Genomic DNA, 57671 nt, shown 5'->3' on the forward strand with positions numbered 1-57671 from the left:
TTGTTGGTGGGATCCCTGAGTATGATCCGGCTTTATTGACCGCAGGTAAAGTAGAAGAAGACACCGTGCGTCAGGCACTACAGTTCTTTATCTGGGAGCTGGACAAGCTACGTCAGTGGAACAAGAGCGAGATTTTCGCCGTCGCTAAATCGGTGGCGACTTTCCATGAGTTGAAGATCAAAGATTTCCTTGAGCCAATCTTCGTTGCCATTACCGGCAAAACCTCGTCGACCTCTGTGGTGGATGCTATGGAGATCCTGGGATCTGACCTGTCTCGTGCGCGCTTACGGGTGGCATTGAATCACCTGAGTGTGTCTAAGAAGCAAGCGAAGAAGCTGGAAAAAGCATACCGTGAATACCCAAGCATAGGATAACGGCGAACAACTTACATTATGCCCTCAAGGTTGACGGGATAATGAAATGAGTTGGAATAGAAGGCTGAACTGAGGTTCAGCCTTTTTTATGGCTAATCAACATCTAACTGACTCGTTAAAAAGCCATCCAGGAGTGTCTTGAGCTGTTGCAGATCTGCCAGTGGCATTTTGGTTTGTGCCAGCATTTGTTGGGGAATGCAGCTACAGTCAGCTTCCAGTGCTTTGCCTTTTTCTGTGAGATAAATATGGCACTGACGCTCATCACGTTCTGAGCGCTCCCGCGTGACTAATGCTTGCTGAGCCAGCCGTTTAAGCAGTGGCGTGAGTGTGTTGCTGTTGAGTTGCGCGCGCTTGCCAATTTCTCCCACCAGTAACCCATCTTGCTGCCAGAGGATCATCAGTACAATATATTGCGGATACGTCAGGCCGCGCGCCTTCAACAGCGGTTGATAAAGCCGGGTGACCTGCCGCGATGCGGCATACAGGCTAAAACACAGTTGATTGTCCAGACGCAGTTCCGAGGGCTGTTCTTTCATTTTATGCGCTTAATGCTTTTTCAATGTCTTTACTTATTTTCTCAGGTTTTGTTGTTGGCGCATAGCGTGCTAATGGCTGGCCATCTTTGCCCAGCAGGAATTTAGTAAAGTTCCACTTAATTTTATTACCAAACAGGCCGGGCAGAGCGTCTTTGAGATAAGCATACAGCGGGTGTGCCTGCGCACCATTCACGTCGATTTTTTCCATCATCTGAAAATCCACGCCATAGTTGATCAGGCAGCCTTGCTGTATCTCGGTGGCACTGCCGGGCTCCTGCTGGCCAAACTGGTTACAGGGAAAGCCAATTATGCTTAGGCCCTGCGAGCCGTATTGCTCATGCAGCGCCTGAAGCCCCTCATATTGTGGGGTCAATCCGCACTGACTGGCAGTATTAACAACCAGCACGACTCGGCCTTGCAGGCTGCTAAACTCAAACGGTTGCCCTTGCAGCGTATTTGCACTGAACTCATATAGTTTTGTCATTTTAAATCTCTTGAGATTATGTCGTGTGCGATATAATCTAGAGTAACAGGCCACATAGATCAAGTTTTATTCAGTCAAAGCTTGTCTATGTGGAGTGAAACCGGTCTAAGAGAAAGTCGATGAGCAAGCGCACGCGATAGGGCATGAGATCTTTGCGTGGATAAACCAGCCAGGAGGCGTTGTCGGTGACCTGAAATTCATCCAGCAGGCTGATCAGTGCACCTGAGGTGAGATGCGGTTCGACAATGTCGCGTGCCAGATGGGAGATCCCCAGTCCTTGCAGGCAGGCCTGTAACAGGGCATGTGGGTGATTCGTCCGCCAGTTGCCGTTGATTTTGACTTCTTCAATCTCGCCATCAATGATAAAGCGCCATCGATTATTTGCAGCCAGCAGGCAATTATGCTGAGCCAGTTCATGGGGGTGAGTGGGGGCAGAGTGAGCATCAAGGTAACGAGGGCTGGCAGCCAGGGTCATTGGTCGGGGTGTCAGCTTACGGGCGATGAGACTGGAGTCGCGCATGCGGCCAAAGCGGATCGCCAGATCAAAGCCATCTTCAACCAGGTCAACGTTGCGGTTGTTGAAATCAATTTCAACTGTCACTTCCGGATACTGAAGGCAAAACTCGGCAATCACTGGGGCAACCGTATTGGCGACAAAATCCCCGGCACCGGTAATGCGAATATGCCCTTTCGGTATTTGCTGACCACCTAACAGCTGATCATTGGCGTCGCTGAGTTCTTGCTGGATCAGTTTGAGTTTGGCTGCGTAATGCTTACCTGCGTCGGTCAGGTTAATGCTGCGTGTGGTACGTTGCAGCAGCAAAGTGCCCAGCCGCTGCTCCAGTTGTTGGATCTGGCGGCTCACATGTGAAGTTGATACATCCAGTGCCTGAGCGGCTTTACTGAAACTGCCCTGCTCAACGACGGCGAGAAAGATATCCAGCCCTTGCCACATTTTTATTTCTCCAGTGCAAGTAAGATTAATATAATATTGTTATTGTTGCAGCATGGCAAAATTAATTTGCCAGTGAACTAATGATCATGACAGTCTGTCAGGCTAGACTGAGAGTCGTTTTATATCGAGTCACAAACTAACAGGAACAAAGCATGCTGAATTTCAGTTTTCATAACCCAACGCAGATCCTCTTTGGAGAAGGTCAGATTGCCGCTATGTCGGACAGTATTCCTGCTGACGCGAAAGTGTTGGTCATCTATGGTGGTGGCAGCATTAAAAGCAATGGCATATACCAGCAGGTAAGTGATGCGCTGGCTAATCATCACTGGGGCGAGTTCAGTGGTATCGAGCCAAACCCCAGCTATCAGACCTGTATGCAGGCGGTTGAGGTCATTCGTCAACAAGGATATACCTATTTGCTCGCCGTTGGCGGTGGCTCGGTCATTGATGGCAGTAAGTTTATTGCGGCGGCGGCTGAGTTTAATGGTGAGCCCTGGGACATTCTGGCCAAAGGGGCGCAAATCGAATCTGCCCTGGATTTAGGTGTCGTGCTGACCTTACCTGCAACCGGCTCTGAATCGAACAGTTTTAGTGTGGTCTCTAATAAAGAAACCAACGACAAACTGCCGTTTGCTTCACCGCAAGTACAGCCTAAGTTCGCGGTGCTGGACCCCACGGTTATGAGCTCCCTGCCTGAGCGTCAGTTGATCAATGGTGTGGTCGATCCGTTTGTACATGTGATGGAGCAGTATCTGACTTACCCCATTGATGCGAAAGTACAAGACCGTTTTGCAGAAGGCCTGTTGTTGACTTTAATGGAAGACGGCCCGAAGCTCTTCTCAGACGAGGTGGACTATAAAGTCCGCGCTAATGTGATGTGGTCAGCGACCATGGCTCTGAATGGGCTGATAGGTTCAGGGGTACCGCATGACTGGGCAACTCATATGATTGGCCATGAATTGACAGCCGTTTATGGATTGGACCATGCTCAGACTCTGGCCATTGTTTTACCACGCGTAATGCATGAACAACGTGACAGTAAACAAGGCAAATTGCTGCAATACGCAGAGCGTGTGTTAGGGCTGGATATTAGTGATGAAACACAGGCGATTGATCAGGCGATTGAGAAAACCGAAGCTTTCTTCCAGTCGTTGGGCATGAAAACACGTCTTAGTGACTATGGTGTCGGTGAAGAGGCGGTGGATAAAATCGTCGCTCAGCTGGAGCGTCATGGCATGGTTGCACTGGGAGAGCATCAGCAGGTTGATCTGAGCAAATCACGCGCCATTGTGGCTGCGTGCCTGTAACCTCAAAATCTCTCATATTAATCTCACTGTTCGGGGCGATGAGCGCAAATCTTCGCCCTGAATTCACGTATTTTTCCCGGCTGTGATACCCTGCGGGGGTTGTAACCAATATCACGCGGGGTAAATAGCATGGCAACTAAAGTTTGGGACGGATTCATACGTGGCTTTCACTGGCTACTGGTCATTGGCATTGCGGTGCTGTATTTCAGTGGTGAAGAAGGTTGGCTGGAAATCCACTTTGTAACAGGCTACTTGTTACTGGCACTGATGGCGACGCGTTTGATTTGGGGCCTGTTCGGGAGTCAGACGGCAAAGCTCAGCAGCTTATTCCATTCACCAAAAGCGGTGCTTGCTTCGGTAAAATCTTCTGCCCCGTTTGTTGGTCATAATCCGGCAGGCAGCCTCATGGTGCTGGCATTTTTTGTGTTGATCATGGTGCAGCTGATCTCGGGATTATTCACCACCGACGATATTTTGGTTGAAGGGCCACTGGTTTCATATGTGCCTTATAGTTGGGCAGAGTTGGCGGGTGATATTCATCATACCAATATCGACATTTTGCTGATTGCCATTGTCGTGCATATTAGTGCGATTGTCCTCTATCGTCTGAGAGGCAAAAATCTCGTTAAGCCGCTGCTCACCGGTAAAACAACTGAGCCAGTCGCATCAGCGCCGGCGATGCGCAGTGGTTTGCTGGCATATGGCATTTTTGTTGTACTCAGTGTGGTGTTGTTGCTGACGTGGGGGTATGAGCCTCTTATGGCTTTATTTTGATTTTGTTAACTTGTTGCAATTACTAAACTTTTAACAGATAAAAACGTCTTTTTAAGGAAACTTAAACAGATATGACCTCTGTGGGTCATAATTCTGCTAACATAGTGCGGTTTTAACGCAATACAGAAGTGAATTATGCTAACTCCTTATTACCAGCAAGAAATGGATAGCGTGGCAATTAGCCGCGAGCAGGCCAGTCAGTTCGCTAAACAAGTAGCGGATGACTTTAACCCTTTGCACGATGTTGATGCTAAAAAATTCTGTGTACCGGGTGATCTGCTGTTCTCACTAGTCCTGGAACGCTACGGTGTGAGTGAGAATATGCATTTTGATTTTGTCGGCATGGTGGATGAAACCAGTCGTCTGCAGTTTCCACCGCTGAGTGATGCGTTTGATATCACCTCAGAAGGCAAGGTCATGCTGTCGGTGAAACGCAATGGTGAAATCAAACAATGTGACAGCCTGACCAGCAGCCTGATCCGTAACTACGTTGAGTTCTCGGGGACGACTTTCCCGCATGTGATTATTCCATTGATGGGCAAGCAAGACGTGATGATCAACCCGGCGCGCCCTATGGTGATCTACGAATCAATGTCGATTCACCTGGATAAGCTGGACATTGAGTCGGTGACTCTTGAACCGGCGGAGCCTGAGTTCTCCTTTGAAGGTAAACGCGGCAAAATCGTCCTGCGATTTAATCTGTTCCACGGTGATGAGCAGGTCGGTCAGGGTGAAAAGCACATGGTGGTTGCGGGCGTACGAGAATACTGTCAGGAAGCAGTTGATAAGCTGATTGAGTATTACAACGAGCGAAAAGCAACCTTGTAAGCTCTGCATACACAGTTTAAAAATAAAAAGCCCGCATCACGCGGGCTTTTTGTTGCGGGAGTTTATACCAATTTCACTTAATACCTGTTCAATTTGAAGGAGTAAATAGGACGCTAAGGGCGTTAAAAATTTCTCATTTAGAGCCTTATACCTTAGACATAAGTTCACAAATTTTTGCCTTGTTATCGACCCTATTTTCTCGCTTCAAAATAGAACACTTAATTAAGCAAATTGGTATTAAAAAACATACTTTACGGAGAACTGGAGTCGGTCCAGATCGCCTTCTGCGCCACTCTCAGTTTCACGTGTCGCGACTTTATATTCTGCACCAAAGGTGAGCTTTTTAACTGGTGAGTAGAGAATATTCGCACTATAGCTGGTGGTAGACTCTGTGGGGTCTACCGTGACGCCCAAGAGATCTTTATCATTATCAGCTGAGAAGAAGGAGTAAAGGAAGGTTGAGCGCCATTGCGGGTTCCAGTAATGCTGATAAGCAACAAAGCCCGAGGTTGAATCAATCGCATGCAGCTCTTTGCCATCATAGACCGCACCATGTGCTGCATTGAGGCCCACATAGCGACCCAGGCCCTGGCCTTGTGTCAGCATAAATTTAAGGTTGCTCTTACCAAAATTGACACGACCAGACGCGCTGATCCCGAACGAGGTCTCGCTTTCATCAGCCGTGGCGACTTTATAGGTCAGTTCGCGACCTAAGGCAGCAACCACCAGGTGCCCCCAGTCCGCTTTATAGGTATATCGCGCGGTAAAATCAGGCATACTGGCGTCGTCGGTCACCACCCGTGCGCCACCTTCAGAGGTAATGGTACTTTCCGGGTTTTCCGCAGAAAAAGACCAGTTACCAATGGTGTACTTGGCCATGGCCTGGCGGACGAACACGGTGCCATCTGCTGGGCCGACAAAGTCCAGGGTTTCCGGCAGGGCGCTAACATTTTGGAAGTTAGACCAGGCCTGGCCAAACAACCAGCCTTTGTAGGTCACATAAGCCTGGCGGATCCGCGGTGAGTAAGAGTTAGTCACTCGTTCGTTGCCGCCGGTTGAGGCGATAAAATCCAGCTCAATTTTAGTTTTAATACTGCTGCCATCATCCAGTTTTGTATCTGTAGACAGGTTGAAGCGCGACTGACGGGCATGCATATCAAATACCGCATCTTTAGGTTCGCCGCCACTAACAGGGGTGGTACCAGGCACATAGAAATCCCGGCCAATATGCTGTGAGCCTAAACTGCCATCGGAAAAGTCACTCCAGATAGCATCCAGCTTAATGTATCCACCATATTTTACTTCAGTACTGCCCAGCTCAGCCGCATTGGCACTGGCTGTGAGCAGGCCGCCAAGTAACGCGGTTTGCACGGCCAGGGCACTAAGCGTTAAGTTATTTTTCTTTGCTGTTGTCATAGTTGAATTCCTGTATACATTGCTCCGGATTGCGCAGACAAATCCGGGGTGAGGTCAGCGAATGTGCTTCGTGTTCTTCAATGTTGTTGATGACGGCTTTTTACTCAATTAACCTTTGGTCTATACGACTAAGGTGGGATGCCAGCGGGAAACGACTCTGTATTGTATATCTTGCGACTGTCGTACATCTGCAGAAGTGCCAGGTTTGTCTACTATGTTTGCAATACAGGTGCAAGTACAACTAAGGTCTAATACTTAATATAAAAAGAGTGGGCGATCCTTGGTGCATCGCCGTCTGGCCAAAAATCAACATGGAGATGACTATGTCACAGAGCATTTATCCGGTTCCTGAAGCCATCAGGAACGCAGCGCTGGTAGATAACGATCAATATACAAAGCTATACCAAGAATCCATTGACGATCCTCAGGCGTTTTGGGCGGAGCATGGTAAGCGCCTTGACTGGTTTACCCCTTACAGCAAAGTAAAGAATACGTCGTTCGATAAAGGCCATATCAGTATCAAATGGTATGAGGATGGCGTGCTGAATGCTTCCTACAACTGTATTGACCGTCATTTGAAAGACAATGCCGACAAAGTCGCACTGATCTGGGAAGGCGACGACCCAACGCAAAGTGAGCACATCACCTTCCAGCAACTGCACGACGAAGTGGCAAAACTGGCCAATGGCCTGAAGAAGTTGGGTGTACAAAAAGGCGACCGTGTTGCCATCTATATGCCCATGACGCCACAGGCAATTTACGCCATGCAGGCGTGTGCCCGTATCGGTGCTATTCATTCGGTTGTGTTCGGTGGCTTCTCACCTTCGGCGATTGCAGATCGGATCAAAGATTCGGGTGCAAAAGTGGTGATCACGTCAGATGAAGGCCGTCGTGGTGGCAATTGTGTGCCGCTTAAGGCGAATGTAGACGAAGCGGTCAGTCAGGACGGTGTTAGTATTGAACATGTGGTTGTGCATCAGCTCACCGGTGGTGAAGTGGAATGGCAAGCGCACGATGTCTGGTGGCATGAGTTGGTGGCTGATGTCGCCAGTGAATGTGAGCCAGAGCCAATGAACGCGGAAGATCCTTTGTTTATCCTTTATACCTCTGGTTCAACCGGCCAGCCAAAAGGGGTGGTGCATACGACAGGTGGTTATCTGGTTTATTCATCCATGACACACGAGTATGTGTTTGATGTTAAAGCCGACGATGTTTACTGGTGTACTGCCGATGTAGGTTGGATCACCGGCCACAGCTATATGGCTTATGGCCCGCTAGTAAATGGCTGCACTCAGGTGATTTTTGAAGGTGTCCCGACTTATCCAAGTTCAGGACGTATTGGTGAAGTTGTGGATAAGCACAATGTCACCATCCTGTATACAGCACCGACTGCTATCCGTGCCTTAATGGCGAAAGGCGATGAGCCAATTGCCAGCTCAAAACGCACCAGTTTGCGTATTATGGGATCTGTGGGTGAGCCAATTAACCCGGAAGCCTGGAGTTGGTACTACGAGAAGATTGGTAACAGCCAGTGTCCCATCGTGGATACTTGGTGGCAGACTGAAACCGGTGGCATCATGATCACGCCGTTGCCGGGCGCCACGGATATGAAGCCGGGGTCGGCAACCCGTCCATTCTTTGGTATTGCGCCAGCCTTGTTCGATGCAGAAGGCAACACACTGCAAGGTGCGACGGAAGGGAACCTGGTGATCCTGGACAGCTGGCCTTCGCAGGCTCGCACAGTGTATGGTGATCATGAACGTTTCGAGCAAACTTACTTCTCGGCCTACCCGGGTGTGTATTTCACAGGGGATGGCTGTCGTCGCGATGAAGATGGCTATTACTGGATCACTGGTCGTGTGGATGATGTACTCAATGTGTCGGGTCACCGTCTGGGCACTGCTGAGATTGAAAGTGCTCTGGTTGCACACGAAGCAGTCGCAGAAGCGGCAGTTGTGGGTTATCCCCATGACATTAAGGGCCAGGGGATTTATGTGTACGTGACGCCAAACGAAGGGGTTGCTGTCACAGACGAGCTGACCAAAGAAGTACGTAACTGGGTGCGTAAAGAGCTCAGCCCGATTGCGTCACCAGATATGATCCAATGGTCACCTGGTTTGCCTAAAACGCGTTCTGGTAAGATCATGCGCCGTATTTTGCGTAAGATTGCAGCCAATGAGTATCAACAATTGGGCGATACCTCGACTTTGGCCGACCCGAGTGTGGTCGATGAATTGATCGAAAACAGACTAAACCGTTAATTTAGCGTTAATCGCTTGAATTATGACAAAATATTGACCTACTATATCGGCTGTCGAAATGACAGCCGATTTTTTAGGAGCCAAGCATGAACCAGTTTTTAATTGCGGACGATCACCCTCTGTTTCGCGAAGCATTAAAGGGGGCACTGCAGAATCAGTTTGACGGGTTAGAGATTTTCGAATCTGAAAACTTCGAGCAAACCTTGCAACAATTATCCGAACAGGACGAGCTGGATCTGCTGTTGTTGGATTTACATATGCCAGGCAATGGTGATTTATATGGCCTGATCAGGATCCGTGAAGATTACCCGAGTTTGCCCATAGTGGTGGTGTCGGGCAGTGAAGATTTGACCGTGATCTCCAAAGTAATGGGTTACGGTGCCATGGGTTTTATTCCCAAGGCCTCGTCGTCGCAGGAGATTGTTGAAGCACTGAACCAGGTGCTCGAAGGGGATGTCTGGTTGCCTGTTAGCCTGAAAGATCAGATTGCCGAACTTGACGGCGAAGACAAACAGCTGGCACAGCAAATTGCCTCTTTGACACCTCAGCAGTACAAGGTCCTGCAATATCTGCACGAAGGCTTACTCAACAAGCAAATCGCCTATGAACTGAATATTTCAGAAGCGACGGTCAAGGCGCATATTACCGCGATATTCCGTAAGCTGGGTGTCTACAATCGGACACAGGCGGTGTTAATTGCGGCTAAGTTGCAACTGGAACCGGTTGAAAGTCCGAGTTAACGGCTAGCCCGGAGCGTACCAAACGCCAGCCCAGGATGCTGGCGTTGTGTTGTGTGTCAGGCAAATACAACGGTTTTGTTGCCGTTGATAAACAGTTTATGCTCTGCTGCCAGCCCAATGGCTTTGCAGAATACCACTTTCTCAATATCCCGACCCATTTTAGCCATGGCTTCAGCGCTATCGGCATGACTCACCTGAGTGACATCCTGCATGATGATTGGGCCTTCGTCCAACTCATCATTGACGAAATGTGCCGTTGCACCAATGATTTTTACCCCTCGCTCAAAGGCCTGGTGATACGGTTTTGCGCCGATAAATGCCGGTAAAAAGGAGTGGTGAATATTGATGATCTGATTACTAAAGCGTGATACAAAGCCGGGGCTAAGCACCCGCATATACTTGGCCAGACCGATAAAATCAGGCTGATATTGCTCGATGACTTTGGCCATGGCATCGTCATGTTGTTCCCGCGTGAGGCCCTGATGAGAGACCAGATGAAAAGGCACGCCAAAACCTTCTACCAGTGGCTTAAGCGTATCATAGTTGGCGATCACCGCCTGGATCTCAACGTTAAAAGCATTTTCGTATTGTTTTAGCAGCATACCACCCAGGCAATGGGCTTCTTTGGTGGCAAGCAGGACGACTTTGGTTTTCTCATTGCCATGTAAATGTACTTGTGCACCGTCTGGCAGCACGCTACGTAGCTGTGGTAAAAATGCGTCGCTGACCGTTCCTGTCAATTCTGTACGCATAAAAAAGCACTCACCTGCTTTATCCACAAACTCGTTGTTGCGGACGATATTCAGATTATGCTCAAAACATAGCCCGGTTATTTTGGCGATCAATCCCACATCATCACGACACTGGGTGGTTAATACTATACTCATATCCTCATTCCCATACGTTTTTATGAATTCTTCACAATACCCCGTTGAACGGAAAAAACAAGCAGACAAAAGTCCGCCTCCAGTCTGGGGGTTACTGGCTTACCTGATTAAGTAAATGTTAATTTTGGTGTTGAATTTATGTCTAGGAAATGTCGCTTTTAACAGCCAGGTGTCACATCAAACGCCAATACTATCATTTAGCTGCGTAAATCAATCAGCTTCAATTCGAAGAGTGAGTGATACACCAAGCATTCTGTTACTGCCTCATTTACCGCCCTGGTACAGCACTACCCAGAAAAAAACGCACTGATTGACCGGACGAAGTAGATTAGCTGTCAGGCATGTAGTGACGTGCAGAGCCTGTGTGAGGGGGAATGCGAGCTAAGTGGTCAAAGTGAAGTGCTTATTTGGCCTATTGGTCGCTTAATGACCTTAGCAAACAGACTAAAACCGACTCCTGTCATGTCTGAAAATGTCGAGTTTTTGTCGTGAAAATACTGTTTACTTATACAGTTCAAATGCTAGAGTAACGCTCGATTATGATAATAAAACAAAGGATTATTATGCTTGAAAGCAATGCACCTGGCGCACCCGGCGACTTCGATTTTATGGTTGGCCAGTGGTCAGTACAGCACCGCCGTATAAAAGATATACTGAATGGGGGAGACGAGTGGATCGAGTTTAAAGGGGAGTCATCAACACTCAACACGCTCGGCGGATTTGGCAATGTAGAAGATAACCACCTGCATTTTCCAGAGGGATCTGTCAGAGCCAAGGCAATTCGTTCATTCAATGCGAGCACCGGCCAGTGGTCTATTTGGTGGCTGGATGGGCGTAATCCGGGCATGCTGGATACGCCGGTGGTGGGTGCGTTCACCGATGGCATCGGGCGTTTTTATGCCGACGAGGAGTATCATGGTCAGGCTATCAAGGTACGCTTTATTTGGGATGCCACGAACCCGGAACAACCAACCTGGGCACAGGCATTTTCTAAAGACGGTGGTGAACATTGGGAGACCAACTGGGAAATGACGTTTACCCGCATCCAGTAGCGATAAACACCCACGTAACCTGTTACGTGGGTGCACTATGGCATTAAGATTTACGGTCGTACACCACAGCATTGTGCGCATGCAGGCTTTCCTGATGCTCTACTTTAAACTGGTAGTCTGTGACTTCTGTGATTGATTCCAGTGTTGCTTTAATACGCCTTGCAGCGTCTTCACAAAACATCAGGTTTTTTGCATTCAGTGCTGCAAACGCTTGCTCATCTTCACGCTTAACCGCCGTTTGAACTGGCGTTGCCAGCGTTTCCTCAAACAATGAAAGCCAGTGCGCCAGATCGGGCAAGTGACCGCCAGCTAGATCGGCTTCAATGTAAGCGAAAGAGCGCTGGCTGTGCGGCGTTGCGACTGACCCCTGTGGTCCTTTGAGCCATGCCAGTAACTGCGCTTTGTCTATGTTGTCCTGATCGACAAACTGCTGCTCGACCGTGTCGCTCAGTAACTGACGAGACAACGCCGCTGAGCAAGGGCAGGTACTGCTGTAGGTAATTGTGCTGATGAGCTTGCAGTGGGTTTTACCTTCAAGGTGCTCACAGTGCAATTCTATTGGATAAGCATTGTAGCCGCTGTAGTTGCTTTTCAGAGCCGGTCTGTTCAGTGGTAGCTCGAACTTCAGTACTAACTTGGCAGACTGACTGAGACCTTGCTGGGATGCGACTATCTCTTTGAGCACCTTATCGAGCTGTGCGAAAGTGAGTTCAGTCCCTACCAATGCTTCGTTGGCGAGCAAGTAAAGACGTGACATATGAATGCCTTTTGCGCCAGTATCCAGGCTGACAAAAACGTCCATCAGAGTGTTGATGTTGACGCTGGTCTGATCGCAGCGCACCTGCATGGGTAGTGCTATTTTTTCCATTCCAACCCACTTTAGCGGGCTCTGGCTGTCTGGCTCAAAATGGGTCGCAATATCGGGGAGTTGCATCATGGTTTATGAGTCTCACTTAACGGTTAAAACGTAACGCCTGCGCGGCATTGTGCTCGGTATTGACCTTGTCACCATCAAACACCATGGCCCCATTAACAAAGGTCGCACGGATCTGATGAGAGAAAGTGGTGCCATGAAACGGACTCCACTTACATAGGTAACGGGTTTGTTCGTGTTGTACGTGGGTTGCGTGATTTGGATCAACCAGCACCAGATCGGCAAAATACCCTTCCCTGAGGAAACCTCGTTTGTCGATGGCAAAGCGGGTTGCAACGTTATGTGCTGTTTTTTCAACCATCTGAGTAAGTGTCATTGCGCCACGTTTAACCTGCTCCATGAGGGTCAGTAAGGCATGTTCAACCAGTGGCAGGCCTGCCGGCGCTTGCGGATAGGGCACGTTTTTCTCTTGCCAGGTATGCGGGGCATGGTCGGTGGCAATGATATCAATGCGCCCGTCATGCAGGGCTTTTAGCAATGCGAGCCGGTCCGATTCGGCTTTAATGGCCGGGTTACATTTGATGAGGTTGCCCAGGGCCGGATAATCTTGTTGGTTAAACCACAAATGATGAACGCAGGCTTCGGCTGTGATGTGCTTTTCGGCCAAAGGCGCAGTGCTGAATAAGCTCAATTCTTTTGCCGTGGTTAAGTGCAGGACATGCAGTTGCGTACGATATTTTTTAGCAAGGGCAACGGCATAAGAAGAGGATTGATAGCAGGCTTCATCATCACGGATCATCGGGTGATGGATGATTTGCGGTGTTCCATATTGCTGCTCAATGCGCGCATTATTTTGCTGGATCACTGAACCTTGTTCACAGTGCGTGGCGATAAGGGTGGGACATTCTCTGAAAATTGCATCCAGGGCAGCGGGGTGCTCTACCAGCAAATCGCCGGTTGATGCACCCATAAAGACTTTCACGCCACACACCTGACGTGGATCAACGGCTTTGATCTCATCTAAATTATCTGGCGTAGCGCCGAGGTAAAACGCGTAGTTTGCGACAGAATCTCGTTGTGCAATGGCGTGTTTGTCTGCGAGTGCTTGTCGGGTCGTGGTCGAAGGAGAGACATTGGGCATTTCCATAAAACTGGTGATCCCGCCAGCTGCGGCCGCGGCCGATTCACTGGCAATGGAACCTTTATGGGTCAGGCCGGGTTCTCTGAAGTGCACTTGATCATCTATCATGCCGGGCATCAGCCACATGCCCTGGGCATTGATGACTGCTTCATTGGGTCTGGCCGATAAATCCGGGCCAATTTCAGCAATGTACTGGTTTTCAATTCTGAGATCAGAAACGTAAAGCTTACCTTCATTCACTAAGGTGGCGTGTTTAATTAAGCGTGCCATTGGTATCCTGATTAATTGTAGAGATAAACAAAACTTAAGGCTGTTCTTTTGGGCCACGACGCAGGCCGCAATCAACATTGCGCGTGCTTTTCTTTGCGTACCCAACTCACATATGGGTCTGTTTAGCGCAACAAAGATTGTTGATTGTTTTGTTATATTATAACATATCCGCTCTATTTTACAGATGAGAGAATCGACGATGAAAAAGTTACTTGCACTGGCAGTGAGCTCTGCCTTACTTGTGACGGCCTGCACGGGCGGGGATCGTACGTCAGGCTTGCAAAAAACAGCAGCGTCTGCGACGGTAACTGAGGGTAATCCTTTACTGGTAGCAAGCACCTTGCAATATCAATCACCCGACTTTAACCGCATTGATGATGCGCACTTTATGCCTGCCTTTGAGCAAGGCATGGCTGAGCAAATGGCTGAAGTCAATGCCATTATTAGCCAAACCGAGTCTGCCAGTTTTAGTAATACCATTGTTGCATTGGAGCGAAGTGGTGAGTTACTAAAGCGCACGCAGGGGGTATTCTTCAACCTGTCTAATACTGATTCAAACGTAAAGCGTCGTGAGATCCAGTCTGAAATGGCCCCTAAGCTGGCTGGCCACTACGATAATATTTATCTGAACAAAGCGCTTTATAAGCGAGTGGCAGAGGTTTACGGTCAGCTTAATGTGCTTAACCTGGGTGCCGAAGAAAAGCGTCTGACTGAAGTCTATTACAAACAATTTGTCAGAGCGGGCGCCAAGCTGACTGAGTCGCAACAAAAAGAGATCCGTGAAATTAACGCGGCTTTGTCGTCACTGACGACCCAGTTCTCGCAGCATTTACTGGCCATGTCTAAGAGTAATGTGGTGCTGGTTAAGGACAAAGCGAAACTGACTGGCCTGACAGACGCACACATTGCGCAACTGGCACAAGCGGCTGAGCAAGCGGGACATCCGGGTCAGTATCTGATCAAAATTACCAACACCACGCGCCAGCCTATTTTGGCTAAGCTGGAAGATCGCCAATTGCGTGAGCAAGTATGGCGCGCCTCCTCAGAACGTGGCTTATCAGGTGAGAATAACAATCGGGAGATTGTTGCACAACTGGCGCAGCTGAGAGCGAAAAAGGCTGCGTTACTGGGTTATCAAAGCTGGGCTCACTATGGCCTGGATGCACAAATGGCTAAAACGCCAACTGCGGTTTACGACATGTTTGCCAGCATGGTGCCTGCTTTGCTGAAAAACGTGGAAGCGGAAGCACAGGCCATCAAAGACAAAGTTCGTGCTACGGGTGGCGATTTTGAACTGGCTGCCTGGGACTGGTTGTATTACGCCGATCTGGTACGTCAGGATAAGTTCGATCTGGACGAGTCTGAGGTGAAAGCTTATTTTGAGTTTGATCGAGTGCTGGAAGATGGCTTATTCTTCACTATGGAGCGCCTGTATGGCGTCACCTTTAAACCACGCACTGATATTCCTGTCTACCACTCGGATGTGAAAGCCTATGAAGTGTTTGACGCGGACGGCACCAGCCTGGCCATTTTTATGGCTGATTACTTTGCCCGTGAAGGCAAGCGTGGTGGCGCCTGGATGAGTTCGTTTGTGAAGCAATCTGGTCTTGACCAGGAGCGTCCGGTGGTGGTGAATGTGATGAACATTGAAAAAGCCCCTGAAGGTCAGCCGACCCTGCTGAGCTATTCTGAAACCACTACTATGTTCCACGAACTGGGTCACGGCCTGCACGGTATGTTGTCTCAGGTTAAATACCCGACGCTGTCGGGGACATCTGTGTCCCGTGACTTTGTTGAATTCCCGTCAACGTTCGAAGAAGACTGGGCTATCCATCCGGAAGTCATTAAGAACTACGCTAAGCATTATCAAACCGGAGCAGCTATTCCGAAGGCACTGCTAGAAAAGGTTGTTGCCAGCCGCAGTTTCAATATGGGCTTTGACACACTAGAATATGTGGCGGCTGCGCTGCTGGATATGGAGTGGCATGCATTGGCAGCGGATGCGCCGTTGCAGGATCTGGTTGAATTTGAGCAAGCTGCATTGAGCAAGCATGGCGTGAACATCGACTATGTACCACCCAGATACAAGTCGGCTTACTTTGCGCACTCAATGGGTGGCGGCTATTCAGCGGGTTACTACGCCTACATGTGGAGTGAGATCCTGGCGGCGGATGCCTTTGCTTATGTACAGTCTCAGGGCGGGCTTAACCGTAAGGTTGGTACGCACTATCGCAAGAACATTCTCGAAGTGGGTAACTCTCGTGACCTGATGGAGTCGTATAAAGCGTTCCGTGGTGCAGAGCCAACCACCGAAGCACTGCTTAAGCGTCGCGGACTCAATGTTGCACCATAAAACCAGCAATTGAAGGGCTGCCTGCCGGCAGTCCTTACTCTGTTTGAAATTCTGCGATATGTTATACTGTAACTTTTGTTGTGAATGCCGCACAACTCGGTGCAGATGTAGGAGAAGACCATGACCCGTGCTTTAGCCACTAATGACAATTCAATGATCCCTGCCAATCGGTATGCAGCCATATCCCCTGAGCCGAACGTTCTGACGGATATCTATCGCGAAGATATTAACCTGAGTGTCTGGCAATGCACGCTGACTCAGGCGCTTAATTCAGAAGTAACTAATTTACTCAGCAATACTAGCGAGTTGCAGTTGTCGATTGCGGCAACTCCCGAGCAAACGATAGGCGAATTGCACGCCGCCTCGGCTTTACTTGTTGATAAGCCTGCGCTGACTGAGCACCTGGCGACGCTGGTGGATATGTTTTGTACTTTGTTTGAATTAAAGCGCGCCGGACTCAGGCTCACGATACTCAATAAAGCTATGTGTCCTAAGTTTCATGTCGATCACATACCTTGTAGGCTGGTGAGTACGCTGGGCGGTGTGGCCTCTCAGTGGTTACCTCACGACACAGTCGATCGCAGCAAGCTCGGTGCGGGTAGCAAAGGTAAGAAAGATCATGAGTCCGGAATTTACACGTCTGAATCGGACATTCAGCAGCTCAATGCGGGTGATGTTGCTTTATTGAAAGGGTCTGGCTGGCTTGGCAATGAAGATGGAGCCCTGGTGCATCGTTCGCCAGCGCCCACAGCTGGAGAAGCACGCTTGTTGCTCACGCTGGATTTTATTGACTGAGTGGCAAAGTCATAGTGTGTTACTATTTGACCGCACTGGATTATCGTCAGATGACTATCAGGTCATGAGTGTTTTTAAGTTGGCTGGAGAGCACTGTAAGTATGGAACCAATCCTCGTACTGGTTGGCTTTTTGGGCGCGGGTAAAACCACGCTGTTAAAACGTCTGCTGCTTGAGGCTCAGCAAGCCGACTGGGACCCCTATGTGATCCTGAATGATTATGAGCACGCCGAGCTGGATGCCAGACAACTGGCCGAGCAGCTCAGTGAAGGGGCGTTAAAGCCGCTCGATGGCAGCTGTATTTGTTGCAGTGGCATCACCGCGCTGCGCGACAGCATTAATCGTATTCCACAGCGCAAGCGAGGGATCACCTTGATTGAAGCGAATGGTACATCCGATGCATGTCGTTTAATGGGGTTTCTGGGTGTGGGGCTGGACGAACGCTTCAAACCGCCGGTACAGATCGCGGTGGTCGATGCCAAAAACTGGCAATGTCGTGGTGAACACAATGTGCTGGAAGCCAATCAAGTTCAAGTCTCTTCGCTCATTGTGCTCACACATACCACCGGCTTATCCGACGCGCGCATACAGCGTGTTAAGGATGAACTGCAGCAGGTGAACCCAAACGCGACAATTCAGGGTGTGAGGGAGCTTGCACTTTGGCAGCTGCCAGAGTTGTCACCCGTGTCGGGTAATGTCGATGCATTTGAGCATCAAAAATCACACTGGGCGTCCTGCTCTGTGGCGTTACCTGCTTTGCCTGATGAAACCTGTATTGAGGCCTTGTGTGCGCGTATACCCGAGACTATTTTGCGCGTGAAAGGCTGCACACGCATTGGTACAAGTGCTGATTATACTTACTTTGAGCGATGTCCGGATGGCGCTGTGTCGATCCGGCCATTTAAGGGGGAGCCGGTTACGGGGAGTAAATTGCTGGTCGTGGGACCGGGTAGTGATCCTGGCAAATTGAATGAGCTTGTCTCGCAGGTTTTGGCCGCACATTGATTGTAAAGGCGGCCATGCAGGGTGGGTTAGTGGCAGCGCCCGGTCTGACACAGGTTGAAGTTTTTATAGTGGCTGATCACCAGCAATACGCTGCCTAAAATCGTCAGCAGCTTTTCCCCTTCCTCAGCCATCAAGTCATGGGCAAAAAATGCGGCGAAGAATAATACGCCGATACCTGCGGTGCCGTAGCCTAAAATACGCCACTGGTTGTGCTTTTTACACCCCAGAAATAACGCGCTGCTGCTGGTCACCAGCACACCAACGAGTAGCCAGCGATGAAATGCCTCATCTGAAAAGAAGGTTGCACCGAACGCTGGTAGCAGGGCAACCAGCAGGGGCACAAACAAGCAATGAACGACGCACATCGCAGACAAGCCGATGGCGTATTTGTCTAACCTTTCAGACAGGTTTCTCATGGTTTCCTCACCTTGATGATTAACGTAAGCGCTAGTGCAGGCTTATCGTACGAGCTGCTGAGCGCCTTGAATAAGTCGTTATGTTATATCATTTGAGGGACCTTGAATAGCTTGACCGTGATGAAAGCAACGCAGGAGTCGGGCGTGAGGGCAGTTATATCGCGGCCATTACAAGCAGCACACTTACCACAGCAAATAATATCCATGACCAGTGCCTTCCTTTTGATAGACCCAAAGCCAGTAAACTGTGTAGCGCAAATGTCAGCGCGGTGATGTGAAGCAGTGTAGCAGGGGTGAACTCGGGTGATGCCAGAGCAATCAGAAGTGCGGCAAATCCAAGCCAGGCGATGGAAGTCAGATGCCAGGCAAAGCGTAGTGTGCGAATGGTAAAATCGTTACTGCCAAACAACTGTGGCAGGTTATCTCGCTTAAATAGCCGAATGAGGATAAAGCGCTCGCCAAGATAGGAATGCACTAGCGAGACTAAAATGAGCAGCGCGGCAGCAAGGTAGAGAAGTAAGCTCATATAAAACCTCGTGGAGTGTTGAGTGCTGCGTTAGCTGCACTGGCAACTAAGTACGACATTGCTCGGGTGTCAGAGTTAACAGGGTACATAGTATTGTCCTTATTATCAGGCTTTTTGCCGGGGGGCTAACTGCGGTGGACGAAGTATGGTGACTTTCCGTGGCTTTGTGCAAGTTGAATACTGAGGTAATGAGCGTAGTTGCATCCGTTAGCTCTTCTTTTGTAAGCCCGTTATTTGTACAGTTAAAATACATATTGTGCGTGTAGTCTCCATGAGGAAAGTTAGCTCGTATGCGCATCGAGTATGTATCAGATGTATTGCCTTTACTAGTAAGCAAGAACTGAACTGGAATGTTTACTCCGGATAACAGGTAGGACAGCTGAAGGTCTTTGTCTGCCGTCTGAACGATGTATAATTCTCTGAAAACATCTTTGTCTATCTGGCCTGTCAGGCTTGGCCAATTACCAGTCAGTGTGCGGTGCCTGCAAACATGCCAGAGCAGTTGATAACTGGGCATTACTGCATGGACTCTGATGAACGATTCAGTATATTGTTTGGAAGTTTGCTGATTAACTTGCGTTGGAGAGCTTGCGCACCCGCTTAGCAGAACAGGAAGCAAGTAATAACTGGAGAAAGTACTCATTAGGTCATTGTTATTAGCTCTGTATAGGTAATTTGTACCTTATTTATACGATACTGGCTAGGGTCGATTTGTTAATGTATCTCAGGGTGTTTGTACGAAAGCCTGGCAGCGAGCACGATGTCGAATCATATCGCACGCCCCAGCATTCTGGATTACCTAGCTACAACACATTGTATGGAGTGTAGTATTTACCTGGCCATGGTTAATGCTTATCCTGATTTGCCAGTGTAGACAGTTCTCTGGCCTCCTCATGGATCACGTTGATGTTCCGGTTGATGCCCTCACAGGTCACGCTTTGCTGTTCAACAGCGGCGGCAATCTGGGTCATATCCTGGCTGATCCCATCTATGTTGTTTACGATATCGTCCAGTGTAGCCACTGCCTCGCTGCTTTGTTCGGCAGTGATTTGTGTTGTTTCAACGCTGCTTTGCACTTTGGAGACGGCTGCATTGACGCCCACGCTGAGGACATTGATCAGCTCATTGATCTCTTCTGTGGATGCCCGGGTTTTGGAGGCCAGGCTGCGCACTTCGTCGGCGACAACGGCAAATCCACGCCCCTGCTCTCCGGCGCGGGCTGCTTCAATGGCCGCATTTAAGGCCAATAAGTTGGTTTGCTCGGCGATCATATTGATCACATCAACAATATTTCCGATGTTTTCGCTGCTGGTGGCCACCTCGGAAATAGCTTGTTTCACGGAGTTGACTTCGTCAGACAAAGCCTGGATTTCATTAACTGTGCGAGTCAAATCACTCTGGGTACTTTTGGCCGCGCGTAGCGCCTCATTGGCTGTGTCGGCTGACTGGGTTGCCAGGTTTGCGACTTCTGAAATAGTGGCGGACATCTCATTGGTTGAGGCGGCGACATTCTCCAGCTCCCGGTTCTGATTTGTGGTACTGGCACAGATCACCTGGTTATTATTGCGCAGTGCCTGGTTTATCTCTTTGCGGCGTTTGGCCATGTTTGTTATGGCAATGGCAACATGGTCGTTGTCGCTTCGCTGTTGCATATCGATATCAAAGTTGCCTTGCGTGATTGACTGACAGGCCTTTTCAATACAGCGGTACGAATCGACGACACGGCCCAGACTGCGCTCCATGGTTGAGATTTCATCGTCCTGTTCATCATCACCTGTAATAATGCCGGAAATATCGCCACGTGCCACCTGTTCGGCCATGGTCACCGCACGCTCAATACGCAGGCTGATCTTCTTAATAAACCAGACCGACAGGGCTATCAAGACAAGCATACACAATGCACTGAAGATGGCCATTTTCACAAACATGCTTTGCACTGCAGAAAGCACCACCTGTTCCGATTTTCTGGCAATCACCAGCCACTCTCCGGCGTGAATAAACCCTGAGGCAAAATAATAGGACTGTTGGTCGATGGGGTCGTTTGTCAATGCGATGCGGTTATTCTGTTTATTTTGGAAGAAGTGCCCAAACACTTTGGCATACGGGGTTCGTGTAATGGCCTTGGTGCGTAGGTTTTGGTTTTCTAGGGTAGCAGCAATGACGTTGCCATCACGGCTGATCAGAAACAAGTCGATACCTGTGTGTTGCTTTACCTCAGCCAGATAAGCACTTACGGTGTCCAGTGCTCTGTCCACGCCACCAATCCCTTTAAATGCACGCTGCTCAGTTATGGGATATGAATACTCGACTATCATATTACCCTCATACATATAGGGCTCGGTGATCATTGCGCTTGCCCGGCCGGAACTTAAAAAGCGCTGTTTCACGCCGTTGTAGTAGAGGCTCGACTCCATATCAACCAATGGGGCAATCGCAATGCTGCCGCCATCCCGATACCAGTAGGGCAAAAACCGGCCCGACTGATCCACGCTTTTATCCACCTGTTCTGTGTTGCGCGCTTGCGAGTCATTGCCGTCTGCATCAGGCTCATAACCAAAATATGCACCGGTGTATTCGGGAAACTCAGACAGCGTTTGCCTGCTCAGAGCCAGCGATTGCGCCCGCTCACCAAACAGGCCATTCTCCTGCGCCAATACCAGCATTTTAGCTGTTCGTGATGCCAGCGCATTTTGCTGATTGAGTGACAGCGCCACGTTGCGGACTTCCTGCAATAAAGCATGCTCAGCCTGCTCTCTGGTCAGGCTCATCGACATAGATGCTAAAAGCACAATAATAGTTACTATCACTACTAAGGTCGGTACGGTGAGATATAAGGCTATCTGAGATTTTAGGCTTTTCATTATCAGTTCAACCAAGTCCGGTTTATCTAATCATGGTCAATAACAGGAGTTTCGTAAATGTATCAAGGTGAAGTTTTTTGCCGCTGATTAGTTAAAGTCAATCTCGTTAGAGCAGGCAGAATTAAGGCATCGGCGTTGTTTAAGTAGTACCGTGTGATTGTCGATGCTTTAAACACTATGTCTTCATTAATATCAGTTTCAAAAATGCGACACACCTTTGTCATACATGCCCCATAAACTGTTTTTTAAAATCTGGTCTAGACCAAATGGTTGCTAATTATTAAATAACTCTTCTTGGGGATGACATGAACAAACTCACACCGATAGCCGCGGGCATATTGGCTATGACTAGCTTTTCTGCGCTGGCAGATGGCTCAATCACAGGCTTAATTACGGATGCATCAGGCACGCTGTCAGGGGCTAAAATTTCAGTGGTGGGTACAAAATCGACCACGTCGACTGATTATCAGGGGCAGTTCAATTTATCGCACCTGCCTGCGGGCACACACACGCTGCGTGTGGAGTATCTGGGCTATCCGTCTGCTGACTTTGATATTACGGTCGTGGATGGTGAGATTGTGGATTTGGGCAGTCTAAGCCTTAATCGTAACGACAATACACTGGAAGAAGTGGTCGCCGTGGGTCATATGCGCCGTGGTGCCATGAAGGCCATCAACATTCAAAAAGAGTCCGACAATATTAAAAATGTACTGTCGGCGGATGGTATAGGCAAATTGCCGGATCGTAATGCGGCGGAAGCCGTGCAGCGTATGCCGGGCGTATCCATTGAACGAGATCAGGGGGAAGGCCGCTTTGTGGCTGTTCGTGGCTTGCCGGCTCAATGGAACTCTACTTCGATAAACGGTGATCGCTTACCGACCGCGGAAGAAGAGACGACCAGCCGTGCGGTGGCCTTTGATTTTTTCCCGACCGATATGATTGAGCTGGTGGAAGTGTCCAAAGCCATTACGCCGGATATGGAAGGAGATGCGATTGGCGGTAACATCAATTTTGTGACACGCCGGGCACCAGATGAGCGCCTGCTGTCTGTGAATGTGGGGGTAGGAGATTCTGAGAAAGCCGAAGGCGGCAGTCATTCCTTTAACCTGCTCTATGGTGACCGCTTAGCCAATGATAAGTTTGGCTTTTTAATTAATGCCACCGCCTGGGAACGTGACTGGGCAACTGACAACTATGAACCACGCCGTGAAGTGGATGAAGAGGGCGTCGCAGGTGTACACAGATTAGAACTACGTGACTACACAGGAACGCGCAAAACCTACGGTCTGAATATGTCGGGTGAATACCTGCTGGATAAGGGAGTTGTCTATGCTAAAGCTATGTATGGCACCTTGTCGGACGTGGAGACCCATTACAAGCATCGAGTGCGCTACAACAAAAACCGCGTAGAGCTTCAGCATATTCATGATGAACTGATCACCGAGATGACGGGGTTTGAGTTTGGTGGTGAGTTCGACATCGATTTCAATACGCGTTTGGAATGGAAGCTGAGTACCTATGAGAATCAGTTTGAGTATGGTGACATTCCTAATGGTAAAGACAATGCCTATTATGTGGTGAAGTTTAAACAAGGTGTCGAGTTTGATGCTGATGTGGGCATGCGCGATGGCGAGAACAAAGAAACCGGCCTGATCTATAACACCATAGATGGCGGTACCGATCCGGCGCACCAGATTGGTATGCACCTGCCGGATGACTGGGTGATGGATCCCAACAAAGCCGTGCTGGCAGATGTTGAGTTATATGGTGTTGATATTAAAGAAAAAGACAAAATCGTTGCCCAGTTTGACCTGATCCACACATATTCAGACCAGCTTGAGTTTAAAGCCGGCTTTAAATACCGAGACAAAGAACGTAATGCCAGCTTCTTCGATAAGTTTTACAGCTGGAACGAAGACGAGTTTGGACCAACGCCGACACTGGCTCAGGTAGCAGATGAGTTAGGTGTCAGCTTAGTGGATCAACCTGGTCGACGTGACTATCTGGACAACTATGAGATTGACTATCAAAAGCACTTCTCAAAAGTGATCCCGGTGAATGATCTGAAGCGCTGGTGGGACGAAAATAATCACAAGTTAAATTACGACCTGAACGACTCTGAGGTGGTAGAAAATGGCGGTGGCTTAAGTCGTAACTTTGACCTGGAAGAAAGCCATTTATCTGTCTACGGTATGTCGACTTACACGCCATCAGAGCGCTGGACAATCTTAGGTGGCCTGCGTGCAACGCAGACCAAAACGGATGTATTTGGTTATGTGGCGGTGAAGAATGATGACGGAACCCGCGTTGAACCAGAGCATGGCGGTAAAGACTATTGGTCCGTGTTGCCTTCAGTACATGTTACCTATCATCAGGACGAAATGACCAATGTACGACTGGCGTTGACTCGTACGTTCGCCCGTCCTGGTTTTGGCCAGCTATCACCGGGCAGCACGTACCTGGAAATCGAAAACCAGTTGCGCTCAGGCAACCCACAGCTGGACCCGACTTACTCAAATAACCTTGATTTAATGTATGAGCACTACTTTGATAATGCCGGCGTTATCTCCGCAGGGTACTTTTATAAACAGATCATCGATCCGGTTTTCTCTCAGAGCTATCAGGGCACGTATCGGGAGAACTCCGTAACGGTGAAAAGCCCGCTGAATGGCGATGATGCCTGGTTGCATGGGATTGAGTTTAATGCCAATTCCAGTCTGGCATTTGTCAATGAGTCACTCGACAATTTTGGTATGAGCGTGAACTTTACGCTGATGGATTCAGAAATGGACATCCCGGGTCGTGACGATAAAGTGAAGATCTCCCGTCAGGCCGATGCGCTGTATAACGTTGCTTTTTACTATGACAATGGTGACTTCGCGGCGCGTATTGCAGTGAACCATAAGGGGGAATACATCGAAGATCACGGCGATAACACGATGCTGGACACGTATTATGGAGATTATACAAGCGTCGATGCCACCGCGTCTTACTACCTCAACGACAATGCCATGATTTATCTGGAACTCAACAACCTGACCGATGAGCCGCTACAGTATTTCACTGGATCGGAACAGCGTCCGAACCAAATCGAATACTACGGTATCCGTGGTCAGGTTGGCTTTAAATACGATTTCTTTTAATCGCACTGTCAACTGGGAAGGTTAGCCTTCCCAGTCTTCTTTTTCAGGTAATAGTGTCATGTCATTCATCAATCGCGTTATTCAGCGCAGCCACACCTGGGTGTTTGTTGTGTATGCTTCTTCGGCGGCATTTATGACTTACTTCTGCATGTATGCGTTTCGTAAACCCTTTTCTGTTGGCAAGTTTGAGCAGGTTGAGGCGTTTATGGGCGTGCTTGATTTTAAGATAGCGCTGGTGCTGGCTCAGGTGTTTGGCTATTTGTTGTCTAAATTCATAGGTATCAAGGTGGTATCCGAGTTAACTGCAAATCGCAGAGCACTGGCCATACTGACACTGGTGATGGCCGCACAATTAGCGCTGGTGTTATTCGCACTGGTACCGGAGCAACTCAAGCCGCTGATGATGTTCTTAAATGGCGTGCCGCTTGGCATGATCTGGGGAATTGTTTTTAGCTTTTTAGAAGGGCGTAAAACGTCAGAGATCCTCGGCGCGTTTTTAAGTGTGACCTTTATTGTGGCATCGGGTTTGGTGCGCACAGTGGGGCAATGGCTGATGGTCGATCTGAACGTAACAGAATACTGGATGCCAGCCACAACCGGGGCCATTTTCACTGTGCCTTTATTTGTATCGGTGTATTTGCTGGCGCAAACCCCGCCGCCTTCGCCGGACGACCAAAGTGCAAGGCAAGCCCGTGCGCCTATGAATGCTCAGCAGCGTCTGGCGTTTTTCCTCCGTTATGCGCCGGGCATTTTACTGCTTATCAGCAGTTTTTTGCTGTTTACCGGCTTGCGAGATTTTCGCGATAACTTCTCTGCGGAGATTTGGCAGGCACTCGGCCACGGCGAAGAGCCAGCGATTTTTGCCTATGCGGGCATTCGCATCGCTGGTGTCGTGTTGTTTGTGCTCGCTGCCATGGTGATGATTAAGAACAACACCAGTGCGTTTTTAAGTAATCATGGCTTTATTTTGCTGGGTTGCGTGCTGCTGGGTGGCACCACCTATGCGTTTGAGCAGCACTGGATAGACGGCAAAAGTTGGATGGTGTGGCTGGGTGCCGGACTGTATATCGCTTACATCCCCTATAACTGCTTTTTGTTTGACCGCATGATTTCAGCCGTAGGCTCAACGGCGAATGCGGGTTTTTTAATTTACCTGGCCGATTCAGCGGGTTACCTGGGGAGTGTCAGCATCTTGTTGTATCGCACATTTGCCTCCCCCGAGATCAGCTGGCTCGCGTTTTTTATTCAACTTTGTTACCTGGTAGCAATCCTCGGCGGCGCGCTGGTGGTTGGCTCTATGGTGTATTTCAGTATCCGCCTGTTACGCCGGGGCCACATGCCATTGACCGACTCGCCTTCACGGCCGGCATAAGCGCCGCACACTATCATAAGGAAACCACATGAATCATATTGAAGCTGTCATTTTAGACTGGGCTGGAACTGTCGTGGATTATGGCTCTGTCGCCCCCACTACCATTTTTGTTGAGGCCTTCAAGCAGGCTTATGACTTTGATATTTCTCTGGCTGAAGCCCGTGTACCAATGGGTATGGGCAAATGGGACCACATAAAGACACTCGGTCAGTTGCCTTCGGTTGATGCTCGCTGGCAGGCACAGTTTGGCGAGGCCATGAGCGATGACACGGTCGATACTATTTACAACACTTTTATGCCGTTGCAAAAAGCCAAGGTGGCGCAACATGCAACGCCGATTGCCGGTGCACTTGATACCATCGGCTGGTTACAGGCGCAGCAGATCAAAGTGGGTTCCTGCTCAGGCTATCCACGCGAAGTGATGGAGATCCTGGTACCCGAAGCGGCAAAGCAAGGGTATAGCCCGGACTGCTGGGTCGCCAGTGACGACACCATAGGGTCAAGACCGGGTCCCTGGATGGCATTAGAAAATGTACAGAAGTTGGGGATCAATGACGTGGCCAACTGCATCAAATTTGACGACTCAGCGCCGGGTATTACAGAAGGGCTACGTGCAGGTATGTGGACTGTGGGTCTGGCGGTCACTGGCAATGCCATCGGTTTAACCGAAGCTGAGTGGCGGGACCTGACGGCTGAGCAGCAAAGTGTGCTGAAAGAAAAAGCTTATTCTGAGCTGTATCAGGCTGGCGCCCATTTTGTGGTCGACTCTTTGGCGGATGCCATTCCCGTGATCCAGCAGATCATGGCGAAACGAGCCAGACACCAGCGCCCATGAGCCACTGTCAGCCATTTTGGTTCAGGCAGGCGCAGGCGTTGACGGACGACAAAACAACCAAGCCATTAACTGCCCATATTCACAGTGATGTGTGTATTGTCGGTGGCGGTTATACCGGGCTCTGGAGTGCCATTAAAATAAAGCAACAGTCGCCCAACACCGATGTCACCCTGGTTGAGAAAGGCCGCTGTGGCGAAGGGGCATCCGGGCGCAACGGCGGTTGTATGCTGACCTTTGCGACTAAGCTGAATACCTTGCTCAGGCTGTTTGGTGTTGAAGAAGCCATTCGTCTGGTACAGGCATCCGAGCAGGCGGTGTTTGATATTCAGCGATTTTTTCATCGCTACAATATTGACGCTGAGGTGCGCGCTGAAGGCGCGCTTTACACTGCCACCAATGCGGCACAGGCGCAATCTTTGTCACATCCAGTGTCTTTGCTTGAACAGCATGGTATCAATCGCTGGCAGGCGTTAGCGCAGGCTGACGCCATCAGGCTTTCAGGCAGCACACAAACCCGTGCAGCGATTGCCACTGATGCCGCAGGCAGCGTGCATCCGGGCAAGCTGGTGCTGGGCCTCAAAAAAGTGGCCCAGTCGCTGGGCGTGAAGGTTTATGAGCAGTCACCCATGACGGGGTTGCAGGGCAGTACTAATCCGACGGTTGAAACACGCCTCGGTAGCGTGAAAGCAAAGAAAGTGGTTATCGCCATTAATGGCTGGATGGGGCAATGTTTCCCGCGCTTTAATCGCCACTATGTACTGGTGTCTTCCGATATGATGATCACCCGGCCGATGGGGCAAGCCCTGGCCGACATAGGCCTGTCCCACGGTAAAGCGGTGGCTGATTCACGTATTTTTGTACACTATTACAGAACCAGTGCGGATGGTCGCCTGATGCTGGGTAAGGGCGGTAATCTGTTTGCTTATGGCAATAAAATGCTCAGCGCATTCGACAAACCCAGTGGTTTTGAAGCTATGCTTAAAGCCAGCTTTCGGCATTTGTTTCCTGCACTGGATGGCGCGTTTGAAACGAGCTGGACAGGGGCGTCAGACAGGTCTGCTACCGGCCTGCCATTTTTTGGCCGATTGAATGGTAACCCCAATGTATTTTATGGGCTGGGTTATTCGGGCAATGGTGTTGTACAAAGCTATCTGGGTGGTGAGATCTTGTCGTCGCTGGTATTGGGGTTAGACAATGCCTGGGCACGCAGTGGTCTGGCACAAGGACCACTGGGCACATTCCCGCCTGAGCCAATACGTTATTTAGGGGCGCAACTGGTAAAGCAGTCGGTGCAGCGTAAAGAGCGGTGTGAAGATGCCGGTCACTCCCCCTGGTGGCTTGATAAGCAGTTATCAAAGCTGGCGGCCGCCGCCGGTAAGGCTGATAAATGACAGACACCATAGATGAAATTGCCTGTTTGTTTAGACAGTTCGGTGACAATACTTACGGCGAAGCATGCACACAGATCAGCCATGCAGTCAGCAGCGCCTGGCATGCACAACAGCATCAGGCAGCGCCTGACATGGTGTGCGCAGCATTTTTGCATGACATTGGCCACTTTATCGCGGACAAAGCTCAGTTAGACGGGCTGGACCAATGGGGGCACAGTGAGCATGCTGACATTGCCAGTCACTGGCTCGCACAAAGGGGGTTTCCCGCTAGCGTTTATTTGCCAATTCGCTATCATGTGCAGGCAAAACGCTATGCTGCCAATATAGCTGGAACCCGGTGCTTATCTGACGCAAGCTGGCAGACCTTGCAACAGCAGGGCGGAGCAATGACTGACAGCGAAGCGCGTGCGTTTGAAGCGCTCGGCTGTTTTGCTCAGGCGATGGAACTGCGCCGATATGACGACTCAGGCAAACCCAGCCACATCATCGACACAGACATTGCACCCTGGCTGGCGCTGACCACTCAGGTGTTAACAGGACAATAGGGACTTATGCTGCTTTATAAAGAAATCAGGCAATATTTATTTGCGTTGATCGCCGATCATCCCGAGCTGAAAAAGCTGCCTTCCGAGCGCGAGCTACAAGATATGTTCCGCTCCACCCGGATCACCGTAAGAGAAGCGCTTATCAGGCTGGAAGCCGAAGGCGTGATTTATCGTCAGAACCGAAAGGGCTGGTTTATCTCTCCACCCCGGCTGAAGTGGGATCCGGTTAAAAAGGTGAACTTTTACCAGCTTGCACAGGAGCAGCAGTTTACGCCATTAACCCAGGTGGTGTCCTTTGAGACAACCCTGGCTTCGAATGTCGTCAATCAGGCATTTGCAGTACAAAGCCCGGCAACGTTCCATGCCATTTGCCGGGTACGCTCTTTGGATGAACGTCCTGTGATGGTCGAAGAGATTTACTGTCTGGCCGCCCAGTTTGATGATCTGGCGTCTAAGTCCTTAGAAGGCTCGGTGACCACCATTTTTGAACGAGATTACGGGATTAACGTGACCCATGAACGCAGCAGCCTGGTTGTCACAGCCATTCCCGATGACAAAGCCGATCTGCTTAACGTGAACAGTGGCGCGTTATGCCTGAAGATAATTCGCCAGCGCTTTAATCAGGCCGACAAGTTGGTCGATTACAACATAGAATACTGGGTACACAGTGCGATAGAAATTGAAGTGGACAGTCAGTAGGTTGACTCGCTGTTTGACCCATAAAAGGCCGCACATTACGGCCTTTTTAGTGTTCTCTGGTGGCGTTTATTCCCAGTATTTGACCTCAGCAATCGCGCTGATAAGTCGTGCTATATCTTCGGGGTATACGGCGCCAATATTACCAATTCGAAAGCAGTCGGCGTCGGATACTTTGCCGGGGTAAATCACAAAGCCCCGGGCCTTCAGTGCGTCATAAAAGCGATTAAAGTGGTAGTCCGGTGCTGTGGGGGAGTAGAAAGAAGTGATAATGGGTGAGTGCATATCGACCGGTAACAAAGGTTTAAACCCTAATTCCTGCATGCCCTGACATAACAGCTGCTGATTTTGCGTATAGCGTGCCTGTCTGGCTGCGATGCCGCCTTCATCGGTCAGCTCAGTGAGTGCCTGAGCAAAGGCCCTGACCACATGGGTTGGTGACGTAAAGCGCCACTTACCATTCGATACTTCCATGGTATGCCACTGATCATACAGATCCAGGCTGAGCGACTTTGCATTGCCTTTACAGCGCTCAATGGCTGTTTGCTTGCCGATCACAAAACCAAAGCCTGGGACGCCCTGAATACACTTATTGGCGGAGCTGATTAAAAATTCGATATTCAGCTTTGCCACATCCATAGTGATGCCGCCAAAACTCGACATCGCGTCAAGGATAAAACGCACCTCATACTCGCTACATAGCTGTGCTACGGGCGCCAGAGGGTTGAGCATACCTGTGGTGGTTTCGCAGTGCACCATTGCCAGGTGACTAAACCCGCCAGTAGCCAGCTTTGCAGCAATCTGCTCTAAATCTGGCAGCTGGGTTTCTTTAAAGCTCAGCACTTCATGCGCCAGGCCCAGTACCTGACAGATCTCTGCCATGCGTTTGCCATATGCGCCATTGTTGATCACCAGCAATTTGTCTTCGGGTAACAGGGCACTGCCAAGCACAGATTCAACAGAGGCGGTGCCGCTGCCTTGCATCAGTACGCTGGTGTAACCGGCTGAGGGGGTTGCCAGCTTAATTAATGTACGGCGGATTGTTTGGACTATGTCCAGGTTATAGTCATCATCCCAGGTGCACCAGTCTTTCAGCATTGCTTGTTTCACGGTATCTGAGGTGGTTAACGGGCCAGGTGTTAAGAGTAAGTAGTGAGTCATAATGGGTATACCTCTTTTGGTCTAGACCAGATTGTATGGAGCCTGAGATAGTTAAACAATATGGCACCGTCACCTTTCACAGAAATGTCATTTTAAAAGGGGCAAGTACGCGCTCTGTGCGAGGTCGCTTAAAGCAGGATAATTATCTGTATTTATAATTGGTTACATTTATTTCAGCGCACAGGTATTACCCTAACTGAAGTGTTATGTTGCTTTATTATTAAATCCCTAAAAAAGGTAAAAGTAACGCGCTGTTAGTCACTTAGGGCTTACTGGGCCATTAACGGTCTCACTTCAGTCAGAAGCAGGTATGCGCTTTTGTCAGCACAGGCTCATTGAGATTATCTTGGTCTGTAAAATAGATTGTTGAAATATCATCAAAAATGAGACAAGTTTGGGCCTGATGTATTGGAAGAAAAAGGAAGGAACGGGTGAAAATACAATCAACTATGAAATATACCCTGTGTGTCATGCTAACAGCACTGGCTGGTCATAGCTTTGCGGTGCCAGACAGATTACTTGCCAATGATGGCAAGGCGGAAGACTATTTTGGCTATGGTGCAGCGATTGACGGCAACACGGTTGTGGTGGGCGCGCACAAAGCGGATATCAATGGGATTAATGACGGCGGCGTGGGCTATGTCTACGTATTAGGGGAGAAGGGCTGGCAGCAACAAGCTAAGCTGGTTGCAAAGCCTCTGTCTGCTGATGACACCCTGGGTGGTAAGGTGGTCTTAAAGAATGACATTGCCATGCTTGGCGGTATGAGGCGAGATGACAAAGGCAAAGACGCCGGTGCGGTGGTGGCCTTTGCGCGTAAAGCGGACACATGGACACAAACTGAGATTTTTACCGCGCCAGATGCCAAACCGGGCGATGCCTTTGGCCAGAGTGTGGCATTTACCGACAAAGTGCTGGTGATCGGTGCCCCACGTAATGATGCAAAGGCGAATGATGCCGGTGCTGCGTATATTTATATTCGCTCTGGTGATACCTGGCGCTATCAGAGCAAAATCATGGCCAGTGATGGCGCGGCTGGCGATCTGTTTGGCATCGACGTTGCGGTTGATGGCAATACCATAGTCGTTGGCGCTGACTTGCATGACAAAACGGCAGAAAACGCCGGAACCGTATACATTTACGTGCAAGACGGGGAGCAATGGCATCAGCAGGCCAAGTTGATGGCGTCCGATGGTGGAAACACCGATATCTTTGGCGTCAGGGTCGCAATTTCAGGAGATACGGCACTCATCTCGGCACGACGCGATGACGTAGAGGGTCTGGGTGTGGATGCCGGCTCTGCCTATATTTTTGAGCGCAACGGCACACGCTGGACCGAGGCGCAAAAACTCACTTCTCCCGATGGCGCAGCCGATGACCGCTTTGGCCGCGGTGTGGCACTCAGTGGTGATACGGCGATTATCAGCGCGATGAATCATGACGCACAAGGCAAAGACACCGGCGCATTATATGTCTACAAAAAGCGTGCCGATGGCTGGCACTACTCATCCAAAGTGGTTGCTAAACATGCGCAGCCAGGCGATCAACTCGGCTGGAATGTCGGCCTCTCAGATGGCAAGGCTGTGATAGCCACCCCACATCATGACGCCAATGGTAAAGAGTCCGGAGCGGTCTACGTACAGGACCTGAACGAGTACAGCGCGTTTCATGTTAAAAGTCCTAAATGATGTGGTGAGATAAGTGATTTCTTTTGCCTCTATAGCTGGCAGTACTTTGAATGCTACATGCCGCATTTTTGGGTTTATGACAGCTATAGAGCGAAGCAGGCTCGCCTGTTTATCACAAATATGGGCATTCATATATCAGATGTGAGCGAAAGTTCAGCGTGAATTTGCGTAGGTTTTTAATGGCAGTAATGTATGTACAAATTCCATCTTAATTTAAAGCTTTCTGACGTCTTTATTCCTATTCTGCTCTGGCAGTTGTTGGTGGTGATGACTTTTGGTATTGCACTTCCTTTTTTTCTGCTTTATCTGAGTAAGGTTGTTTTGAATAATCTGACAGTTAAGAAATACTCGATATCAGACAGATTAAACTAGAAGACACAATGAAAAGCGCGAGCTGCTGTAGCAGACCTGCGCTTTTACTTTATTAATAACGTTGAGTATTATCTCATAGTAACAGCATACTGCTACAGGTTAGTTCTGTAGTAAATCTGGAAAGGTAGAAAGGAAAAGGCACTTAAGCCTTTTCCAGAAAAATTAGTTTTGTGGCCATTTTTCCTGAAAAGGGTAGGGTTTGCAGCTAATTTCCAGAAATTTTACTCTGGTTGGGCCTTGTTGATCAAATCCAGATAACTTAGGTAACACCGAGATTTCAACTGCTTCCCTGATATTCAGGCATACCTAGCCTAGTCATTCTATTGAGTACTTTCACTTTGATCATCGCTTCAGTGTGTTGCTGATTGAATCCACGACTGACCAGCTTGTCACCCATTAGCTGTTTGTATCGGTACATTGCCGTTTCCGCCAGTGAACGTTGATGGTAGTTCACACATTTTTTCCACTCACTGCTGCCTATATGCTTTGTTAAAATGACCGCGCTGTTGCGAGCATGTCCATCCTCCCACAACTGTGCGTTACTCCTTGGTGGGATCACTGCTTCGGCCTTTTTAGCTGCTACTTCGGCATAACAGCCTCTGGTATCATAAGCACCATCTGCTTTAACTGAGCTGATCTTCCTGCGCAATGGTCTGAGTAGGTCACCCAAAACTTCTGAATCAGCTACAGACACTGTGGACAACTCAGCGCCTACGATTTGGTGTGTATCTGGATCAACTGCCAGGTGTAGCTTTCGCCATGTTCGGCGCTTGTTTGCACCATGTTTTCTTGCGTGCCACTCACCATTTCCGTACACCTTCAAACCAGTGCTATCAACCACAATATCAATGCCTCCGGATGCACTGGAGTGTGGCCTATAGCGAACTGCCAGCTCTGCACTACGCTTGCACAAACAGCTATAAGTTGGCGTATCCAAATCAAGCTTCATCATTGATATTAATGAGGAAACAAAACCCTGTGCAGCTCGAAGAGACAAGCGAAATACAGCCCGTAAAGTCAGGCAGGTCTCAATCGCCAGCTCTGAGAAATGATTAGCCCGGCCTTTACCGCCGTGATGTTGCGTGTTGTTCCACTGTTCAATCGCATCCTCGGAAAACCAAAGTTGGATGTTGCCTCTGGCGATAAGGGCTTTGTTGTATTCGCGCCAGTTGGTGATACGCTTTTCTTTCAAAGTTCAGCCTCTGTGTTTGCTTTCGAGATCTGATCACATAAGGCTAAATTAGTTCAATGATTTAGGAAACAACGCCCTCTGGTTGTTCGCTAGGCTCAAAGCCCTGGTACTCGATATCTTCGCTAATGCATTTTAAAGAGCAATCGCTTGGCGTGTAAATGTATCTACTAGTGACTTCCATTAATTTTGCATCGTTTGCAAAACCCCGGCTGAACTGTTTTCTACAAAAACGCGAAAATACCAAAGATTTACCAAGCTTAGATAGGTAACAATCTAAAGTGTCTTTTCTGATAAACAAAGAAGAATTTCTATCAGTGTTATGACTAAACGCAGCCAAGTTTTGGTTTTCATCGAGCCATCCACTGTCTTGATCCCAGCTAAGGTTCATCTTCTCAATTAAGTCAGGGCAAGGCATATTGATAGAGCTTTGTTCAACATTGCTTGAGTAATCGTACTCCCATTCCCCACCTCTCAATAGTTGAATGCTAGAGAATGTTCGCTGGCCATCTGAAATAGTCGTATCTTGTTCAGCAATACATTGTTTGAAAGCTGGGCTTCTAGGATACTCTGCTAAGTAGACACGGTAGCAGTGGCCATTACTATGATTGTGGAGTTCGAATGCTTCAGTGTTGCTCGGTTCAACAAAATAGCCGTGATAGCTAGATATACTAATGAAGCTTTCAGCGTCGAACGAGACATCGTCCTCATTTCGTTTTGCGTGAACTTCAGAATAAAAACTTAAGTTAACCCACGTTGTACCGCTCTCATCATTTAAGACAAGTACATTGCTAGCGGTGAAATAGTCATCATTATGCAACCAGCAGTTTACGTTGCTTTCTGGCAGCTCAAACTCTTGCATTATCAGGTTTCTTAGAGGGTAGTTTTGCTTTGATGACAAATCTCTTATGTCTGATATGTCAACCTTTCTAAGTTCTAACGACCAGAATCTACCAGAGTCTAATTGTGGCTCCCAGTGAGATTGAGTCGTTGCTACATTGGCAGCTAACAGACCTATCAATCGATGAAAAGCAACCCAATAACATTTCTTGCCGATGGTTTCGGCATAGCCAGGTTTTGCTCTTCCTCTTCCGTATTTATGAAGAGTTGCTAAGTCATGGTGGAGGGCTCCATTACGATATCCGGGATAGCCGATATACTCGGCTTCCCTCATAATCCAGCAGGCAACATTCTCAAGAGTTATGTTCTGTGATTTTAGGTCAAAGGCTCTGAGTCTTGGCTCAACTATATAGTGCCAAAAGTCAGGACCCAATTGCCCGCCCCAGAGGCGCATGTTGGAGGGCAAATTTTCTAGTGTAAGCAAGGTCTGCACATCGCTTAGAATAGGCCATGTTAATGGCAGAGAAGAAGTTACATATTGATTTGATATTCTGTCTTCTTCAATCCCTAGCTTCACAAGCTCCAGCCTCAATAGCTGGGAGTGCTCACGAATTAAAATGTTATTTGAACCGCTATTTGTACTAATATATCTATTTAATGGCTTTACAAAGTCTTCTGCTGACTCAGGCGAAAGCAAGCAGGATATATACATCGCCTGAATCAGGCTTTCAAGTATGTAATCGTCGTCACATTCAGTAAACGAGTTTACTGCATGCTGGCATATCGCAGGGGATTGTTTAAAAAGCAAGCCAAGGCATCTTGTTGCTTGATCTCTGACTCGTCGATCCGTAGCTGAACAACACCAAAGTAAAATCGAGGATGCTAATTTATAACTTTCTTCGGGCCAATTTGTTACTTCTATTTTCTCCAAAGCTTCAATTAGAAACCAAATTGCACCCTTCTTATAATATGACTCTGATAAAGCGACAGAAAGGTAGGTATCTCTTGATGGAGAGGCTTGTTGCCATTGAAAATCTTTGAACCAATTTTCTGCATTGAGATAATGGCTTGGAACTATAGATAATTGAAATAGGCTTTCAAAAACTGTCTGCCACAGTCCGCCCGTTTTTAATGCCCCAAACATATGTTTTTCAATAGCAGGGGTAACACTTTGCTTTGAACGCCAAGTTAGTGACTTTACAAAAAGGCTATGTGCTAAATCGTTGTCTAAGCCTAAGCGGTTATCAGTGATTTCTATACCTATCTCTTCAGGAAGAATACTTGCAAGAGCTTCTAAGACGCCACTCTCCATATCTGTTAATATTTTCAGTTTTCCTGCAAGGATTGATAGATCACTATTGCCAATTTCTTGATAGGATTGAACTATTGAAGATGCGCGCAGCATATCTCCAAATCTCTGATAACCAAATCTAATAAGAAAATCTTCATCGTCAGTAGCTGATAAAATTAGCAGTTGCTCTTTAACTAGCTCATCAATAAACCTTTCAGGAAATAGCTCATTTCCTAAAATAGGCTTAATTGTATTTACGGCAATTTCCCAATTTATCGTTTGGGTTTCCGAATGAGCTAGAACATCAGACAATTTGCTCATTACCGCTCTAACGATATTTTTAGGACTAACATAGTCTAATCGCTCTCTCAATGAGTTATCGATTTGCTTGAGGTGTTTAGAAAAAATGGTTGAGAAGCCACTAGTCGATACATCAAGAGAATAAGAGTCCTCTGACTTATGAGTTTTGAAGACCAAATGTAGAAGTAGTGGGTTTCGTAGCTCATCTGTAAAAATAGGTGTTATCTCACTTTCAACATTGTAGCGTTGAGAGAACGAAGAGAGGACATCGTGAAAATTCCTAGTGAATCCAATATGACTATATGCATAGCCAGGGAATCGTTCATCAACAACTAAATTGGCATATATATCGCGACTAGACACAACAATCTTGATATGAGGATATTCATTGAGTTGTTGGATTAATTCTGGCAGTTTGTTTTTCCACTTTCTTGCCTTTACTCCTTCGTTTAACGCATCGATAGCAATAACAAAACAATAGTTATTGGCTTGAGCACTTGCTTGAAGACAAGAAAGTAATTTGTCTCGGCCAACATCTGATCCAAAGCCTAGTTTGCTTCTTACTACATCCCAAGGTTCCGCGTTATCAAAATCTTCCCCAAATAGCACTAGAGTATGAGCGCCTTTATCGAGTCTTCTCTTCGCAAAACTTACGATAGAATGTGTCTTGCCTGCACCAGCTGGACCGGTTAGTAGGAAAGATTGAGCGTGGCAGGACTGAATCAGAGGGCTGCTGAGAGAATTTTCAATATCTATTATCGAAGCAAGTAATTCCCTTGAGGCATCTAGGTTCTCAGCAGGGAATACACACATATATTCAGCCTGGAATTGTCTAAATGAAGGCGTATCACTACCTTCACCGTGTTCTGCAAAAAACTTTTTCTCTTGCTGTCTTATTGCATTTTCACAAAGTGGCTTAAGTGATCTTATGATATCTAGAGTTGAACAAATAACCGTTTGGTCAATAATATTGTACTTGATAGAAGTTTTCTCTAGAAGTACTTCTAGTAGCTGTTTGGCTTGTACTCTCTCGCTTTCAGGTGTCTGAGAGAATATCTTTTCTGAATATTGAGCTTTTGTCCTGAAGCTGATTTTTAATGGTTTCCAAATGTTAACGAGCCACTGTTTAAAATCAAAAACTTCTCCAAAAGAATCTAAAGCATCATGGGCTTCTGTAATTATATCTAAATCACTGCAATACCTTGGTCCAGCGAAAATTTCTGCTGAATCAATACAGTTTTTTATCTTCTGGGATGTTAATATGTTTTCGTTAAACCAGTAGGATGAAAAGCCACCACTGTGGTCTATTTCTAATATCTGTTGTCTAGATATTTCAGCTGTAACCAGTTTTAAGTGAAGGTTTGGATTTTGAGTTTTTATTTCATCGCGCCATTCTTCAAATTTTTCAATTTCACTTTTTCCCCTTTTTCCTCCTGCGACTTTGCCAGTTAGATCAAATGGTATATAAATCCAATATTCAGATAAAGTTGGATGGTTTTTTAATGCAGTAGCTAGTGATTTCTTTAGCTGGCCTAATTCACTACTTCCAAGCTTAAAAAAGTATTTCGCTTGAATTCCTAGAATATCGCCTGTTGGGGTTTTGTAATAGGCTTCTACACCACCGTCACCACCATCGCCGCGCAAACTAAAGAATGAAGAGTTTTTTGGTGATGTACAATGTGCTTTAAAAAGTTGAATCGCGAGTGATTCAAAGCTGTCATTTTTACTCTTAGGTGTAGATCGAATTTGATTGAAATCTAATGTAGCCAAAATAGTTACCTTTGTACTTATATTTTTTGTATTTAAGCCTACTTGTTTCGATAGGCTTTAAGGTTTCTCATCTTACTGAATTCGTTGCCAAATTCGATTTGAGACCAACCTCTTAACAAAACTCTTTTGCAGTGGTGTTTTGAAGTTCACTAGCATACTTGATCATTTGAAGATGCATCTCTGACATATAATGGTTACATGAAGCACATTCAAGAGTCTTGCGAATCGAGAGAAAAATCAGCTCTTTAATTGCTGTTGCCCACAATTGGTTTGTAACCGGCCCTTTTAGTGTAGTTAAAGATAAGTTCTATCAGCCAAAAACCGAGACTATATGTTAGGTTTTCTTATGATGGAGCATGAGGCATGTAGAAATACCTTGTCTTATCAGTTTTTTAGCTTATAGATAAAGTGGCATTAGTGATACTCTAGGTAAAACATAGTTTTGCGTTTTATGCCTATAGGCTGAAACCTTAAAAGTTTGGGGTTTTTTGAATAGTTGGCTCGGAGCACTTAGAAACTCTAACTATCTACTTTGAGGTTTAGTAAAAATAATAAGGTAACTTTCATTCGAGACTACTTCGCTATAGGGTGAGTGCCGCAAGTTTGATGATTGATGAATAAAGGACTTTTGATGACAAAGACTGATTTAGTAAGGACTAGTCGTGATGGGGATCAGTTCCACTATATATGGGCTGCTCGGCAATGTTTAAAATTACTGCCAGGCTCAGGTGACTTAGTTGCCATTACTATTGAGGGAGCTTCAAAAGAAGAAGCTGAGAGCAACAGAGTCTCAGGAGGTGATGAGATCATTGATGTTGGATTTTACTATGGCTCAGAAGATCTTCAGACGGCTCGATGCATTCAGTATGTCCAGCTGAAGCATTCAACGGTAGCTTCCAATGAACCATGGACGGCTAGTGGTCTTAAAAAAACAATTCGAGGCTTTGCTGCTCGTTATGTGGAATTACTAGAGCGCTTCTCTTTAGAAAACATTGCTGAAAGATTTCGATTTGAGTTTACGACTAACAGGCCAATCGATCAGAAAGTAATTGAAGCATTATCCGATCTTAAAAGCGAAGGGAAAGAGAACAGGCATGCTCAGCAACGGGATACCTTGCTAAGGTATTCAGGGCTCAACCCACTCCAAGCCTCACAATTTTTTAAGCTGTTAGATGTCGTTGGAAGTGAGCAAGGACTGTGGGAGCAGAGAAATTTATTAGTACAAGATCTTAGTGCTTACCTAGTCGATGCAGATTACGATACCCCAGTTCAGTTGAAGGACCTTGTCACCAGAAAGGCAACCACAGAGTTTGAATCGAATCCATCGATTCGGCGATATGATGTATTACGGGCTTTAAAGACAAGCGAAGATGTGTTGTTGCCAGCTTTATGTTTAATATCTACACCTGAGAATATTATTCCTCGAGAACAAGAGCATAAAATTAAAGAGATAATTCGCAAGGAAAGTGCTCCCCTAATCATCCACGCTGATGGTGGGGTTGGCAAGTCTATTGTTGCTGCGAGGGTTGCAGCAACAATACCTTCTGGATCAGCTGTTGTAGTTTATGATTGTTTTGGAGATGGTCTTTATCGAAATTCATTGCACTTTAGACATAGACATGAAGACGGTTTAGTTCAGATTGTAAATGAGCTTGCAGCAAGAGGCTTGTGTCACCCCCTGATCCCAACCAAGAATGCAGACTCTAAACAGTATGTACGTGCATTTAAACACCGAGTAACTCAGGCTATTGGTATATTGAAGGCGACAGACCGAAATGCATTTCTTTGTATTATAATTGATGCAGCCGATAATGCTGAAATGGCGGCGGAAGAGCAAAGAGAACCTGCTAGCTTTGTGCGTGATCTCATCAAAATGGAGTGTCCCGAGAGAGTAAAGTTAGTTTTTACTTGCCGCACACACCGAAGACATATGTTAGGTTATAGAAATAATGCTAGAGAAATAGAACTTCAACCCTTTAGCCTGGGTGAAAGTGCTCTCTACCTAAGGAGTCTATATCCTGAAGCAAGTGATGCAGAGGTCAATGAATTTCATGTTTTGAGTAGCTCCAATCCAAGGGTGCAGGCTTTAGCACTTGAGCGAAAGCTTCCACTTAGGGAGGTATTGAGAGAGCTTGGTCCGGAACCTACAACAGTTGCTCAGGCAATTAGTGGTTTATTAGAAAATGCAATTGCAAAACTTAAAGATGATGCTGGAAGCTCCGAAGCAGTTCACATTGATACTATGTGTAAAGGGTTGGCAGTCTTACGACCACTCATTCCGATTCCTGTGCTTGCACAACTTTCACAGACTTCAGAAAACGCAATCCGTAGTTTTGCTTTAGATTTTGGTCGGCCACTACTTTTAAAGGGCAACAGTCTTCACTTTCTTGATGAACCAACAGAAACTTGGTTTCGAGAGCGCTACAAACCATCTCAAACAGAGATAGTAAGCTTTGTGGAGCGCTTGCAGTCACTTGCCGGTCAAAGCTCATATGTTGCTTCAGCACTTCCCCCGCTTTTGTTGCAGGCTGGAAAGTTGGATGAACTTATTAAGCTAGCTTTAAGTGGAGAAGGTCTTCCAAATGGAAATCCTTTAGAAAAAAGAGATGTTGAACTTCAGAGGTTAACATTTTCTATAAAAGCTTCGTTACGGCAAAAGCAATATGTTGCGGCTGCAAAGCTTGCGCTGAAAGCTGGAGGTGAGTTTGCTGGTGAGGAGCGCCAGAATTTACTATTACAAAGTAACACTGATTTAGCTGGGAAGGTTCTGAGCCCGGATCGAATTGAAGAAATTGTCTCAAGAAGAACGTTTAGTTCGGGTTGGATGGGCTCTCATCATGTATATGACGCAGGGTTACTTTCTTGCAGAAATGAGTTTTATGCTGACGCCTCTAGCCGATTGCGCATGGCTATGGAGTGGTTGCACAGTTGGGCCAGCACTGAAAAAGATGAACATAATCCAGAAGAAGTTAGTGATAAGGATAGGGTTGAACTTGCTTCTACAATACTACGGCTTCGCGGGGCTGAACAAACAGCTCAATTCTTAAGGCGATGGAAGCCACGTAACCTAGCTTTTAAAGCGGGTCGGGGTTTGGGTGAAAGGCTTGTAGATCTGGGGCTCTATGAAGATCTAGATGCTCTTATTGAGGCTGCCGGCAATGATGTTTGGCTGCTTTTAGGGTTAATTAGAGAAGCGAGTGTTGTGGGCCATAAACCACTTGTTGGCCCTTTAAAGCGATTATTGAGGCTCCTGGGTGATAGGCGAGTTCGATTAACTGAATTGTCGGAATGGAACTGTCGATGGGGGATTTTGGATGCGGTTCGCTGTGCTATCGAGCTTGCATTGCAAGTGCTACCAAAGGAACTAGAACTATGGGCTTCTGTTTTACAGCGCTATCTTCCTTCAGAGCCTCCATTAGACTTTACTAACCAGCTTGGTGGAGAAAAAGTATCTTTATTAAAAGCTTACGCTCTACACTCTAACCTTCAAGGAAGAGAGCTAGAGCTAGTTGAGGTTGCACCAAAGAAGTTAAAACAGAGAATCGAGTCTAAGAGCAGTCTTAGTTACAGTCAAGATTTAGAGCTATTTAAGCGGGAAGTAGGGGGCGTTTTACCTTGGGTTAACCTGTTTTACAGCTTTGTTTGCGGTAGGCCGCTACAAAACTTGGAAAACTCACTTGAACAAGCACTCAGTCGTTCTAGCTCATCTTTGTCATCTATGTACCAACGTCAATCTTCTCTCATTGAGGTTATTGCTCTTGAGTGGTTGAGAATACTTATTCTGACAAAGTGTGATAGCGAACACTTTATTAGCCAATTTACAGCTTGGCTAAACAAAAACGAAAAAGATATTTGGCCTAAAACCCTTACAAGTTTGAGTCGGGTTGCAGCTAGAGCAGATGGATTTGAACGGTTATCATTGGATTTTTCAGTTAGTGCTTTTGAGCTTCTAGAAAGTTCTAGGGAGCATGCAGAATTGCGCGTTGACTCATATTTGGAGCTTGCTCGCGCAATATATACGGTAAGTGCGGAGGAATCTAGTGTCTATTTTGATCAAGCTATTGAAATATCAAGCCGTATAGGCGAGGAGAATATTGATAGATGGTCAGCATTTCTTTATTTATCAGCAGCTGCTGGAGAGCGCGATAATCCCCGACCCAGAACTGCTTATCTTTTATCTCGAATAGCTGAGCTTACATATGAATATGTTGCTAGGGATAAACACTTTGATTGGGATAGTACAGTTGAGAGATTAACTGACCTATGTGCACCTTCAGCTTTTGCAATCTTAAGTCGATGGCGAGATAGGCGTTTTGGTGCTTCTGGTAGACTTCTTCCATTAGTTGTTTATCGTCTTTGCAATCAGGCTCGACTCCCTATACACAGCCCCATTGTCTTGAGTGGAATTGATGCTCAATGGAATAGAATAGAAGACCTGAAGAAGGTAATAACTGAGTCTATTTCGAAGTCCGCTCAAGTGGCCTCTCAAATCGGCTATCGTTATGCCCGTTTTAGTACACTTAATGCAGCAGGACTTTTAGAACTCAGAAACCTAGGGGAATCTATAGGGGTAGAGTTCGCTGACCTTGACCAACTCATCACCAGTTGTAGCCTTAACAGTAAAGATATTAATACAACAGATACTCCAGTAAGCGCTCAGCGGAATCAGAGTCCAGATTGGGTTGAAGTTTTTAGAGGTGTAAATTTCGGTTGCTCAGATTCATTACGTACCGCTTATGAGACTGGGCGCAAACAAGGCTTCTCATACTATTTTGACTCTTTTATTAGTGAAGCATTTCAACATGTAAAAGTCGGTGAAGAGCCGGTTCTTTTAAGAGCTATTTGTAGTTGGTCGGATTTTGACTTGTTCATGCTAAATCATGTTTTGAATGCACTGTCTTTGAAGTCTCCAATGCAAGTGTCTTTAAAAAGGGCAATTAAAGATGCGGTATTGATGGCCTGCCGTCGAAATCCCGAAATGGTTACTAGACATGGTTGGGGAGTACTTATTCCATTTAAGAAGCTATATGATGATGGATTGGTTACAGATGAGGATGTTGTTAAGGCAACTTTAGAAGGGTTTGAGTCCCAATTAGGTGGTTTAAACGCCAGTGGCTTTTTTAAATTGATAGATCCAATTACAAGCAATCTTAGCCCAGATGAAGCCGATGAGGTACTTAACTTCGGTTTTGAGCTGCTTGAGGAACTCCTTAAGCCTGAAGACGGTGATGGTCCATGGAGAGCTGAATTAGAGCCCAAAGGCTCTATTGAGTCTGCAATTTCAGGCTATATTTGGGCGGGCTTAGGTTCTCCTGTTGCAGCCGTGCGCTGGGAGCATGCACATGTAGTTAGATCAATAGTTGAGCTAGGTTGGGTGGAAGTAATTGAAGAGCTGATTCTTAGAGCGGATTCTGGTGAGGCATTTCCTTTTGTTGATCAGAGTTTAGAGTTTTACCATTGGCACGCATTGCAGTGGTTGTTAATTGGACTTTCTCGTGGAGGTATAGAGAATTCAGTTGCACTTCAGCCCGCAGCTAAGTTTTTGTGTCGCATGGTAAGCTTAAACCATGTGCTAATTCGAGATCTTGCTGCTCAGGGGCTTCGGATTTTGATCAACTCTGGTGCTCTTAATAATGATGAGGTACCAAACCTGAACAATATCAATAAACCTGTTTATTCCGAGAAAGTTTATTCTGGTTGGTATGAAGATAGTTCAGCTGACCTTGAACAGATAGAAGATCTAAGTGATGACGAGCGCTACTTTTTCGGGATAGATATTGGACCATATTGGCTTGAACCTTTGGGTCGGGTATTTGGGCTCTCTCAAAACTCTGTAGAGCAGCGAGCTAGGCATGTGCTGCGTACGAAAATGAAGTGGGGAGGAAATTGTGGTTATAAAATAGACGCTCGATATCATAGGCGGATTTTCAATGATAAAGAAACGTTACATCATCAAGGTAGTATGCCGAAGACCGACGAGTTGACAGTTTATCAGTCTTTTCACGCAATGATGTTTGTAGCCGCTGAACTGTTAAATGAGTTGCCTGTGTTGCGAGAATCAGATTCAGAAACTAATGAATTTGAGCAATGGTTTGAGCGATATCAGTTAACGCGTACGGATGGGAAGTGGTTATTTGATAGACGTGACACTTTTTTAGAAAAGAGTTGGTTGCCTCCAGAAAATAATGGGGACAAGATATGGAGGTGGGCTATCAACTCAGATTATTTGAAGCAAAAACTAGGTACGGTTGACTCGTGGATCAATTTATGGGGCCATTGGGTTAACTATGCCAGCGGTTTTAGGGAAACCACTACTATACGAAGCGCCCTGGTTTCACGTACTGGAGCAATATCACTTGCAGCTGCTTTGCAGACCTCACCTGAACTTGTACCATATGCTCTCCCCAGTTCTGGCATGCGAGGTGGTCAATTGATGGGGGAGCTTAGCTTGCAGGGCTGGGTTATAGACGAAAGTGTTAGTGCTCGACTAGATGAATATGATTTGTGGGCTAACAATTTGATGTATCCAGGGCCAGCTCCTTCAGAAGAAATCTGTTCGAAAGATGAATTAGTTTTATCCAATGATGGACGTTCTTGGTGCTCTGGAGAATTAGGTGTGCTTCTTAGTGAATCTTGGGTTGAGTTGCAAGGCTATGGTCATGAAGAAGAGAGTACGCCTGGAACGAGGCTATGTGGAAACCCGGAATTTATTAAAGATTTTCTTAGTAAACATCCGGACGAATGTCTGATTATTAGTGTTTCTGTTAGCAGAACAATTCCAAGATATATGAATGATAGTGAAGATCATATGCCTTATTGTCCGCCATATGTCCAATTTTACTTAATGGAGAAAGATTGTGTCGCTAGATCGATCTGAAGCTGTTATTGAACTAGGTAAACGCCTAGTTACTCAATTGAAGATAAGTAACCAAGACATATTGTGTTCCTGGATGGCCCACTATGTAGCTGAATTGATTAACAATGTAGAAGAGTGTCCTGATAATCAGGAGCATATCGAACTTTGTTCACAGGAAATTTTGAATTTGTGGAAGCATCGCACAGTGCTTCCCAATGAAACCCGTCCATTCAGTGATCTCGAACCAATACTAAGAACGTTGGTTGCTCTTGATGTTAGCGAGAAAGAGTATCATTATTACTATCCAGCCCTCAGAGAGGCTGCAACAGCTGATGTTGATGAAGCAACTAAAGGGTGGATTGATTTAGCAATTGGACTGGACTATTCAGCGCGATTACTTATTAGGTACGCTTTAAAGTCTGCTGCAGTAAAATCTGCTTCAGAAGCCGAACCATGGATTAAACTCGCACAAGAAGCTGGTGCAATCGAGGGAGCAGAAGACCCCGTGATTAGATTTTTTCTAGATAGCGAAGATGAAGAAAATGAATCGGATAAAAAAGCAGCGCTGGAAGATAAGATAGTCAGGCTGGAAGGGTTTAACGCATTATCCATTGAGTTGATCAGTAGCCTAAAGGCTGAATTGGAAACATTGCAGTCCTAAGCTGAAAAAGAGCAATCGACGTAGATAATAGTGGTTTCGAAATCGTTGTCGAGATCACTATTCATTTGAACTAACTCAACTAATTCAACTAACTCTAATTTTCTGCCCTCCAATAGGGCTCAATCTAATCACACAGCCTCGTACCTGCTGAAAGTGTATTCAGGGAACGCCTAAATTAGTTGGAACACGCTACTAAAATGTCCGCTATAAATAGTAGGCAGGATCTAAACGAAAAAATGCCAAACGTGGTAATACATCTAAAGTAGGTTGTTGGTTGATTAGTTATAGCTAATTTCGTTGTTTACTTTCTAACTTCTTTACTAGTTCAAGCTGGTTTTCTTCTGACAGCTTTTCGAACAGTAGGACAAGCTTTGCCATGGTATCACTTTCACAAAAAAAATAGTTTAACGGAACACCAAGCTCCTCAGCTATTCTTTTTAGCGTGTGCAGGTCGGGTATATGTCTGCCTTTTTCGTAATGATTCATCCGCCCACTCGCAGAGCCTGGTTCCAGACCAATCCTAATTCCCAATTCTCTTTGAGAAATATTTGATCTTGTTCTGGCTTCCTTAAGCCGGATAGGGAGGGGGTTAATAAAATCCAAATGTAAATCATAATAAAAAGCTGGTACTTAGATTCTCTAAGCTTTACTCTATCATGTATACTTAGGAATCCTAAGCTTTGATCGAGGAATGTGAAAGTGAGTAAAGCCTACTCAAATGAAGTTAAGCTTTCAGCGACGGAAAGAGTACTGGTTGGCAGGGAGCGAGTCGCTGACGTTGCTTATGATTTAAAGATTGGCCAGAGTACTCTTTATGCCTGGCTCAAAGTGGCAAAGCAGGCTGATAGATCAAACGGTAGCCAGGTTGTCCAATCGTTAAGACAGCGCCTGGAAGAGGTTTCAAAAGAGCGAGATATCCTGATTAAGGCTGCATCAATATTTGCCAAAGAGCTGTACTGAATCAAGTTTCTTTCCTTAGCTATCGAATTGAACCCACTGTTTGTCCCATTTTTGGTTCTGTGACTTATGGTCGCTATAATTTTGCAAGCAATCCAGCTTTTGGTATTGGTAAAATTTCCACTATTTAGAAAGAAAAATTACTAAACACAGAGCCTCTGCTTATTGGTACGTTGCTCTTTGCTTGAAGCAAAAGTAATTGTATGTAGGTTTAACTAAGTCGAACATGCTACTTGCCACTTCTTTCTCCCACTCAATTTGTGGACTATATCCCCCAGAATATCTGCTTGAACCTAACATATATGCAAGAAAATCAGCAGTATTGTTTGAGCACTTTGTGCCAAGGATTACCCCCAAGATAAGAGAATCAAGATTGTTTCCTTGCGTTTTCCATTCCCAATAGGGGCGGATATCATTGGCTCGGCCCTCGAAGAATAATTCTTCCTTCGGTATAAGCGCAACGGAGCGCATTTCTTGTTCTTCATTGAACGATTTATCTTTCCACTTTGCTATGTCAAATAAAAACTTAAAAAGTTGCCCCGCTTCTGAAGAAGAGAGGTCCTTTAAATTTCTTTTCCTTTCATTGAACTTCTGTAACTGGTTTAGAAAATCTTGATTATTTTTAATGACTTTCTTGCAATATTGCTCTATATCTTCATATTCGCAGCTTTCCAACGGAGTAAACACCGGCTCTTTAAAAATAGGTATGTCGGGAGTTCCCCATAATGGTACTGTGTTAAATATGTGACCATTGTTTTTACTTGCAGAACTCCAAATATCGGTCGAAAATACAATTGCAGCTCCTTTACAATCATCGGCATAAAGTCTCATTTGAGCGAGAGAGTTACAGGTCTGTGATACACAAAATAATGCAAGCGAATAGTTCGCGTTAAGAGTCATGTATAAGTCAGACAACATGGCCTTTATATCAGGATCTACAAGTTTTTTTAGTGTTTCATATGGTCGCACAAATTCACCATAATCATTAAGAAAACGATGATCTGTAAACCGCAGAGTTCTATTCTTTACTACGCCTTCAAGGCCTTTCATTGAAGTGTAGTGGTAAACATACTTTTGTTGTGACATCTCTAAAAACATCCTTCTGTTGAGTGTTATCAATTTACTCTGGTTTTTCTTTTTAGGCTATAGGTGTTAGTTTCAGAAAAGCAATTTCATATGCTCTTGTATCTTTGCTAATAGTGTTGATACGAGTGGCCGCATTCTTTATTCGGATGAGAGCATAGAAAAGCTAGAAAGAAATTCTTATTATGAGGTTAGAATATGGACTTTGGGAGTGCCAGGCTAAAGGAAAGTAATATAATCAGGCTTATTTTCTATTGAGCTTGATAATGCGTTCTCTTTTTAGTTGTATCAGTTCTTCTCTAGTGTTTTCAAGTGCAATGACAAGCTCTTTGTTTTCTATCTCTAGTTTTCTTGACTGTGCTTTAAGTTGACGAAGTGATTCATTAAATTGGTGATGCTCTGCCGCAAGCTGCTGAATTGTCTTTTTTAGCGCGGTATTTTCTGTTCGATATTTTTCTTTTATTCGCTTTTCATTAGCAGCTTTAGACTTTAAAGAATTAATTGGGTCATGACTTGCTTCCTGTTGTGTATCGGAACCAATTGGTTTATTTTTTAGTGTTCTCACCTTGGAAGAAAATTCAGAGTAGTAGTGACAGCTACCATTCCCTAAATTAGCCTCCTCTTCAACTGCCCTTATGCTCAGCTTTCTATGTTTGGGTATGCGTATGGGTTCTCCAGTTAAAATCCGCTCAAGCGCAGCTTCTAACCTTATGAGTGTGTTTTCACTCTTATTCATACTGAGTTACCTCTATAGGGTGTTTATACTGCTCATAAAAAATGTTGAAATCTTCCATAACAGATTCTGCAGCACGAATTTGAGTGATGCAGTGAGCGTAAATAGAAGGGGATATATCACCTTGAGTTTTGAGGTATGAGGTAAGCTGAGAATGCTTTTTTTGCCAGTTTTTGGCTTGTGCTTCGTCAATAATGCTACCGCCGCTTTTACAGTCAACACAGAAGGCTGGATTTATGACTCCATCCATATCGCAATCATAACCATTCTTACAATAGCTATGCATAGTACCATGTAATGTTAGAGTTCCTTTTTTAACAGCGTCATATATCACATCCCAGGAGCTGTATATGTATGGAGTGTCCTCTCGCATTTGCATGATTGCTTTGCCATGGCTTCCCGATAATGGAGCATCACTATGTATCATATTAAAAAATTTATTAGCGGTTTCTTCTAGCTGTGTCTTTTCTAGAAGGTGTTGAAAGTCACTATCTATTCGCAAATCATGTAGTCTGCTACTAATGCCACCAACACTGTACCAATTAGTCATTTGCAAATATGTGTGTTTATACTGTTGTTTAAGAGCGACATTAGTACCTATTCTGTGCCTCGTAGTGTACAGTGCCAATGAGCGCCTAAATTGATGTGGTTTTAGTGGCCAGCTTTTGCCTACGATACATATTGCTTTGACCTTGTCATGTGCATAAGGATTAGAGCGAAACGCTTCAGCCAGGTCTTCTTTTGTTATTTTTGTCCCATAAGTTTCTGAAAATAGTTGTAACAGATCTGGCCATGTAGCTATCACTACTGGCGGTTTTGAACGGGCGGTTCTATTCAGCCAAAGGTAGTTACTTTCTTTTTCACTGTTAGCCTCAATCAGCTCCGCTCTCCAGTGTTTTGTAAAGCAAGTCATGAGTTCGAGCGCTTTTTCTGTAATTGGAGCGGTAACCCAAGTTGTATCCTTTTCACCCAACTTGAAGGTTCTTGATTGTAATAGATGAAAGATATGGCCATCTATTTCATCACAAAAATAGCTATTTGGTTTCAATACACTGAGTTCCGAGTCTCGCATACCTGAAAATGCCCCACAACATATATAACACGCAGTTGTTATTCGACCATATAACTTTTTCCAGTTGAAGGCTGTTTTTAGATTCTTAAAAGGAGTCTCTGATGAGTATCTTGATAATATTTCTGAGCTTTTTTGAGGTGAAGCTTTATTGACCTCTCTGGCTTTGCACTGTGTTGTCGATTCGTTTAGAAAATTCCATTTGCCACTTTTGATGTTAAAGTCAACAACGGATTTTCCTTTTAGGTAGTTATCTTGCAGTTCTTTCTCAATGTCTGCTAGTTTGTGCCTATAAGGGTAATAAGTTTCAACTAAATCTATTGCTTTGGAATATAATTCATCAGCTATTCTTTCTGGGATCGCAAGTGTTTGTTGAGGTGTTTTCTTACTTAACTTTACTGCATGTTCATACGGCTTCAGAGTTGAAAGGGTTAATTCAATCTGTAGCCAGTTTTTTAACCTAAAGATACTATTTATACCGGCATAGACATGTTCTAAAGTACGCTGCGCTAACTTTTTATTAAGAAGAAAAGAGTCAAGAGCTTGTGAAGTTTTTTTATCATTTAAGGCTGAAATTGATTTGTGGTTATTGTTAAGCAAGAAAATGTAAACCTTTTTAAGCGCGCAAAGTCTATTAACTAGTGTTTGTATTCTTATGTGACGACTTCTCGTACTGTTTTTTTGATAAATCCATCCATAAACGATGGTTTTAATTTCTAATGTTAAATCTTCAGAGTCTTTTATAAAGCTAAAGTCAAATTTGCTTTTTTTATTTATTTGAATCTTAGATGTATAAGCGCTCATGTCCCAGACTTGGCTTTTGAAGTAGCTTTTATTCTCACCTTCAATACTCTTGCTTATTAAAACTTCATTAAGCTTTTCCCAATCCTTCTTGTTTCGTAGCTCAATTATATCAATGAAATCAATTAATATTTTCTGCGGAGTTCTTTTAGGTAGTTGGATTAGTGGTAACATGTTATTTTACCATTAATATCGAATCTGGACTAAGCCAAAGAGGGTGTCGCCCTACTTCCATCAATTTAATCTCTGCGTCATTGAAAATCTTTTTATCTATTTTGGGAATTATTTTTTTATCTATGAACTCTAATGCCTGGTTGAAGTTATGATCGAAGTGTCGTGCATTTAAGTGGTAGTAAATTGATTCTTCTATACATTCTTTGAATGATAATAGACACCATATATCTTCAACTGATTGGACGATTACTTGATGAGTACAGCCAAAGCAATTTAGTAAATCAGCGCATGCTAGATTTGCTTTATGTAAGTTATGAGAGTTAATTTTTTTGCTAAATTTTTTTGATTTTTCACCAAAAGGGTCGGCGCAATAAGAGCCATGAGCGGCTTTTTTAATTTGTGGAGAGAGTTTATCTTGCAGCTCTTCGTATTTAAGTACCTTGATGTGTAGGGTTTCTTTTGCTTTTTCTACTGTCGTAAGGTTTTTCGCTTGCTCCGCTCGGATCAGAGCTGCCTCTTGCATCATGATATTATTTTCTAGTTTATTTCCATCCGAGTAGTGCCTTTTTATTGTTTCTGGAGTATTGTTCAGAAGTAAAGCTGCCTCTATTTCATTGTTGTTAATTTGAGAAATAATACTGCCTGTTGCCCTGAATCTTGAAACGCTAAATCTAAGCTCTCTGCCCATTGAATCATACATAGGGAAGTTTTTCTTTACGAAAATGCTGTTGAAATCACGTAGAAATGCATTGTTTAAAGGGGCTTTCTTATTTTCCCAACAAGCTTGAATTAAGAGGGCGTCACTGGAGCTATCAACTAACTTTGATACCTCTAGTAAAGTGTTAAAGAAATCTATGCAATATTTAGGTATGTCAATATGATGATCGCCTATCTCTATGTTTATTACTTTAAAAGCTCTTCTTTTAAAAGCGCTCATTACGTACCAGTTTTCTTTTCGATAACCTACAGACTGTGGCCGTCGAAGACTTAGAAGCTGGGTTGTGTTCGAATAAGTATAATACGAGAGTAAAAAAGTTGCAGCGATCATCATTTTGTTGACTGCAAGATAAACTTTGTGATTCACTCCTTTCCAGAGGAAGTTCATAGGGGAGTTTTTCTTCGACGCTGCCATATACTCTTCAGGAGAAGCTGAAAATTGTTTAGCTGTTTGTTTGAAGAGTGAGCGAAGAAAAGGCAACATCTGTTTCAAATCAGAGTTTGTATAAGCTTCGTGTGGTTGATTATCACTATTAGCAATAATGACTATATTATTCATCCATTGTTCTGAAGCATTATTAATCTCTAAGTTTGAAAAAATTACTTTTAAGGTACTTGTAATAGTTATATATGCGCTACTTCTAAGCTCACCTGCTCTGTATCTTTCATAACAATGCGTACAAAACTTTTGTATCGTTTTTTCCTCAATTGGTAGCATGTGTTGTGAATCACACCACTTAAGGTAAGCAGTAAATTTGTAGTAGTAGTTAGATATGGTTGCATCAGACTTTTCAAGGCGAAGTATTGATAGTGCTTTTTGCAATTCAATAACTAAATCATCACGGTCAGCAAACTCAATACCTTCTAATTCTTTTACCTTTTTGGTCGATGGGATGCCTGTGAAGCGTATTCTATTGAAATCTAAGTAATGTGTGGTGTTAGCACCACTCCTAATTTTTATGCACAATTTTGCTTGCCACTTATAAGAGTTCATTGGTGTAACCTTCATTTTTGATGGCGTCGTGCATTATTTGATCCAGCAGTCCAAATTTATTTTCTAGTGCAGTTTTTTTCTTTAAATATCTTATATATTTCATTGTAGTGCTCTCTTGATTATGGCCCATCCAGCTCATCAGGCAATCAAGAGATTGGCCAACGCCAAGCCCTGCATCAAGAAGATCATTAAGACGGTATGTTGCATACGTACTTCTCAAGTCATGGAATGAGTAGTTAAAATTGTTAAGTGTGCAATTGATATCTTTTCTAAAGTCAGACCAACGTGCCCCCAGCGTTCCTGGGCTAGTCTGATTTCCGTATTGACTAATAAATAGAGGCTCATATTGACCTCGAACTTTTAATTTTTGGACTTTTTTTAATCTTCTTTCACTAATTGAGTAATCTCGTAGCTTACAGATTAGAGTTGCAGAAGCTTCAATTTCTCTATTCTTATTGTATTTTGTATTAACACCTGTCGATGGCCCTACAGTTAGGATATACCTTGTACGCTCATCGCTTGTTGGGATTGCGCTATCTAAAGCTTCTTGAGTAAACGAGCAGGCCTCAGATTTTCTAAGCCCACTCAAAAGTGCTAGAGCACACATTAGTTTAAATTCAATTGGCTCTGTCTTGAGTTTATTAGAGAATGTTAACAATGATTCACTTGTTAAAGGGTTTAGACCACTTTCAGGCTTTTTGGGAACACGTATTTTCAGATCTGAAGTTTGAACTACAAACTTAGGTTTTAAATGGGCTAATTTATCTGATCTTTTAATGCTAACGAATTGAATTGTAAATGGAGTGGCTTTCTCATCATTTATTTCAATTTCTGATTCTTCAATAGCCCATATGTAGAATTGTACAACGTGCTTTAAGTAAAGATTAGCTGTCGAAGGAGAAACTCTTCCATTGTTTACTTCCGACAATAAGTGGAACTTGAACTGGTATGTGGGCTTTAGCCTTTTTATAGGAGGGAACTCATCCCAACTTAAAGAGTTAGCTTCTAAATATGACCAGTAAGCAAGAAGCGCCCTTGAATAAGAATTTATGTCTTTCAGTCTCTTGCAGGCTACCAGGTCAAAAAACCAAGCATTCACAGGGTGAACGAATTTTGCTTCAGACGTGTATAGGGTTGGTAGGGATACTAAACCTTCTGATTCAGTTTCTTGATCTTTTACCTTCACCATAGCTGAGCGAATAAGCTGAGCCATATTTGCCTCTGTCTAAAATAAAAAAGCCAACTAACTTCAAGCTTAAGTATAGCTGGCTTTTGAATTTTTCCAGATTTTTAAAAGTGTAGTGCTAAGTTTTCTACACTAACCTGTCATAGTAACAAATTCTTCAGATCCCGTCGGGTGAATAGCCACAACTGAATCAAAGTCGGCTTTGGTTGCGCCCATCTTCATGGCAACGCCAAAGCCCTGGATCATTTCATCAACCGCGAAGCCGATGCCGTGCAGGCCAACGATTTTTTCGTTCTCACCGGCACACACCAGTTTCATTTTACAAGGCTGGCGGTGCTGGGTCACAGCTGTGTACATGGCTGCAAAGGTTGAGGTGTAGACCTTGATGTTGTCTTCACCGTACTGTGCAACAGCTTCTGGTTCGGTCAGGCCGATAGTGCCGATGGGCGGGTGGCTGAAGACCACAGTCGGGACCAGGTTGTAGTCCATTTTAGCGTTGGGCATTTCCGGGTTAAACAGGCGCTCGGCCAGCATACGACCGGCTTTTACTGCCACCGGCGTCAGCTCAATGCCGCCTTCCATGATGTCACCCAGGGCATAAATGCCAGACACTGAGGTGTTCTGGTATTCGTCTACTTTTACGTAGCCGCCGTCTGTGATGGCCACATCGGTGGCAGCCAGATTGATTTTATCAGTCACTGGCTCACGACCAATGGCCCAGATCACTTGCTCAACTGTGTGTGACTCGCCGTTTGCCAGGTGCAAAGTGACGCTGCCGTCGTCGTTCTTGCTCAGCGACTTAGGCGTGCTGTGGGTGTGCAGGGTTGGCCCTTCTTTGTCCATTACCTCGGTAAGGGTGTCAATCAGGATAGGATCAAAGTTGCGCAGTGGGGCATGCTTACGCACGAACAGGTGTGTGTCTGTGCCAAGGCTGTGTAATACGCCCGCCAGCTCAACGGCAATATAGCCTGCGCCAATCACGGCCACGCTCTTAGGCTGTGCCTTAAGCTCAAAGAAGTCATTAGAATCAATGCCCAGCTCAGCGCCCGGGATATTCGGAATCGACGGGCGACCGCCTACGGCGATACAGATGTGGTCGGCGGTGTAGTGTTCGCCATTGACTTCAACTGTGTTGTTATCAATGAATTTGGCAAAGCCATTGATCACAGTGACGCCATTGCTGGCCAGATATTTGTTATAACCCTGGTGGATGCGGCCAATGTAGGCTTCGCGGCTTTCAACCAGTTTGCCCCAGTTGAAGTCTTTAACTTCTACGTCAAAGCCATAATCCGGTGCATACAGTTTAATGGCTTCGGCTACTTGTGCGCCATGCCACATGACTTTTTTGGGCACGCAGCCCACGTTTACACAGGTGCCACCCATATGTTTGGCTTCGATAAGGGCGACTTTTGCGCCACGCATTGCTGCCCGGTTGGCCGAGGCAATACCACCGCTTCCGCCACCGATGGCGATATAATCAAAATGTTGTGCCATGCTTTAATCTCTATAAATGCTGATAAATGGCCCTAGCTTAACACTATATCTGCCGGGGCAAAGTCTGGTGGGATGAATTTTTCCGATGATAGCCATCGCTTTTTCCGATGGCACTGTGATGCCGCACGTGACCAGAGAGGGCGATGTCCTGAGGCGGTCCTGTTTAATTTGTCAGGATTGACCGGGGAGCCTTGTTTTTTGTCAGGAAACACCCCAAATATATGAGATAAGCAAAGATCAACAGAGAGGCGTTATGACTAACCCGTTAATTGGCATGGAAGGCTTGCCACCGTTTTCACAAATCAAACCAGAACATGTTGTAGAAGCACTTAAACAGGCGATTGCGCACTGCCGTGATACCATAGATACGGTGCTCAAAAACGATGCATATAGCTGGGAAAACCTGGTTTTGCCGCTCGAAGAAGCCGATGACAAACTATCTCGTATGTGGTCGCCGGTGTCGCACATGCACTCGGTTGTTAACAACGACGCTTTGCGCCAGGCCTATGATGCCTGTCTGCCGCTGATCTCAGAATACAGCACCTATGTTGGTCAGCATCAGGGGCTTTATGGAGCCTATAAATCATTGAAAGACTCTGACACCTTTGCAGCGCTAAGCACGGCACAGCAAAAAACCATCAATAATGCACTGCGCGACTTCCAGTTGTCGGGCATCGCACTGGCCCCTGAGCAGCAACAGCGTTACGGCGAGATCAGCGCGCGTTTATCTGAGCTGGCAGCGAAGTTTGGTAACAATGTGATGGATGCCACTCAAGCCTGGACTAAGCATGTGACCGATGAAGCAGAATTGTCTGGTTTACCTGAATCCGCATTGGCGCTGGCAGCACACACGGCACAGAGTAAAGAGCTGGAAGGCTGGTTATTTACCCTAGATATTCCATCGTATCTGCCAGTGATGACTTATGCGGACAACCGCTCGTTGCGTGAAGACATGTATCGTGCTTTTGTAACTCGCGCGTCAGATCAGGGTCCGAATGCCAAAGAATTTGATAACTCAGAGATCATGCGTGAGGAGCTGGCTCTGCGTTATGAACTGGCGCAGTTGCTGGGCTTTGACAGTTATGCAGATAAATCACTGGCCACTAAAATGGCGCAGTCACCAGAGCAAGTCTTTGCCTTTTTAAATGACCTGGCGTTGCATGCCAAGCCACAGGCAGAGAAAGAGCTGGCCGAACTGAAAGCATTTGCAGAAAAAGAGCATGGGGCCACTGAGCTGGCCGCATGGGACTACGGTTACTATGGCGAAAAGCTAAAACAAGCTAAATACGCTATTTCTGATGAGCTATTACGTCCTTACTTCCCGGCAGATACCGTATTAAAAGGTTTGTTCGAAACCGTTAACCGTCTGTTTGGTATTAAGGTCACAGAGGTTCAGGATTTCGATACTTATCATCCTGATGTGCGTTTTTTCGCTATCCATGATGCGCAAGATACATTGCGCGGCCATTTCTATCTGGACCTGTATGCCCGCGAACACAAGCGTGGCGGCGCCTGGATGGACGACTGCATGGGCCGTAAGGTACGCGCCAGCGGTGAGTTGCAAACACCCGTTGCTTATCTGGTGTGTAACTTCAACAAAGCGGTCGGTGATAAACCGGCGTTGTTTACGCACTATGAAGTCACAACATTATTCCATGAGTTTGGTCATGGTATTCATCATATGCTGACTCAGGTCGATGCTGCACCGGTTGCGGGTATCAACGGGGTTGCCTGGGACGCGGTAGAATTGCCAAGCCAGTTCCTGGAAAACTGGTGCTACGAGGAAGAGGCGCTGGCCTTTATTTCTGGCCACCATGAGACTGGCGAGCCGTTGCCAAAAGCACTGCTCGACAAACTGCTGGCAGCGAAAAACTTCCAGTCCGCGATGCAGATGCTGCGTCAGCTGGAGTTCTCTTTGTTTGATTTCCATATTCACAGCGATTTTGATGCAGATAAACCGTGTCAGATCCAGCAAACACTGAATGCCGTTCGCGAAAAAACAGCGGTTGTAAAAGCGCCGGAATTTAATCGCTTCCAGCACAGCTTTAGCCATATTTTTGCAGGTGGTTATAGCGCAGGTTATTACTCTTATAAGTGGGCTGAAGTCCTGTCTGCGGATGCATTCTCCCGGTTTGAAGAAGAAGGGATTTTCAATCGCCAGACAGGTGCGGACTTTATGCTGCATATTCTGGAGAAGGGCGGCTCAGAAGAGCCAATGGCTTTGTTTACCCGTTTCCGTGGTCGTGAGCCAAGTGTAGACGCACTGCTGCGTCACAGTGGAATCGAAAAAGCAGCATAATCGCCCCTATGCTGGTGGCGTTTTGAACATTTGTTCCCCGCGTGTCACCAGCGCCGACTCAAAAACACCACATAAGTACGTTGTGTGGTGTTTTCCATTCGCAAATTAGACAGTTCACGCTATGCTGTTCTAAAGAACAAACCTTGTAGGGAATGCTGCATGAGCAATCTAGTACTGGCCATTGACGACGATAAACTGGT

General features: G+C 46.0%; 44 protein-coding genes (2 of these 44 only partly in view). 23 read left to right on the forward strand and 21 right to left on the reverse strand.

The annotated features are described in order from the left end of the window. On the forward strand, positions 1-374 hold the final stretch of the coding sequence (gene gltX / locus AT705_RS15000; protein WP_058797183.1) for a glutamate--tRNA ligase. It extends 1114 nt beyond the left edge of the window; the window shows 374 of its 1488 coding nt (coding positions 1115-1488); its start codon lies beyond the left edge, outside the window; the stop codon is at positions 372-374. Between the two features lie 92 nt (positions 375-466). Here gltX and AT705_RS15005 read toward each other — a convergent pair whose 3' ends face one another. The 3 genes from AT705_RS15005 to AT705_RS15015 form a co-directional block, all read right to left on the reverse strand. Then, entirely contained in the window at positions 467-910 is a 444-nt protein-coding gene (locus AT705_RS15005; protein WP_058797184.1) for a MarR family winged helix-turn-helix transcriptional regulator, read from the reverse strand. Position 911: 1 nt separating this feature from the next. Further along, the gene (locus AT705_RS15010; protein WP_049864505.1) at positions 912-1394 is read right to left on the reverse strand and encodes a glutathione peroxidase; all 483 of its coding nucleotides are present in this window, start codon (positions 1392-1394) and stop codon (positions 912-914) included. A gap of 85 nt (positions 1395-1479) precedes the next feature. Then, positions 1480-2349, reverse strand: coding sequence for a LysR family transcriptional regulator (locus tag AT705_RS15015; protein WP_058797185.1), 870 nt, complete (start codon positions 2347-2349; stop codon positions 1480-1482). Positions 2350-2501: 152 nt separating this feature from the next. Here AT705_RS15015 and AT705_RS15020 point away from each other — a divergent pair, with 152 nt between their 5' ends. The 3 genes from AT705_RS15020 (at position 2502) to AT705_RS15030 (ending at position 5258) form a co-directional block, all read left to right on the forward strand. After that, a complete protein-coding gene (locus tag AT705_RS15020; RefSeq protein ID WP_010383191.1) occupies positions 2502-3656 on the forward strand; it encodes an iron-containing alcohol dehydrogenase in 1155 nt (384 codons plus the stop codon). A gap of 129 nt (positions 3657-3785) precedes the next feature. Further along, positions 3786-4430 carry a cytochrome b/b6 domain-containing protein gene (locus AT705_RS15025; RefSeq protein ID WP_058797186.1) on the forward strand — a complete coding sequence of 215 codons (645 nt, stop codon included), beginning with the start codon at positions 3786-3788 and terminating at the stop codon, positions 4428-4430. 135 nt (positions 4431-4565) lie between these two features. After that, positions 4566-5258 carry a DUF3581 family protein gene (locus tag AT705_RS15030; protein ID WP_058797187.1) on the forward strand — a complete coding sequence of 231 codons (693 nt, stop codon included), beginning with the start codon at positions 4566-4568 and terminating at the stop codon, positions 5256-5258. A gap of 237 nt (positions 5259-5495) precedes the next feature. Here AT705_RS15030 and AT705_RS15035 read toward each other — a convergent pair whose 3' ends face one another. Beyond that, positions 5496-6674 (reverse strand): DcaP family trimeric outer membrane transporter, encoded by a 1179-nt coding sequence (locus AT705_RS15035; protein WP_058797188.1) that lies wholly within the window; start codon positions 6672-6674, stop codon positions 5496-5498. A gap of 323 nt (positions 6675-6997) precedes the next feature. On the opposite strand from AT705_RS15035, the gene acs reads away from it, so the two are divergent. After that, positions 6998-8935 carry an acetate--CoA ligase gene (acs, locus tag AT705_RS15040; protein WP_058797189.1) on the forward strand — a complete coding sequence of 646 codons (1938 nt, stop codon included), beginning with the start codon at positions 6998-7000 and terminating at the stop codon, positions 8933-8935. Between the two features lie 86 nt (positions 8936-9021). Then, positions 9022-9675 carry a response regulator transcription factor gene (locus AT705_RS15045; RefSeq protein ID WP_058797190.1) on the forward strand — a complete coding sequence of 218 codons (654 nt, stop codon included), beginning with the start codon at positions 9022-9024 and terminating at the stop codon, positions 9673-9675. 56 nt (positions 9676-9731) lie between these two features. Here the strand turns inward: AT705_RS15045 and purU are convergent, their stop codons facing one another. Continuing rightward, positions 9732-10562: a formyltetrahydrofolate deformylase gene (purU, locus tag AT705_RS15050; RefSeq protein ID WP_058797191.1), complete on the reverse strand. Its 831-nt coding sequence runs from the start codon at positions 10560-10562 to the stop codon at positions 9732-9734. A 563-nt stretch (positions 10563-11125) separates the two neighbouring features. Between purU and AT705_RS15055 the strand changes: the two genes are divergently transcribed. Then, on the forward strand, positions 11126-11614 hold the full coding sequence (locus AT705_RS15055; protein WP_082669006.1) for a DUF1579 domain-containing protein: 489 nt from the start codon (positions 11126-11128) through the stop codon (positions 11612-11614). A 43-nt stretch (positions 11615-11657) separates the two neighbouring features. Here AT705_RS15055 and folE2 read toward each other — a convergent pair whose 3' ends face one another. Next, complete coding sequence (gene folE2, locus AT705_RS15060; RefSeq protein ID WP_058797193.1) at positions 11658-12551, reverse strand: GTP cyclohydrolase FolE2; 894 nt, start codon at positions 12549-12551, stop codon at positions 11658-11660. Positions 12552-12567: 16 nt separating this feature from the next. Continuing rightward, positions 12568-13899 carry a dihydroorotase gene (locus AT705_RS15065; RefSeq protein WP_058797194.1) on the reverse strand — a complete coding sequence of 444 codons (1332 nt, stop codon included), beginning with the start codon at positions 13897-13899 and terminating at the stop codon, positions 12568-12570. A 199-nt stretch (positions 13900-14098) separates the two neighbouring features. Here AT705_RS15065 and AT705_RS15070 point away from each other — a divergent pair, with 199 nt between their 5' ends. The 3 genes from AT705_RS15070 (at position 14099) to AT705_RS15080 (ending at position 18051) form a co-directional block, all read left to right on the forward strand. Then, positions 14099-16252: a M3 family metallopeptidase gene (locus tag AT705_RS15070; protein WP_058797195.1), complete on the forward strand. Its 2154-nt coding sequence runs from the start codon at positions 14099-14101 to the stop codon at positions 16250-16252. A 120-nt stretch (positions 16253-16372) separates the two neighbouring features. After that, the gene (locus AT705_RS15075; protein WP_058797196.1) at positions 16373-17047 is read left to right on the forward strand and encodes a DUF1826 domain-containing protein; all 675 of its coding nucleotides are present in this window, start codon (positions 16373-16375) and stop codon (positions 17045-17047) included. A gap of 101 nt (positions 17048-17148) precedes the next feature. Further along, positions 17149-18051 (forward strand): GTP-binding protein, encoded by a 903-nt coding sequence (locus AT705_RS15080; RefSeq protein WP_058797197.1) that lies wholly within the window; start codon positions 17149-17151, stop codon positions 18049-18051. 26 nt (positions 18052-18077) lie between these two features. On the opposite strand, the gene AT705_RS15085 is transcribed toward AT705_RS15080, so the two are convergent. From AT705_RS15085 to AT705_RS15095, 3 genes are all read right to left on the reverse strand, one after another. After that, positions 18078-18467, reverse strand: a complete 390-nt coding sequence (locus AT705_RS15085) for a MerC domain-containing protein (RefSeq protein ID WP_058797198.1) — start codon at positions 18465-18467, stop codon at positions 18078-18080. Positions 18468-18621: 154 nt separating this feature from the next. Further along, positions 18622-18993: a hypothetical protein gene (locus AT705_RS15090; RefSeq protein WP_058797199.1), complete on the reverse strand. Its 372-nt coding sequence runs from the start codon at positions 18991-18993 to the stop codon at positions 18622-18624. Between the two features lie 845 nt (positions 18994-19838). Then, on the reverse strand, positions 19839-21854 hold the full coding sequence (locus AT705_RS15095) for a methyl-accepting chemotaxis protein (protein WP_082669007.1): 2016 nt from the start codon (positions 21852-21854) through the stop codon (positions 19839-19841). Between the two features lie 305 nt (positions 21855-22159). Between AT705_RS15095 and AT705_RS15100 the strand changes: the two genes are divergently transcribed. The 6 genes from AT705_RS15100 to AT705_RS15125 are packed head-to-tail and all read left to right on the forward strand — an operon-like array spanning position 22160 to position 29839. Further along, complete coding sequence (locus tag AT705_RS15100) at positions 22160-24997, forward strand: TonB-dependent receptor (protein WP_058797201.1); 2838 nt, start codon at positions 22160-22162, stop codon at positions 24995-24997. 58 nt (positions 24998-25055) lie between these two features. Then, positions 25056-26369, forward strand: coding sequence for a DUF5690 family protein (locus AT705_RS15105; RefSeq protein ID WP_058797202.1), 1314 nt, complete (start codon positions 25056-25058; stop codon positions 26367-26369). Between the two features lie 28 nt (positions 26370-26397). Further along, positions 26398-27204 carry a phosphonoacetaldehyde hydrolase gene (gene phnX, locus AT705_RS15110; RefSeq protein ID WP_058797203.1) on the forward strand — a complete coding sequence of 269 codons (807 nt, stop codon included), beginning with the start codon at positions 26398-26400 and terminating at the stop codon, positions 27202-27204. After that, positions 27201-28595 carry an FAD-dependent oxidoreductase gene (locus tag AT705_RS15115; protein WP_058797204.1) on the forward strand — a complete coding sequence of 465 codons (1395 nt, stop codon included), beginning with the start codon at positions 27201-27203 and terminating at the stop codon, positions 28593-28595. The genes phnX and AT705_RS15115 overlap by 4 nt, the downstream gene beginning before the upstream one ends. Continuing rightward, positions 28592-29140 (forward strand): hypothetical protein, encoded by a 549-nt coding sequence (locus AT705_RS15120; RefSeq protein ID WP_058797205.1) that lies wholly within the window; start codon positions 28592-28594, stop codon positions 29138-29140. Before AT705_RS15115 ends, AT705_RS15120 begins: the two co-directional genes overlap by 4 nt. A 6-nt stretch (positions 29141-29146) precedes the next feature. Continuing rightward, on the forward strand, positions 29147-29839 hold the full coding sequence (locus AT705_RS15125) for a UTRA domain-containing protein (RefSeq protein WP_058797206.1): 693 nt from the start codon (positions 29147-29149) through the stop codon (positions 29837-29839). Between the two features lie 66 nt (positions 29840-29905). Here AT705_RS15125 and phnW read toward each other — a convergent pair whose 3' ends face one another. Then, on the reverse strand, positions 29906-31000 hold the full coding sequence (gene phnW, locus AT705_RS15130; RefSeq protein ID WP_157576802.1) for a 2-aminoethylphosphonate--pyruvate transaminase: 1095 nt from the start codon (positions 30998-31000) through the stop codon (positions 29906-29908). A 428-nt stretch (positions 31001-31428) separates the two neighbouring features. Here phnW and AT705_RS15135 point away from each other — a divergent pair, with 428 nt between their 5' ends. Together AT705_RS15135 and AT705_RS26080 are read left to right on the forward strand one after the other, a co-directional pair. Continuing rightward, the gene (locus tag AT705_RS15135) at positions 31429-32685 is read left to right on the forward strand and encodes an FG-GAP repeat protein (protein WP_208856740.1); all 1257 of its coding nucleotides are present in this window, start codon (positions 31429-31431) and stop codon (positions 32683-32685) included. A 192-nt stretch (positions 32686-32877) separates the two neighbouring features. Next, positions 32878-33057 carry a DUF6693 family protein gene (locus tag AT705_RS26080; protein ID WP_058797209.1) on the forward strand — a complete coding sequence of 60 codons (180 nt, stop codon included), beginning with the start codon at positions 32878-32880 and terminating at the stop codon, positions 33055-33057. Positions 33058-33334: 277 nt separating this feature from the next. On the opposite strand, the gene AT705_RS15145 is transcribed toward AT705_RS26080, so the two are convergent. From AT705_RS15145 to AT705_RS26085, 3 genes are all read right to left on the reverse strand, one after another. Then, positions 33335-34249, reverse strand: a complete 915-nt coding sequence (locus AT705_RS15145; RefSeq protein WP_058795072.1) for an IS5 family transposase — start codon at positions 34247-34249, stop codon at positions 33335-33337. 61 nt (positions 34250-34310) lie between these two features. Continuing rightward, the gene (locus AT705_RS15150) at positions 34311-38447 is read right to left on the reverse strand and encodes a hypothetical protein (protein WP_058797210.1); all 4137 of its coding nucleotides are present in this window, start codon (positions 38445-38447) and stop codon (positions 34311-34313) included. 112 nt (positions 38448-38559) lie between these two features. Beyond that, positions 38560-38634 (reverse strand): HTH-like domain-containing protein, encoded by a 75-nt coding sequence (locus AT705_RS26085; RefSeq protein ID WP_420492121.1) that lies wholly within the window; start codon positions 38632-38634, stop codon positions 38560-38562. A gap of 444 nt (positions 38635-39078) precedes the next feature. Here AT705_RS26085 and AT705_RS15155 point away from each other — a divergent pair, with 444 nt between their 5' ends. Together AT705_RS15155 and AT705_RS15160 are read left to right on the forward strand one after the other, a co-directional pair. Further along, complete coding sequence (locus AT705_RS15155) at positions 39079-45324, forward strand: hypothetical protein (protein ID WP_208856741.1); 6246 nt, start codon at positions 39079-39081, stop codon at positions 45322-45324. After that, a complete protein-coding gene (locus AT705_RS15160) occupies positions 45305-45964 on the forward strand; it encodes a hypothetical protein (RefSeq protein WP_058797212.1) in 660 nt (219 codons plus the stop codon). Before AT705_RS15155 ends, AT705_RS15160 begins: the two co-directional genes overlap by 20 nt. A 288-nt stretch (positions 45965-46252) precedes the next feature. Here AT705_RS15160 and AT705_RS15165 read toward each other — a convergent pair whose 3' ends face one another. Next, complete coding sequence (locus tag AT705_RS15165; RefSeq protein ID WP_058797213.1) at positions 46253-46567, reverse strand: helix-turn-helix domain-containing protein; 315 nt, start codon at positions 46565-46567, stop codon at positions 46253-46255. Positions 46568-46663: 96 nt separating this feature from the next. Between AT705_RS15165 and AT705_RS15170 the strand changes: the two genes are divergently transcribed. Continuing rightward, a complete protein-coding gene (locus tag AT705_RS15170) occupies positions 46664-46924 on the forward strand; it encodes a transposase (protein ID WP_082669008.1) in 261 nt (86 codons plus the stop codon). A gap of 159 nt (positions 46925-47083) precedes the next feature. Here the strand turns inward: AT705_RS15170 and AT705_RS15175 are convergent, their stop codons facing one another. The 6 genes from AT705_RS15175 to gorA all read right to left on the reverse strand — a co-directional run bounded on the left by AT705_RS15175 (position 47084) and on the right by gorA (position 55172). Further along, entirely contained in the window at positions 47084-48007 is a 924-nt protein-coding gene (locus AT705_RS15175; RefSeq protein WP_167551991.1) for a DUF2971 domain-containing protein, read from the reverse strand. A gap of 241 nt (positions 48008-48248) precedes the next feature. After that, positions 48249-48740, reverse strand: a complete 492-nt coding sequence (locus AT705_RS15180; protein WP_058797216.1) for a hypothetical protein — start codon at positions 48738-48740, stop codon at positions 48249-48251. After that, positions 48733-50781 (reverse strand): hypothetical protein, encoded by a 2049-nt coding sequence (locus tag AT705_RS15185; RefSeq protein ID WP_058797217.1) that lies wholly within the window; start codon positions 50779-50781, stop codon positions 48733-48735. Before AT705_RS15185 ends, AT705_RS15180 begins: the two co-directional genes overlap by 8 nt. A 1-nt stretch (position 50782) precedes the next feature. After that, a complete protein-coding gene (locus tag AT705_RS15190; RefSeq protein ID WP_082669009.1) occupies positions 50783-52492 on the reverse strand; it encodes a hypothetical protein in 1710 nt (569 codons plus the stop codon). Beyond that, positions 52479-53705, reverse strand: a complete 1227-nt coding sequence (locus AT705_RS15195; protein WP_058797219.1) for a tyrosine-type recombinase/integrase — start codon at positions 53703-53705, stop codon at positions 52479-52481. The genes AT705_RS15190 and AT705_RS15195 overlap by 14 nt, the downstream gene beginning before the upstream one ends. A gap of 105 nt (positions 53706-53810) precedes the next feature. Beyond that, the gene (gorA, locus tag AT705_RS15200) at positions 53811-55172 is read right to left on the reverse strand and encodes a glutathione-disulfide reductase (protein ID WP_058797220.1); all 1362 of its coding nucleotides are present in this window, start codon (positions 55170-55172) and stop codon (positions 53811-53813) included. 253 nt (positions 55173-55425) lie between these two features. On the opposite strand from gorA, the gene prlC reads away from it, so the two are divergent. Then, complete coding sequence (prlC, locus tag AT705_RS15205; RefSeq protein WP_058797221.1) at positions 55426-57471, forward strand: oligopeptidase A; 2046 nt, start codon at positions 55426-55428, stop codon at positions 57469-57471. 159 nt (positions 57472-57630) lie between these two features. Then, on the forward strand, positions 57631-57671 hold the 5' end (the start) of the coding sequence (locus tag AT705_RS15210) for a response regulator (protein ID WP_058797222.1). It continues 1099 nt past the right edge of the window; only the first 41 of its 1140 coding nucleotides appear in the window; it begins with the start codon at positions 57631-57633; its stop codon lies off the right edge, out of view.

This window comes from Pseudoalteromonas rubra (assembly GCF_001482385.1).
GTDB classification, from domain to species: domain Bacteria; phylum Pseudomonadota; class Gammaproteobacteria; order Enterobacterales; family Alteromonadaceae; genus Pseudoalteromonas; species Pseudoalteromonas ardens.

What these genes read in the sequence shown, in the direction of transcription:
- AT705_RS15005 (WP_058797184.1), bottom strand. Translation starts at nt 910, where the DNA reads ATGAAAGAACAGCCCTCGGAACTGCGTCTGGACAATCAACTGTGTTTT.
- AT705_RS15010 (WP_049864505.1), bottom strand. Translation starts at nt 1,394, where the DNA reads ATGACAAAACTATATGAGTTCAGTGCAAATACGCTGCAAGGGCAACCG.
- AT705_RS15015 (WP_058797185.1), bottom strand. Translation starts at nt 2,349, where the DNA reads ATGTGGCAAGGGCTGGATATCTTTCTCGCCGTCGTTGAGCAGGGCAGT.
- AT705_RS15020 (WP_010383191.1), top strand. Translation starts at nt 2,502, where the DNA reads ATGCTGAATTTCAGTTTTCATAACCCAACGCAGATCCTCTTTGGAGAA.
- AT705_RS15025 (WP_058797186.1), top strand. Translation starts at nt 3,786, where the DNA reads ATGGCAACTAAAGTTTGGGACGGATTCATACGTGGCTTTCACTGGCTA.
- AT705_RS15030 (WP_058797187.1), top strand. Translation starts at nt 4,566, where the DNA reads ATGCTAACTCCTTATTACCAGCAAGAAATGGATAGCGTGGCAATTAGC.
- AT705_RS15035 (WP_058797188.1), bottom strand. Translation starts at nt 6,674, where the DNA reads ATGACAACAGCAAAGAAAAATAACTTAACGCTTAGTGCCCTGGCCGTG.
- acs (WP_058797189.1), top strand. Translation starts at nt 6,998, where the DNA reads ATGTCACAGAGCATTTATCCGGTTCCTGAAGCCATCAGGAACGCAGCG.
- AT705_RS15045 (WP_058797190.1), top strand. Translation starts at nt 9,022, where the DNA reads ATGAACCAGTTTTTAATTGCGGACGATCACCCTCTGTTTCGCGAAGCA.
- purU (WP_058797191.1), bottom strand. Translation starts at nt 10,562, where the DNA reads ATGAGTATAGTATTAACCACCCAGTGTCGTGATGATGTGGGATTGATC.
- AT705_RS15055 (WP_082669006.1), top strand. Translation starts at nt 11,126, where the DNA reads ATGCTTGAAAGCAATGCACCTGGCGCACCCGGCGACTTCGATTTTATG.
- folE2 (WP_058797193.1), bottom strand. Translation starts at nt 12,551, where the DNA reads ATGATGCAACTCCCCGATATTGCGACCCATTTTGAGCCAGACAGCCAG.
- AT705_RS15065 (WP_058797194.1), bottom strand. Translation starts at nt 13,899, where the DNA reads ATGGCACGCTTAATTAAACACGCCACCTTAGTGAATGAAGGTAAGCTT.
- AT705_RS15070 (WP_058797195.1), top strand. Translation starts at nt 14,099, where the DNA reads ATGAAAAAGTTACTTGCACTGGCAGTGAGCTCTGCCTTACTTGTGACG.
- AT705_RS15075 (WP_058797196.1), top strand. Translation starts at nt 16,373, where the DNA reads ATGACCCGTGCTTTAGCCACTAATGACAATTCAATGATCCCTGCCAAT.
- AT705_RS15080 (WP_058797197.1), top strand. Translation starts at nt 17,149, where the DNA reads ATGGAACCAATCCTCGTACTGGTTGGCTTTTTGGGCGCGGGTAAAACC.
- AT705_RS15085 (WP_058797198.1), bottom strand. Translation starts at nt 18,467, where the DNA reads ATGAGAAACCTGTCTGAAAGGTTAGACAAATACGCCATCGGCTTGTCT.
- AT705_RS15090 (WP_058797199.1), bottom strand. Translation starts at nt 18,993, where the DNA reads ATGAGCTTACTTCTCTACCTTGCTGCCGCGCTGCTCATTTTAGTCTCG.
- AT705_RS15095 (WP_082669007.1), bottom strand. Translation starts at nt 21,854, where the DNA reads ATGAAAAGCCTAAAATCTCAGATAGCCTTATATCTCACCGTACCGACC.
- AT705_RS15100 (WP_058797201.1), top strand. Translation starts at nt 22,160, where the DNA reads ATGAACAAACTCACACCGATAGCCGCGGGCATATTGGCTATGACTAGC.
- AT705_RS15105 (WP_058797202.1), top strand. Translation starts at nt 25,056, where the DNA reads ATGTCATTCATCAATCGCGTTATTCAGCGCAGCCACACCTGGGTGTTT.
- phnX (WP_058797203.1), top strand. Translation starts at nt 26,398, where the DNA reads ATGAATCATATTGAAGCTGTCATTTTAGACTGGGCTGGAACTGTCGTG.
- AT705_RS15115 (WP_058797204.1), top strand. Translation starts at nt 27,201, where the DNA reads ATGAGCCACTGTCAGCCATTTTGGTTCAGGCAGGCGCAGGCGTTGACG.
- AT705_RS15120 (WP_058797205.1), top strand. Translation starts at nt 28,592, where the DNA reads ATGACAGACACCATAGATGAAATTGCCTGTTTGTTTAGACAGTTCGGT.
- AT705_RS15125 (WP_058797206.1), top strand. Translation starts at nt 29,147, where the DNA reads ATGCTGCTTTATAAAGAAATCAGGCAATATTTATTTGCGTTGATCGCC.
- AT705_RS26080 (WP_058797209.1), top strand. Translation starts at nt 32,878, where the DNA reads ATGTACAAATTCCATCTTAATTTAAAGCTTTCTGACGTCTTTATTCCT.
- AT705_RS15155 (WP_208856741.1), top strand. Translation starts at nt 39,079, where the DNA reads ATGACAAAGACTGATTTAGTAAGGACTAGTCGTGATGGGGATCAGTTC.
- AT705_RS15175 (WP_167551991.1), bottom strand. Translation starts at nt 48,007, where the DNA reads ATGTCACAACAAAAGTATGTTTACCACTACACTTCAATGAAAGGCCTT.
- AT705_RS15180 (WP_058797216.1), bottom strand. Translation starts at nt 48,740, where the DNA reads ATGAATAAGAGTGAAAACACACTCATAAGGTTAGAAGCTGCGCTTGAG.
- AT705_RS15185 (WP_058797217.1), bottom strand. Translation starts at nt 50,781, where the DNA reads ATGTTACCACTAATCCAACTACCTAAAAGAACTCCGCAGAAAATATTA.
- AT705_RS15190 (WP_082669009.1), bottom strand. Translation starts at nt 52,492, where the DNA reads ATGAACTCTTATAAGTGGCAAGCAAAATTGTGCATAAAAATTAGGAGT.
- AT705_RS15195 (WP_058797219.1), bottom strand. Translation starts at nt 53,705, where the DNA reads ATGGCTCAGCTTATTCGCTCAGCTATGGTGAAGGTAAAAGATCAAGAA.
- gorA (WP_058797220.1), bottom strand. Translation starts at nt 55,172, where the DNA reads ATGGCACAACATTTTGATTATATCGCCATCGGTGGCGGAAGCGGTGGT.
- prlC (WP_058797221.1), top strand. Translation starts at nt 55,426, where the DNA reads ATGACTAACCCGTTAATTGGCATGGAAGGCTTGCCACCGTTTTCACAA.